The organism is Hymenobacter mucosus (assembly GCF_900188255.1).
Classification (GTDB): domain Bacteria; phylum Bacteroidota; class Bacteroidia; order Cytophagales; family Hymenobacteraceae; genus Hymenobacter; species Hymenobacter mucosus.
The window spans coordinates 57,672-99,941 of the sequence record NZ_FZNS01000014.1; the positions used below are offsets into that span (position 1 = coordinate 57,672).

Below are 42,270 nucleotides of genomic sequence, written 5' to 3' on the forward strand. Positions count from 1 at the left end.
GGCGCCCAGCAGCGGGGCTTTTTAACGTCCCTAAAATCAACGCGCCCAGTGTACTGGATATACGGGTTGTCGGCAGGGTAGAAGGTAGTAGGCTTGGGCTTCGCTACGGCCAAAGTTGGCAGTGACAGCGCTAGTAGCAATACGGAGAAGACGTGTTTCATGCAAAAGGAGCACAGTAAAAGAATCAGGGCTTGCTTGCCGCGCCTGCGGGCGCATCGGTCCGGAACGGCACAGCGGGCAAGCCTTCACGGTTGTAAAGGTTGCCAAGCGGGTTGTTGGCCCAGCTGTAACGCACGGCTACCGGCGAGGGCACGGCCGCGCAGGTCAGCACTACTTCCTTCGGCCCTGCAAGCGTGGCAGTAGCCCAGTGAAACTGCCCATCGGCCCCGGCCACGGCAAAACCACTGAGCGTGGTGGTACCGCTTTTCAGCAGTAGGCCCGAGCCCGTGTTGGTGAACGTTAGGCGCACCTGCTTACCATCCACGCGCAAGCGCTGGAAGGTAGGGCCCGCAGCTACTACCTTTTTATCGCCATACGCTACTTGGCGCGCTACCAGGGCTAAGCGGTGGCCCACGTCCTGCTTGTTGGCAGGGTGAATGTCGTCGGGGTCTCCTAGGTCAATGGCCACGGCCATGCCCGTACGAGGTAGGGCCAGGGCCTGCGCCTGGGCTTCGCGCACCTCAGCCCAGTCAGAAGGGCCGGGGAGGGGTAGGGTCTTGGTGAAGTTGGCGAGCTGCACAAATAAGAAAGGCAGCTCGCTCCCCCAACGGGCGCGCCAGTCGCGGATAAGGGCCGGAAACAGCGTGCGGTACTGCGCACCCCGGCCGGTATTGCTTTCACCCTGGTACCAGATAACGCCTTTCAGGGCATAAGGCTGCAAGGGCGCAATCATACCATTGTAGAGCACCGTAGGCGTATTCTGAGCGTCTTTTTCTAGTGTAGCAGGGCGAGCAGGACGCTGCGCTAAAGCAGCCAACGGGGCCTGAAAATCGGGCAACTGTTGTAGGGCTTCGGCGCTTACCCAGGCTTCGGCCGGTGTGCCACCCCAGGGGCTGCTGATTATCCCAATGGGCACATGGTAACGCTGGTACAAGTCGCGGGCAAAAAAGTAGGCCACGGCCGAAAAGCTGCCGGCTGTGGCGGGGCTGCATACCTGCCAGTTATAGCCCTCATTCTCGGTTTGAGGTTGATACGCCACCACTTTCTGCACCGTAAACTGCCGAATCTGCGGGAAGTCGGCCATGGCTACTTCCTGCTCAGCGTTCAGAATAAGCGGATAGGCACCGGGCGCAGGCGCATTTTTGTCGCGCAACGGCAGTTCCATATTCGACTGACCCGAGGCTAGCCACACGTCGCCTACCAGCACATCATCCACCGTAAGGGTGTTCTGCCCTTTGATGGTAATTGTGTACGGCCCACCGGCCGGCGTGGCGGGTAGGGCTACCTGCCACCGTCCCGCCGCATTGGGGGTAGCTTGGTAGCTGCGTCCCCGAAACGTCACCGCCACCTGCTCGCCGGGCGCGGCCCACCCCCATACGGGCACTGGCACGTCGCGCTGTACCACCATGTGGTTGCCGACCAGCGCCGGCAAACGCACCGCAGCATGAGCCGCTGAGCCAGTGCCTAGGCCAGCGGCCAACAGCATCACCAGTAATGGTTTAGGATTGCTGAGATACATAAAAGAAAGACGAACAGATAATAAGCGGGCATCAGCCAAGATGCCCGCTTAAAGAAAAGCTACTTACCGCCTATTGCCTTCTGAACCGGCGAAGCCGACGCTTGCGTTGTGGTACCAGCGTACCGGAAACGGCGCTGCTGGTCGCCCACGCGCAAGGTGAAAAACCCATCTTCGAGCAGGCGTTGGCCATCGGCAGCAGGATAGCTCAGCGACTGCTGCGGCTGAATGGTGAAGGTCATCTCCCGGCTTTCGCCCGGCTGAAACTCCTGCTTCTCGAAGTGTTTGAGTAGGCGCACCGGGCGCGTGATGCGGCCTACCTCGTCGGTCAGGAACCAGAGCACGGCTTCCTTGCCGGGGCGCGTGCCCGTGTTCGTTACGAGCACGGTGGCCCGCACTGGCTTGTTGCCCGTTAGCACCGAGTCGGCTAATTGCAGGTTGCTGTAGCGGAACGTGGTATAGCTCATGCCCGAGCCATACTCCGTGAGCATAGTGCTCTTGATCTTGTTGCCCCGGTTTTCAAAGCCAACCCCAAAGTCACTCAGCTCTAAGCTGTTTTCGTTGTTGTCGTGGTGGTAATTGGCAATGTGGCCGGCTGCCTGCGGGTAGGTGAAGGGCAAGCGGCCGCTAGGATTCACCTTGCCGCTGATGATTTCGGCAATAGCTTGTCCGCCCCCGAAACCCGGCAAGCCGCCCCACAGGACAACTTCTGAGCGTTCGGCCACCGGACGAATGATATTCGGACGTCCGCCAATCATGACGAGTACCGTGGGCTTGCCTGCGCCCTGGGCTGTGCGCACCAGCTGCTGCTGGTCGTCGGGTAGGGTCAGGTCGTTGATGTTGCCGAGGCCTTCGGCGTACGGCTTTTCGCCTAGGGCCAGCACCACCGCATCGGCACGACGGGCAGCAGCGGCTATGTTACTCAACTGCGGCTTGCCAGTAGCATCCTGGTAAGGCATAGTTTCCACCTGCGCATCGGGGTATTCGCGCTTAAGGGCCGTGTAGATGGTCAGGACGTCGGCCGGGTACTGCGCTTCAGCGCGACCTTGCCAAGCTAGCGTCCAGCCACCCGCAAGGTTGGCTTTGGAGTCGGCAGCAGGGCCTACGACCAACAGGCGCTTTACCTTGCTAGGAGCTAGGGGTAGGGTGTTCTTTTCGTTCTTGAGCAGTACCACCGACTCGCGGGCCGCCTCCAGGGCGTGCTGTTTATGCTCGAGCGCCCCGATGCGGTTGAGGCGGTCGGCGCGGGGTAGGGGGGTGTCGAACATGCCTAGCTCGTCCTTCATTTGGAGCACCCGCCCGGCCGAGAGATTGATGCGCTCCTCCGTAAGACGACCTTCCTGCACCAACTCCTTCACAATGCGGCAGAAATTGGTGTTGTAAGGCGTCATGGCCATATCAATGCCCGCATCAATGCACCTGAAGGTGGCTTCTTTCTCGTTGGGCTCGGTTTTCTGCACCGTCACGAGGCGTAGAATATCTTGCCAGTCGGTTACAGCCACGCCTTTAAAGCCCATCTGCGTGCGCAGCAAGTCAGTTAGAATCCGTCGGGAGGAGTGCACCGGCTCGCCGTTAATCTCGCCGCTGTTCACCATCACCGACATCAAACCCGCGTCAATAGCCGCCTGAAACGAAGGCCGGAAAAACTCCTGCAAGCGCTGGTCCGGAATGAGCGCGTTGGTGCGGTCCCAGCCATTGCGCGGGTCCGAGTAGCCCAGAAAGTGCTTGCCGCAGCCAGCCACTTTGTAGGGCAGAATATCCTTATTGCTTTGCAGTTCTGTCACGTAGGCGGCACCTAGCTCCGCGGCCACCAGCGGGTCTTCGCCGTAGGTTTCGTAGAAGCGCGGCCAGTACACGTTCAAGCCCAGGTCGAGCACGGGCGCAAACACCCAAATGTGCCCTAGGTCAGCAGATTCCATGACGGTGGCGCGGGCCTCCTGGCGGGCAAACTCGGGGTTGAAGGTAGCCCCTAGGTTGATGTTGTGCGGAAAAATGGCCGCCCCGCTCACGTAGCTCGCCCCGTGCATGTGGTCGATGCCGTAGATAATGGGGATGTGCAACCGCGACTCGCGCATGGCAATGCGCTGCAACGCCGTGAGCGTGCGCAGCCACTGCGCCGGCGGCACTGCCTCACCATTCAGGAAAGACCCCACCCCGTACTCGCGAATAAACGGCACCAGCTTGGCCGAGTCGAGGCTGACGTCCTTCTGCTCGCCGGTGTGGTTGATGGCGGCATTCGTAATCTGCGTCATCTGCCCGATTTTCTCCTCCAGCGTCATCTCGCGCAGTAGCTTCGCCACACGAGGGCTCCACTGCGGGGCCGTAGGCGTGCCCGCCGCCGAGTTAGCCACCGGCGTGCTGGCCGTGGCGGCCGATGTAGGAAGGCCAGTGCGCTGGCAAGCCGCCAGCAAAGCCGCCGCCCCAACGAATGCCGGCACGACGCAGTAGCGGAAGGAGTGTAATTTTTTGAGGTAAGAAGCAGCGAACTGGGAGGGCATCGGTAAGGGTATGTAGAAGTAGTTGAGGCGGCCTAAGTAGGCCGCTAGGTGGTTTAGAAAGCGTCGGCCAGAGTTTTGATGGTAAGGTGCTTGCGTAGCTCAGCGAGCGAGGTGGTACCTTCGCTCTTGAACGTCAGCGTTTTGGTTTGGCCGGGCAGCAGGTCGAAGTAGTTGTCGTCAAAAAAGCCGTCGCCCTGGCTCAGCGACAGCCACACTTCGCGGGCGAGGGCCTTGCTCTTGAGCGTCACCTGGTAGGTGCTGTCGGTGGTTTGCTGCCACGTGGCGCTGATACTGGCTTTGGGCAACGCCATTTCTTTGGGGAGGGCGAAGTAGTGCATGTTGGTCGAGAGCGTCTTATTGCTGGCCGTCAACTCGCAGCTTAGCACCACGCGTTTGGGGTCGTGGCCTTTCAGCAGCTTGGCTTTTGGCACATCCAAGTACACCTGGCTGGTCAGCGGCGCCACTTGCACGGGGGTATCCTGCTTGTACAGCACCTTGCCACCAAGGTCGAGCAGGCGCACTTGCAGGGTAGCTGGCGTAGCCGTTGTGCGGTCCGATACCACGTACACGCGCACGTTGTCGGCCTCTTCGTGCGGGCTCACTAGCACCGGCTCATAAAAACGCTTGGCGTAGTATTGCAGCGCCTTCCACCGCCCGTAGTAGTCGATACTCGACCACGAGGCCACGCCCCAGCAGTCATCGAGCTGCCAGTACATCGAGCCCATGGTGCGGGGGCGACTGCGACGCAAGTGTTCGGCGCTCAGCTTAATGGCTTGGGCTTGGAGTACTTGGCTCACGTACAGGAAGGAAGCGAAGTCTTTGGGTTCCTTGTAATCGCGCAGCAGGTACTCCTTCAGGCGCGGGTTGCCCACGGCGCTACGCTGGTGTTCCTTCATCACCGGGGAGGCAATGTCATGATCGGCGGGCACAGTGAACTGTTCCACCGATTTCAGCTCCGGGAACGACTGGAAACCGTATTCGCTCATAAAGCGCGGCACCTGCTTTTCGTAGTCCGAGATGGGGGCAGTGCCGCCCCACACATCCCAATAGTGCATGTCGCCATTGGTTTGCGAACCGGCCATGTCCTCAAAGTCGGCCGAGGGGCTCGACGACCAGTAAGGGCGGCTAGGGTCCTCCGTCTTCAGCACCGTCGGAATCAGGTCGCGGTAGAGCTTGAGGTAGTTGCTCCACACTTCCAGCTTGTGGTTGCCCATTTTCTCGGGCACGCCCCACTGCTGCCAGGCCACTTCGTTCTCGTTGTTGCCCACCCAAATGGCAATGCTCGGGTGGTTGCGCAGGCGGCGCACCTGGTAGGTGACTTCCTCGCGCACGTTGTTATTAAACGCGTCGTCGCCAGGGTAGAACGAGCAGGCAAACAGAAAATCCTGCCACACCAGCAAGCCCATTTCGTCGCAGGTGTCGTAGAAATACTGGTTTTCGTAGATGCCGCCGCCCCACACGCGCACCATGTTCATGTTGCAGTCTTTGGCGGCTTGCAACAGCTTATGGTAGCGCTGGTTGGTCACGCGCGTCTGGAAAATGTCAGCTGGAATCCAGTTCACGCCTTTGGCGAAAATCGGAATGCCATTCACCACAAACTCGAAGGATTTGCCGTAGGCGTCTTTCTCGCGGCGCAGCTCCACGGTGCGTAAGCCAATACGGGTGCCTGCATCATCGAGGGGTTTGCCGTTTTGCAGCAACTGCGCTTTGAAAGAATAAAGCGGCTGGGCGCCGTAGCCAGCTGGAAACCAGAGTTGCGGGTTAGGTAGGCGCAGGTCGGCCGTTACATCGTGGCGGTTGGGCTGCAAGGTGACGGCCTGTTCTACCCGGGGGCCAGGGTTGCCGTCGGGGCCAGTCGTTTCGACCACCAAGGTAGCCGGCCCGCTAGCGGCAGCGGCGCCCTCGTATGTCATAACCAAGTTAAGCTGCGCGGCCTGCGTACTCAGTTGGCGCTGCACTACGTGAAAATCGGTGATTTTGGCTGCGTCCCAGGCTTCGAGCTGCACTGGCTGCCAGATGCCGGAGGTAACAAACCTAGGCCCCCAGTCCCACCCGTAGTGGTAGGGGGCCTTGCGGGTGTAGGGGCTCAGCACTGGGCCTTTCTCACCGACAATGCCCATGGCCTGCTCGTCGTTGATAGCAAACAGGTTGTAGCCGTACTTCTGGGGCAGGCCGGCTACCTCGTTCAGGGGTGAGCGGAGGTGCACCAGCAGGCGGTTGGCTCCGGCCTTTAGCTGGGGCTTGACCTCGGCACGCCACTCCCGAAACATATTGTCGGTGTGCAAAATAGCCTGACCGTTGAGCGTGACGTCGGCGTAGGTGTCCAGGCCCTTAAACACCAGTTCCAGGTGCTGACGCTGGAGCATGGCTGGGGTCACGTCGAAAGTCGTTTCGTAGTCCCAGTCGGTGTGGCCTATCCACTGGAGCTTCATTTCGTTGTCGCGGTACAGTGGGTCCTCTATCTGCTTGGTAGCCAGCAGGTCGGTATGTACGCAGCCAGGCACCGTGGCCGGGGCCCAATTGTCTTTGCCTACTTGACGAAAGCGCCAGCCCGTGAGAATCGGCTGAATAGTTTTGCTGCTAGCTAGGCTAGGAGCAGCCGTAGCCTGCTGTGCTGCTGCCGGCCTAGATGCCAGTAGTGATAGTAGGCCCGCGAAACCTAGAAAAAGGGTAGAAAACTGATGCACAAATGAAAACAGAGAATCTGGGTGGAAGGACAAACAGAGTACAATTCGTTGTGCACCATCAGTTTTGCAATCGGCCGCATTCAACAACTGCTGACGCGGCTGTTGAATGCGGCCGATTGCAAAACTGATGGTGCTCTGGTACCTAGCTTAGTAGCCAGGGTTTTGCGTTACGCCCCAGGTTTGGGCATCCTGTAGTTCGATGGGCAGCAGTGGAATGGGGTTCACGACTCCCGTGGTGATGCTGTGGGTGCGGGCACGAGCGGCCACCTCGGGCGATAGGGTGCTGAAGTAGCGACCCGTACGCACGAGGTCCCAGTAGCGCAGCGACTCTTCGCCAAACTCTACGCGGCGCTCGTGCCAGATAGCGTTTAGTAGCGCCGGACCCGAGAGACTAACCGAAAGATCGGGTAGGGTGCCGGCTGGTGTGTTAGCTGGGGCGTACGTTGTTGAGCCTACCGTGGTGCCAGGTGGGCGGGTTGAGTTGCGGGCGCGCTGCCGCACCTGGTTGACCAAGCCTACGGCCTCGGCGTTGCGTCCAAGCTGGGCGGCGGCTTCCGCTTTCATGAGCAGGATATCGGCGTAGCGTAGCTTGCGGACGTTCTGGGAGGCCGATTGGGTTGCGGCGGGCGCGGGAATGGCCACTTTGCGGTTGAGGTAGCCCGTGCTGCTAAAGGCGGGGTCTACGCGGTTGACTACCCCCAGCACCACATCGCCATCCTTGATGAACGTTACTTCCCGGCGCGGGTCGTTGGGCTCAAACTCGTTGTACAGGCTCTGGGTTGGGTTATTAAAGCCGTAGCCAAAGGTGGCGCGGTTATTTTGAAATACATTGTTAGCAGTACCAGTCGAGATAGGGCCATAGCTATCGTTGGAAGCCGTGAACTGAATCTCAAACAGCGACTCGCTGCTGTTCTCGCCAATATCCTGGTGGATAGCGGCGTAGTTCGGGTACAGGCTGTACTGGCTCGACGTGATGACGGTGCTCGTCAGGTCGTACACTTCCTGCCAGGTATGGTTGTTGGTGTTGTCCGTGCCGAGCTGGTACATAATCACGCGGGCCAGGTAGCCGTTAGCAGCGCCTTTGGTGGCCCGGCCTAGGTCGCTTGAGGCGTAGGCACCTTTCTCTGGCAGCAGCGCAGCGGCAGCTTTCAGGTCTTTCTCGATGAAAGCGTACGTTTCGGCAATGGTGGTGCGCTTAACGTTGCCTGCATTGGTGGGCAGTACTGCCTGTTCAAAGAGCGGCATACCCCCAAAGGCCTTCACGAGATTGAAGTAGAAATACGCCCGTAAAAACAACGCCTCACCCTTCAGGCGAGCTTTCAGCGCGTTGTCGATGGTGCCGGCGTCAATGTTGTTAATTACGGTGTTTGCCCGGGCAATGCCCGTGAAGCTGTGCGTCCACAGGCTGGCAATAATCAGGTTCGTGGTCGGCACCGACCAGTTTTCGAGTTCACTTACAGCGGCGAAGTCACTGGGGCTGCTGCCCTTGTCCGCGTCGTCACTCATGACGTCGCCAAACATCCACTCAAAGTGAACCGTCACGAAGTCGCCAACGCCGAACTTGGGACCTTGGTCCCAGCCCGCAACCTCGTACACCGCATTCACAGCCTGCACCGAGTTGGTGACGTCGTTGAAGAGATTAGCTTGAGTAACTGTGCCCAAGGGTTCTTTATCCAGAAAGCTTTGGCAGCTTGGTGCCAGTCCTAATATCGCCGTAAAAGCGAGGAGGCGGGCTGTAGAAGAAGTTTTCATCGGAAGTGGCGGATGGGAATTGCGTTAGAACTGCACGTTGAAGCCTAGGCGGTAGGTTCGCGGCTGGGGATAGTTGCCGTAGTCTACTCCGTAGGCCAGCGGGTTATTGTAGTAGCCAGAAGCCGAAATTTCGGGGTCCAGACCACGGTACTTGGTTATGGTGAACACGTTATCTACCGACGCGAATACCCGGAAGCCATTGATTCTGAATTTATCCAGCACTGTTCTCGGTAGCGTGTACCCTAGCTCCATGTTGCGGGCGCGCAGAAAACTGGCATCCTCCACGTGGCGGCTACTCAGATTGTCGTTGGTGGTGGCGTTCGACGTCAAGCGGGGCTGGTTGCTGTTGGGGTTGCTGGGGGTCCAGCGGTCCAGGCGGTCGGCGTAGAAGTTGGTCCAGATGTTGGCAATGGCGCTCGACTTATCTAGGTTGATAGCGGCGGCGTTTAGCGCTTCCGCACCTTGCACGCCGTAGAGCAGAATCTTGAAATCGAAGTTGGTGTAGGCCAGGTTCAGGGAGGCGCCGTAGGTGAAGTTCGGCGTAGCGCTACCTAGGTACGTGTTGTCGGTGGCGTCAATCTTACCGTCGCCGTTCACGTCCTGGTATTTCACGTCGCCGGCTTTGGCCTCGGGCTGAATGGGGGTGCCGGCAGCGTTTACATAGCCACTGGCCTCGTCCTGGGAGCGGAATATTCCCAGCGCCTGCAAGCCATAGAAGTAAGCAATTTCGCGGCCTACAGAGGTACGGGTGGTGTAACCGACTTGCGTATTGCCACTGGCGATGGGGTTAGCACCACCTAAGTCGGTAATGACGTTGTTGATCTTGGTAAAATTCACTCCTGCGTTGTACTGGAGCTTGCCGAGTTCATTACGGTAGTTTAGGGCTAGCTCCAGGCCGCGGTTGCGCAGCGTGCCCACATTGGCACTGGCCGGAGCCTGCCCCAAGTAGTTGGGCACGGGCAGCAAGGCAATCATGTCCTTCGTGCGCCGCTCGAAAATATCACCCGTGAAAGTCAGCTTATTATCCAGGAAAGCGGCGTCGATGCCGAAGTCGGTCGTGACAGCGGTTTCCCATTTCAGAGCCGGGTTGTTCAGCGTTGCAATAGCTAGGCCCGGCGCCCGCGCCTGGTCGATGCCGAACACGTAGTTCTGGTTGTTGATAGCGGTAGAAGCGTAGCCGTAGTTAGGCGCCGCGTTCTGGTTGCCCACCGAGCCGAAGCTGGCGCGCAGCTTCAGCTGCGACACGGCCGTGGCATCTTTTAGGAAGCTTTCGTTGAAGACGTTCCAGGCGGCGCCCACCGACGGGAACACGCCCGTGCGGTTAGAGCCCAAAAAGCGCGACGTCTGGTCGAAGCGCAGGGTACCCGTCACGAGGTAGCGGTCACGGAAGTTGTAGTTGGCGCGGCCAAAGTACGAGAGCAGCGAGCCGTCGTACTGCGAGCTGCGCACAGAGGAGTTGGCGGCGCGGGCGGCTGAGATGTATTGCAGCGTAGCATCGGCGGGCACGTCGTAGCCCGTTACCGAAATGCCGCTGCCGTAGCCGCGCTGCGCTTCCTGACCTAGGGTGAAGGAGAGGCTGCTGTTGTCGGCGAAGCTTTTGTTGTAGTTGAAGTAGTTTGACCACACCCAACTTACGTTCTCGATGCGTGACTCGATAAGGGCGCTTTGCGAGCGTTGGTCGTTGGGGCCTAGGTAGTACTGGGGCAGGTACACCTTGGGGTGCACATTGTTGTAGTTGATGCCGAACGTAGAGCGGAACGTCAGGTTCTTGAGCAGCGTCACGTCGAGGTAGGCGCTGGTAAAGAGCGTCGTGTTAGTCGTCTTATTGTACTTCTGCTCGGTCAGGTAGCGCGCCAGGTTGGGCGTGAAGCTCGTGATGTTGTTGTACGAGTAGCTGCCATCGGCATTGTAAGGCGAGCTGATGGGGTTGGCCTGAATGGCATTTTGCAGTACCGTGCTGTAGGTGGGGTTACCCGTGCCATCTCCCGCCCCGGTCTGGTTCGAATTGGTGAACGTGGCCGACACGCCCGCTTTTAGAAACTTGGTCAGGGTGGCGTCGTCGTTCAGGCGCACCACGTACTTCTTCAGGCCCGATTGCTTTACAATGCCATCCTGCTGGAAATAGTTGCCGCTAATGAGGTAGCGGTTTTGCTCGGTGCCGCCCGAAGCCGACAGGCTGTAGTTGGTAACCAAACCTTTCTGCAGCACCAGGTTCTGGTAGTCGAAGCCCGACGCTTGGCCTTGTAGGGCGCTATTCAGAAGAGCCGTGTAGTCAGCGGGTACTACGGCGTTTTCGTTGGTGTAAGCCTCCGTCACGAGGGTCGCGTACTGCTGAGCATTGGTCAGGGGCAGCGTGCGCCGAATCTGCTGAAAGCCCGTGTAGCCAAACACGTTGAACTGGGTCTTGCCAGCCTTGCCGTGCTTGGTCGTGATGAGCACCACGCCATTTGCCCCGCGCGAGCCATAAATCGCCGTAGCCGAAGCATCTTTCAGTATTTCGGTCGACTCAATATCACTAGGTAGCAGAAAGCTGATGTCGCCGATTTGCACGCCGTCCACCACGTACAGCGGGTCGCTGTTGTTGATGGTGCCTACCCCTCGCACCCGAATGCGGGTACCGGAGCCCGGCTGGCCGCTGTTAGACGTAATATCGACGCCCGCTACCCGGCCTTGCAGGGCCTGCACGGGGTCAGCAGTAGCTACCTGTGTAAGTTGGGCTCCGGTCACGCTGGCCACCGAGCCCGTCAGGTCGCTCTTGCGGGCTGTGCCGTAGCCCACTACCACCACGTCGCTCAGTGTTTGCGTATCCGCTGAGAGGGTGATACGAAAGGTAGTTTGCGTTCCGATGGACACTTCTTGGGTTTTAGAGCCTATCGAGCTAATTACCAAAGTATTAGCATTGGAGGGTATACCCAGTTGAAAGCTGCCATCGGTGCCGGTCGTGGTGCCGGTAGTAGTGCCTTTCACTAAGATAGTGGTTCCTGGCAGGGGTTCCCCGTTGGAGTCGGTTACAACGCCTTGCACAACTCGTTGCTGCGCAAATGCGGCAGTCGTACTGCAAAGCAATACCGCCATGGTCTGTAAAGAGTCCCTCATAAACAAAGAAATTAGGGTGGGAAGTAGAGGACCAAAAGTGCAGTGATTTTTTACATGGTATATAATGATATTTTACCCTTCTCTTGTATTAAAATCGATATTTTGTGAAATCAGTTGTGCTTGAAATACACAAAGTACTAATATTCAATAATTTGTTATATAGTTTACTGCAGTGCTTATATGTGTAATTTTATGGTATAAATTTACGAATCGATAATTTACTATTCTCTTAGTAGGCAGTAGTGTTGCTTTACCACGTGAACTATTACCGCGACACTTCTCCGCTGTTGATTTTCATCTTTTCATATCGGGTAACCCTCTCTATCGAATGCGCAGAAGATTCCCTATCGACACATGTATTATCATGGGTGGCTTATTGACATTTGCTTCAACGGCTACGGTCCAGGCTCAGCAAGCCCGCGTGGAGAAACTGTCTGATGGTATGCTCGTGCACCTACCGCCCGGCAGCACGCACCAGGCTCGCACCATTCGGTTGCAAGTGGTTGAAGAGCACATCCTGCACGTGCAGGCAAGCCCTCTCGACACGGTATCGACGGTGAAAAGCCTGATGGCCGTAGAGCACAAGCCTACCTCTACCAAGTGGCAGTACAAGAGCAAGAAAGACCAAGCCAGCATCAGTACGCCCACGCTCACGGCTACTGTGGCGCTGCCTACCGGCGCCATCACTTTCACCAATGCCCAAGGGCAGGTGCTGCTGCGCGAACCTAGTTTTGGCGGCAAAACCTTCCGGCTCACCATGGCCGACGGGCAGCCTTTTTACGAAGTCACGCAACAGTTCGAGTCGCCCACCGACGAGGCACTGTATGGCCTGGGGCAGCACCAGAACGGGGTGATGAACTACAAAGGGCAGCAAGTAGAACTGGCTCAGAACAATACCGACGTAGCCGTACCCTTCCTATTGTCGAGCAAGAACTATGGCGTGCTCTGGGATAATTACTCTATCACGAAAGTTGGTGATACACGTGACTACGAGCCACTTTCCACACTGAAGCTCTACTCTAAGACGGGCGAAGAAGGCTGGCTCACTGCTACCTACGTTAATAAGAAAAAGCCCAGCGAGGTAGTGGTACAGCGGCCCGAGTCGGTGATTAATTACGAGTACCTAGAAGACCAGAAAAACTTCCCGGCCACGGTGAAGCTCGGCGACGTGCTGGCTACCTGGGAGGGTAGCATCGAGTCGGGCACTACTGGCTTGCACCACTTCTGGCTGAAAAACGCCGGCTACGCCAAGCTGTATATCGACGGTAAGGAGGTCGTAAACAAGTGGCGCCAGGCCTGGAACCCCGGTACTTCCGTGGTGCCCATTCAGCTGGAAAAGAGCCGCAAATACAGCCTCCGGCTAGAATGGGACCCTGATGGTAGCGAGTCCTACCTGGGACTGCGGTGGCTGAGCCCATTGGTAGGGGCAAGCCAGCAGCAGTATGGTTTCCGCTCCGAAGCCGGCCGCGACCTGAACTACTACTTTGTGCAGGGTAGCACGGCCGATGAGGTCATTAGCGGCTACCGCACCATCACGGGGCCAGCGCCAATTATGCCCAAGTGGGCCATGGGTTTCTGGCAAAGCCGGGAACGGTACAAAACGCAGGACGAGGTGCTGACGGCGGCCGTGGAGTTTCGCAAGCGCCAGATTCCGATTGACAATATTGTGCTCGACTGGTCGTATTGGAAGCAGGCTGAGTGGGGCAGCCAGGCGTTTGACCCGGTGCGCTTCCCCAACCCCGAGGGCATGATCAAAACCCTGCACGACCAGAACCTGCACTTCATGCTTTCGGTGTGGCCCAAGTTTTACGAGGGCATTCCGAACTACAACGACTTTCTAGCTAAAGGCTACCTCTACAAGCGCAACATCGCCAACCGCACCCGCGATTGGATTGCCCAGGGCTACACCTCCACTTTCTACGACGCCTTCAACCCGCAGGCACGGCAGGCCTTCTGGAATCTGCTCAATACTAAGCTATTCACCAAAGGCATTGACGCGTGGTGGATGGACGCATCTGAGCCCGATATCTACTCCAACACCAACGTAGAAACGCGCAAGCAGCTCATGACGCCTACTCACCTGGGGTCGTCTACTCTGTATTTTAATGGCTTCCCGCTGCAAAACGCCAAAGGCATCTACGAAGGTCAGCGCGGCAGCCAGTCCAATCAGCGGGTGTTTCTGCTCACGCGCTCGGGCTACGCGGGCTCGCAACGCTACGCGGCCGCCATCTGGAGCGGCGACATTGCCTCACGCTGGGAAGACTTTAAAAATCAGATTCCGGCGGGCTTGAACTTCTCCATGTCGGGCATTCCGTACTGGACCTCCGATATTGGTGGCTTTGCCGTGGAGCATCGCTACGAAAAAACTCCGATGGTAGCCCAAGACCAAGAGGAGTGGCGCGAGCTGAATGCGCGCTGGTACCAGTACGGGGCCTTTTGCCCGCTGTTTCGGGTGCACGGGCAGTTTCCCTTTCGCGAGGTTTATAACATCGCGCCCGAGGGGCATCCGGCCTACCAGAGTATGCTCTACTACAATCAATTGCGCTACCGTTTGATGCCGTATATCTACTCGTTGGCGGGGCAGGCCCACCACCAGAACGGCACCCTCATGCGCGGCTTGGTGATGGACTTTGGGCGGGATGCTGGCGTGCGCAATATCAGCAATCAATTTATGTTTGGGCCGAGTTTGCTGGTAAACCCCGTGACGGATTACCGCGCCCGTAGCCGCTCGCTCTACCTGCCCGCGGGTACGGGTTGGTTTGACTTCTACTCAGGCCAGCACCAGGTAGGCGGCCAGACTCTCACGGTAGAGGCCCCACTGGAGCGCATGCCGCTCTACGTGCGCGAAGGCTCGATTCTGCCCTTCGGCCCCGCTATGCAATACACTACCGAGAAGCCCGCTGACCCGGTGACGCTCTACGTATACACCGGTAAGGACGGGCAGTTTACGCTCTACGAGGATGAGAATGTAAACTACAACTATGAAAAGGGCGCTTTCTCTACCATTCCACTGTCTTACAACGAGAAAGCCAAAACGCTAACCATCGGTGAGCGGGAGGGTACGTTCCCCGGCATGTTGGCCCAGCGCACGTTTCGGGTGGTGTGGGTGAGTCAGACCCGGCCCGTTGCCTGGAACCCGGATGCTACACCTGCCAAAACAGTGCAGTATTCCGGCGCTGCCCAGGCTGTGAAGATGGACTAACCACGGCCTTGGTAAAAGGTTGGTACAAAGGTTAGACGGCGGGGCAAAAACTCGCTCTCACTTGACTATATGCAATGCTTTTATATCCAATAAATTAACTTTCACATGGTATTCCGGAGAAACCGATTTCGCCTTGAAAATTGCGCGATAGTGAACTGCTCGACGAGTTGTTACCCTGTTAATCTCAGGGTAAATCGGGCTGAATAACACCCTATTTTGTACAAGCCCCACTGCATGTATACAAGTGACGCACCCTTTATCCTCCATTAGCGAATCGAGTGGAAGAAATGTCCTGAATGTGAGTTTTGCTTCAACGGCACAAATGCCACCTGATAGTTCAACACGCCCTGGCTTTTAACAGACACATCCTCCACAACTGCTTTACTCATCAATGCGTTAGTGGAGACTACATTCCTGTCAAATAGCACAGAGACGGTATTCGTCGCCGAGGAACGTGGCAGCGCTTTCTCGCCAAACCCCTTTTGTTTAATTTGGATACTCGGGTACTGTCCTTCTCACATGAATCGGAACGGTATCCTATTCGTTCTCTTAATTAGCTTGCTAGCAGCAGAGGTACTGATTTGTGTTCAAACGCGGCCTACTAGGACTATAGCCGCCCCCGATGAGATGCGAGTAAAGAATACTCGCTCAATGAACCAAGCGTTACGGCAAGCTTTACCTCTTTGCCTCTTGTTCATGCACTGTTACAATTGTACATCAAAAGAGGAAAAGACAGATCTAAACTGTCCTGCTTAACTCGACTATCTCACCCCTTTAAGGTCACCATCTCCTCGACAACCATCTTCTTGTTCGGTATGGGCTTCGGTAAGAGCTAACTGGGCAATTTGGCTAAACTCACGTCTAGTACCTGTTCCAACTCCGTGCGGTGAGCGTTGCCCCATTGCTCCATCACGTCAATCACCGGCAGCAGGGACCGTCCTAGGTCCGTGAGGTGGTACTCTACTCGGGGTGGCAATTCGGGGAAGATGGTTTTACCAACCAAGCCGTGGTACTCCAACTCGCTCAACTGCACGTTGAGCACGCGCCGGCTGGCGCTGGGAATCATGCGTTGCATGGCACTGGGCCGCTGGATGCCCTGGGCAATGCCCACGAGTAGGGTGGACTTCCATTTGCCGTGCAGCACTTCCTTGGTGAGCACGGAGCCGCAGTTCAGCGTGTTAGCAATTTTCTTCTGGTACATCGGCGAAGCTAGTTAAGGCAGAAAGGGCAGGAAAGGAGAATAGGGATTAAAACCGCCCTATGCGCGAAAAGTATCGGGTGCTGAATAACTCCTCCGTACTTGCCCGCTCTGGTCACGCGGCGGAGTTTTGCACCGTGAATAATGCAAACAAGCAACCGGAAATCATGGAAAAGCTCACGGGAAAAGTAGCGGTTATTACGGGGGGGGACGTCGGGGATGGCGCTGGCCACCGCCAAATTATTCGTGGACCAGGGAGCCTACGTCTTCATCACCGGCCGTACTCAGGAGAAGCTCGACGAAGCCTTGAGAATCATCGGCCGCAACGTGACGGGGGTGCTGGGCGACGCGGCCAACCTAGCCGACCTTGACCGCCTATATGAGACGGTGCAGCAGGAAAAAGGCAAAATTGACGTGTTGTTCGCCAGTGCAGGGGCGGCCGGCTTTGGCAAACTGGGGGAGATTACCGAAGACTTCTTCGATTCCATCTTTGACCTGAACGTACGCGGTACGCTCTTCACGGTGCAAAAAGCCTTGCCCTTGTTCGCGGCGGGAGGCGCCATTGTGCTCAATGGGTCGATAGCCTCCATCAAAGGGTATGCCGCCAACAGCGTGTACAGCGCCAGTAAAGCCGCGCTCCGGGCCTTCGTTCGGGGCTGGCTGGTGGACTTGCAGGATCGCCACATTCGGGTCAACCTGCTGAGTCCGGGCGCTATAGATACACCTCTAATGGCCGCTTCTGGCTCAGATTTTAAGGCGCAAATCGCTCCCCTGATTCCGCGTGGTGAAATGGGTCGTCCGCAGGAGGTTGCTACCGCCGTCCTGTTCTTGGCTTGTGGTGAGGCTAGCTTCGTGAATGGAGTCGAGCTATTTGTGGATGGCGGCATGGGCCAGATTTAGGCTAATAACCATATAGTTGGGCAACCACTCCCTTGCTGTATCGTCGCCAACGCACGTTTTAGATATTGACTTAAGTATTTGCATAAAGCACAGAAAAGCCATTGGCGCGATGCTAATGGCTTTCCTGTGCTTTATGCAAATACTACCCTAGGTATTGGCTTACACTTTTTCTTCTTTTAGGATGGTCCCTTTGCGGGATTTATGATATTGCTTTCGTACATGAGACAATGCTTACAAGTGGGGCAGCTTGGCTAGAAGCTGATGGTAGAAGTGCGGGGCCGCTACGCCTAACCACACGTAGCTCTGCATCATTTCGACCTGCATGGCCGCTTCCATCAATGGCTCAAAGGGCTTGGGAATCCAGCAAAACAACGTTGGCCGCTCTGCGTCTAAGAAATTGTTCTCCAGATAAAACCACGTGTCAATTGGTGGTACATCGCTTTCATCCAGAAAGCAATTACTTTCTGCAAGCGTGATGCCGTCATGCGTGGTGAGCAGGGTTGAGAAACATAGAATACGTCCCCAACGTGAAAGATCGACCATAGGAGCGGTTGGCTGGCCAACGAGTTGGGTCCGCTGCTGTAGGGCTAAGTGGAGGGCTTGGGTAAAATACGCTACGTGATAAGGATCCACATTCCACATGGCATAGCCTTGGTCAAGCGTGTACAATGGTCGATCATCTACCAGTGGATTAAATTGCCGAAACAGCGTTCCGTAGTTTCCAATCACCTCTTCACTGGCGGTAGCACGCTGTCTTGTCCAATGAATAACTTGTTGTAAGCACTTCAGGAAGTGAGACGGTTCCGTAGAAGGGAAAAGGGTTAAAAAACATAGAAAAAAACACAGAATGAAGGATATTAAGTAACGGCAGAACTTTCTATACTTCAGTCAGTAACATAATGGAAGTTATACGCGCCACCTAGGAAAAGTACTAGGTTTCGGTCTCTGCTGGTCGTTGCGCTCGGCTTGGTACTTTACTGGGGACCAGGCTCTCGTTAACTCATTCCTGCCACCAGGGCCGGTTAGCTATCGAGTGCCGGCCAGTTGCCAGGCGTTCACTCAAAGGAGTCAAATATTTAAAAGTAAGATGGCTGTCTTATGATCGTGCCACAGGCCTTCTACCTCAATACCTCCGTATGAAACACAATGTTGCTTCGCTTTATCATCAGGCCAAGCACCTTTACTTTTTTGGTTTCCTGCTGTTTGCAGCCGGTTCGTGTACCCAACAACAGGCAGAGCACGCCACGACAATTGCGCCAGCTCCGACTATTCCTTTTCAGCCTGTCAGCTATCAGCTTACACGGCTCGATAACGCCTCTTTTCTAGACAGTTTACGGACTCTCCCGCGCGCCGACAGCACGCTCATAAAGCACATTATGACCGGGAGTGCCGACTTTGATAGGGCAACCATTTATTACCGCTATCGCACGTTTGCACTAGGGCTTAACCGTGCTGAAGTCGTAGCAGCCATATCAGATTTTGACGGTATCTCAGGCAAGTTGCACCTGCTCCTATTCACACCTGAAAACCGATGGCTTACGAATGTAGTACTGGCGTTCCACTACGATGGAGCCGGGGCTATCGATGAGTTCACGTCAGTACAACAGACCTCATCCACGTTTCGCCAACAAACCGTAGCTAGTGAAATGATTGAAAAGCCTGATACGAAAGCAGGAAAGGACTTCGAGTGGCTAGTAGGTACCAAAACTGCGCACTACATGCTACAGTTTGCAAATAACCGGTTCACCAAAAGGCAACTCGATAGCACTTATGTTATCACCTCTTACAAAGAATAAGAACCACAGGCTCTGCATAAGATGTAATGTCAGAAAATGGACAAACTAGCACGTTAAGGAATTTGAGTAACAGGTAGGTACAAGGCTCAATCGGTCGACTTGGCTGCGGCGGCTATCCGATGATTGTGAATGACAATGCCTCGATGGCGCAGGTATGTATAGAGCGTGACGTTGGAGATGCCTAGGCGCTGAGCAACCTTATTTATTCCAAACGGTTGCTCACGATGTGACGGGTTATCTACTTTGTGCGGTTCACTAGGTTCACCTGTTTCACTGCACTTCGCAGGCCAGCGTGAGCTCTCGGACGAGCTAGTGCCTGCGCTACTTGGCCGCGGACGGAAGCGTACGTCACAGCTGGCCTTCTGTTATTTCCTGGTTGTAGCGAATTTGACAAATGACGACAAAACCCCTACTAGACTATTTCGAACATGTTCTTCCCTTAACGGAAGCAGAAAAGTCTATCGTAGCAGCAGCTTTCCAGGAGCGAAAGGTTAAACGAAGGCATTTTATTCTGCAGAAAGGGGACGTATGCAAGCACCACACGTTCGTAGTGGCGGGTTGTTTTAGAATGTACTTAGTAGACGAGAAAGGCAAAGAACATACGCTACAGTTTGCCATCGAAAACTGGTGGATAACGGACATTGCCAGTTTCTACGCAGCAGAGCCGAGTAGCCTCTACATAGAAGCGTTGGAACATTCGACCGTCCTGCAATTAAAGAAAGAAGACCAGAGCAAGTTTTTTGATGATAGCCTCACGTTTAACCGGATTTTTCGGACCCTTACGGAAAACGCACTAGTCAATGCGCATCGAAGAATCCTGCAAAACATCAGCTTCACTGCTGAGGAGCGGTATCTCGACTTTTTGAAACGATATCCGCAGTTCCTGCAGCGGGTATCGAACGTGCAAATTGCCTCCTATCTGGGGGTAACGCCCGAATTTCTGAGCACTATTCGGAAAAAGATGGTCGGCTCTTAAGCTATCTTAAGCCTCTTTCTTAAGCTACCTTATAGGCTACCGCAGGCTAGCGCCTCCACCTTTGTGGCACTGGTACTCTTTAAAAACAACCAAGGTGGAAAAGAAAATAATTGCCGTAGTCGGCGCGACTGGTCTGCAGGGAACGGGCGTTGTCAATGCACTAGTGAAGGAGGGGTCTTTCACCATTCGGGCCGTTACCCGAAACCCTACTACCTATCAAGGCAAGGCGCACGAAGTAGTGCAGGGGGATTTGACGGACCTTGCATCGATGACCACTGCATTCCGGGGGGCGTACGGGGTATTTGTGGTCACTAACTTTTGGGAAGGAGCCGATGAGCTGGCACAAGGGACCCTGGCGGTTGAAGCCGCCCAAAACGCGCAGGTGCAGCACTTCATTTGGTCCACGCTGCCAAACGTGGAGAAAATCAGTGACGGGCAGTTTACCGTTCCTCAGTTTACGGGAAAAGCAACCGTTGATGAGGTGGTTAAAAATGCGGGATTTGCGCAGTATACCTTCGTGCAGCCGCCTTTTTATTTTCAAAACTTCCACGGCCACACGGCCCCGCACCAGCAACAGGATGGCTCTATCGGCTGGACCTTACCTATTGATCCAACCAAGAAAGTACTGCACATGGCCGACATCCATGACTTGGGAAAGGTGGTCGCCGGCGCGTTTTTACACCCCGAGAAGGTGGGAAATGGAACGTACTTATCCCTGGCGGCCGAAGTCAATAGCTTCCATGATGTGGTGGAGGCGTTCAAAGCCAACGGGAAAGACTATACGTTTTACCAGGTTCCGGCCGAGGCATTTGCTAACTTCTTTGAGGGCGCAGAAGCCGTGGCGCAGTTGCTCGGCTATATGGAGGCCTACACGTATATGGGTCCCAATTCCGAAGGGCAAGTTCAATCGGCTACAGAAATTGCCACGGAGCCCTTCACCCCGCTCAAGGAATGGATCAAAGCATCCTGCTAGTAAGAAGAACTAGGTATTGTTTTTTAAAGTCGGCAAGGGGTGTAAAAGCAGGCGACCGGTAGTTCATACCACCTAGCAATTAGACTCGCCTCAACTCGGTAGTAGAGATAAGGATGCTACAAGGGAGGGTGCCGGATCGATAGTAGTACGGAACGCAGTAACAGGTTGGAAGTAATTTCAACCTGCTACTGCATTTATTCCCAGCTGGTGGCCAGAGTTCAGTTAAGTGGTCGTGGCTGTTGCAGAAGGTTGGGTGTTATTAACAGATAGGGGAAATCCCCGATTTGGAAGCAAAGCAGCTTGAATGCTGCCGATAAGGCATAAATGCGTTGTAAGGGTAGCAAGGAACGATGCTTTTACACGCTCCTTAAGGCCATTGACAGGGAGTAGCGAAAACGAACATTTAGCCTATCGCCCACACTGTTATATCATGCATTTGATTGATTAACAATGTACTAAGCTAGAAAAGCTGACTCCTGGGCCCTTGAGCCGTAGGTTTTCCCTATTTGTTTAACAACATCTATCCCTGTGCCTTGAACTCATGTACCAGTTGTACCAAACTTTTAATCAGGGCCTCACTAGTAGCGTTGGTTAAACGGTTGGTACAAAGGGTAAACAAACGGGTCGGCCAGGGGCTCCCACTAGATGGCAAAAAGGGCCTCAATATTGAAGAGAAGCGAGTCTTCTAGCGCCTCGTCGGAAAAGTTGAACTCGCCGTGCAAGTTGGCCTTCTTACAACACTGGGGGATAAACCTACTTTACTACGCCGATTCGTGCGTAGGCGAAATCTAGTAGCACGACGTTCTGTAGAAAAAACGCGTTGCCTGTCAACGCATTCACCTGTTCGCTTTTATTAAAGTTGAGGAGGCGTTGGTTACGGGTGAACCAGGCGCTTGCCTTTGGCAGCCTCACGCTTCCCAAATAAGCGTCATAGCGCATCGGTGCCCCGAAAAAAGATACTTTCTCGCCCCAAGACTTGCCTTGCAAGGTATCTACCTTAGCTCCTGCGACAACCAGACGTTGCCAGGTAGAATAGTCCGTGCTAATAGGGAACAGACTGGCTCCAGTATCGAATAAGGCCCAATAAACGTGTTGGTTAATCGTGAGGGGGATACTGAGCCGGTTGTTCTTTGTCCGGCCAGCTACGAACGTTGTCCGAGCACGCCAATACACATCGACGGAATCCAGTACACACATCCGTTGACGGGGATAATCAATGACCAACACTTTGTGGTCTAGAAAATCAGTTCCAATCGTGCCAACCAGCTTGTGCGGCCGGGAGCGTAGCGAATCGGGCGCGACTGGTTCGCCCTGACGGGTCATTAGCCGAGGGGCAGGGATAGTTACCCTTCCTAGGGTGAAGGGCAAGCCATGCGTGGCATAGTGGACATACCCCGCGTCAGTTGTTCCTCGCTGCGTCGTGTCAACCTAGGCGTAGAGCTGCGTGCGCGACGGAAAATAGCTCTTAATCGTCTCTTCATAGAGAAAAGTAGTACCACTACCTAAATCGAACTGCGTAACGAAATTGCCGGGTAAATCATTAATTTTTACGGGCACCATGATGGCCGCTTTATCAAACGACCTGCCCGCAATCGTTGCCCGATACCAGGTGAAAGGGAACCAAGGATACACGGGGGCTGATTGTCGGGTACTTCGCGGCGTGGTACAAGCCGTGAACAAAAAGATGACCAGTAGCAGATAGGATGAGTTCATGTGATACGGTGCTGCGGAGTTGGCTTATACCGAGGCCCTAACATCGCTTCTTTCCGCTACTTATTCTTATACAAGTTGTAAATTCGTGCTTAGCACTACTATTGTAGCTGTCTTCTTAGGGTACCTGTCATCCCTTATAACATACGCTCGACTCTTTTGGCTTCCGGTGGTAGCCCCTGGTCGACCCGCTCGTTTACCCTTTGTGACAACCGTTTAACCAAGGCCACTCACCCGTCCCGCGCAGTGCCAGTAAAAGATTGAAGTATGAAGCTATATAGAATAATCATATTTATGTTATTGATAACAAGCGTTACAGCCTGTAAAAACACCGATACTGTCGAAAGCAGATTGGCCGGATCTGAGCCTGGTAAATATTGGGATTTAATTTACCAAGGTGATTCAATACCAACTAAAACTTTGCTAAATCCCGATCCAGAGTATTGTATCTTTTTAAAAAAACCTAACAAGATAGTTCATTATCTATATGAGGATCCATTTAAAGTTATTGACAGAGGGTGTTTTACTGATGTAAAATTTAATCCAGATACCTTCGCCATTAAAAATGATAGTATCGTAAATTTCTTAGGAGATGATTATCATATTAAGCTATTAACAGATGATAGCATGATTTTGAAACGCTGTTGGACTAGCGGGTTGCATAAAGGCTTGTGTATGTTTTATATGTACAAAAAGAGTAGAATTCAGGACAAGAAAATAGTTGTTTGCAAATACTGACGTAAGGGGAAAGCCTATAACCGGTATGTTAGCAACTTACTCCCTGCGGCCGGTGCGGTAAGCCTCACGCTTCCCAAGTGGTGTACGTGCTACGTAGCGATTCACGAGCGGTGGCCGTCAAGCTTATTTCCCCCTGCTGTTTTACCTTACGTGACACACGATGCGCAAATCAATACACGGTTAGCCCGTATCTCTTCAATGCTATGCACGTGAAGAAGTCACTCCTTCTCATCGCTTGTGCCTTGCTCTCCTATTGTACCAAAGACGAGAATACGTCTACGAGCAATATAAAAGTCCTCGATGGCTATTTACTGCACAACAGTTCTGCCGACACATATTTATATTTTATCAAAACAGATACAATAGTATGTAATGGGAAAATATAAATAAAGAATGCTAAAGCGTTTCGGTTTGATGCAAATGTGAGAACAACTAAAGACGTTTATTTCTTGCAAGGGGATACTTTATTTGGCAGGATAAATTATCCGGGTGCTCGGTACAGAAACTTGATAATAGCTCCTGCTCGCATTATCTGCGAAATGGATCCTGAAGACACGAAATGGTTTTCCTCTGTAATTATCAACCACATAGACACGTGTGACTTTATCAGTAGTGAAAACCGAGTGACGTTCACATACACGTATCCTGTGGTTGACGTGCTCAAAATTAGTCCGCTTCCATATAATGGTCGAGTGTAGGTTGGTACCTACTTCTGCGCCCTGGTCGTGTTACGTCTAACAACCACTGCCGTAAGCTGCCTACACTGGCTTACGGGGCTTGCCGTAGCCACGCGCCAGCAGCTAGTTCATCCTCAAATATACGATAGGTCACGTCGCCTTCGTGGGCATCATTGAGCACGAGGTGGGCGGAGAGGCGGGCGAAGACGTCATGGGGTAATAAGACCGCCACGAGCCGCTCGTGATGGCTACTGGGAGCAGCCTCTTGCCACCGCGCCCGGACATACGCTTGCTCCTGCTCGGTGAAGGGCGCCAAGGCGCGCTGATCGGAAAGCACCTTATGCCACCCACGGCGCTGCAGCAGATGACTCAGGTGGGTGAGCAAGGCCTGGAATTCGCTGAACACCCGTTTACCGGGTTTGTAGTGGACGATGGCATACCCTTGGGTATGCTCACTGAGCCGGCCAACGGGGTTTTCGAAGTAAATGGAGTGTGAGGTAAGCGGCATTGGGAAAGAAGGCGTGAAACCGGTTACGAAACAAGAAAGCGCGTAGTTTGCCATGGCATCCAGCCAGCCTTCTCGGGACGTTCAACGTTTCGTTTAACGCAAGGCATCGAACAACATAAGCAAGGGAAGTTACACGTGTGATCCAGCTGTTATAGGCTCAGCAACCGTTGGATTCAAGCATCAATTTGTACCCGACGCCCCGGATATTCACAATTTGTACCTGCTCGTCAGCCGTCAGGTAGCGACGCAACCGGGTAATGTATACATCCAGACTACGGCACCGGCCCACCAAGGCCTCGTCGGCGGAGCCCGCCGCCGTATGGGCCGGTTCCGTGCCGGCAGTAGCCTTATCGTACAGGCGCCGCACCTGAAACAGCAGGGTCTGCAGATACGTGGCAATCAGGTCAAAGCGGTCGGGCTTGCCCCCGTAGCACTCCTCAATGATCTGCTGGTAGATACTGGTCAGCAGGATTACGTCGGCGGGCTCGATGGCAAAGGGCACGGCTTTGCCCACCTGCAGGTAGGGCAGCTTGCCGACCAGCCCGGCCAGCGCGGGGTAACGACGCAGGAAGCTTTCGGCGAACATCAGGTGGAAGCCGTGCAAGACCGCGTCGGTGGGCAATTCCCAGGACGTGAGCTGGTAGGGCCGGCTGAAGAAGACAAAGGGCCCGTCGAGGTAGCGCTGCGCGCTGCCGGCGTGGTAGGCGACGTTGCCCGTCAGGTGCAGCGCAATGACGTAAAAGCAGTGCCGAAATGCTGGGGCACTTACTTTGTTGACGAGCCGCTGGGCATCCTCCAGCCGCCGGACGGCGAAGTCATCATCGGGTGGCGGCGGGGCTTGCAAAAACTCGTAGAAAGCCCGGATACTCGTGAATTCCAGCATATGCACGTAAACAGCAGGCCCACTGGACACCATCTGGTGCCAGGGCCAGCAGAGGGCCAAGATACACTGCACCCCCAGGTACATCCAACGGCCCGAGAAACCTACGTCGGCGATGAGGTGGTTGTCACGTGGGTAGGCCAGTCTGGGCTCACCTACGCCAACTGCTTGCGCTGCTTTTTTGAGATGCAGCGCTGCATTCAGGCACGGGCAAAGTATTACCAACAGGGGTACTAGGTGGTGCCGACTTTCACAGCGGCCGCGCACGGTGGCCCCGTCAAGACAGTCCTAGTGGGTAGGGCCCACAACGAATTGGTATACCACGGGGATGTGCTCAACACCACCGCCCGCATTCAAGCCCAGTGCAACGCGCTAGGAAGCCAGTTGCTAATATCGGAAGTTCTCTATCAGCAGTTGGAGCCGCAACCGGCTGGCCAGTTTGCCCGGCGCGGCCAACTGGTACTACGTGACAAGGCCTAGCCTACAGCCGTGCTTGACGTGCAAAAAGCCCTCTGCCCCTCTACACCGAGTTGTTTTGGTTACTTGAAGAAGCAGTACTTGACAAAAGAAAGACTGTATAAGCCTTAAAAATGGTCAACGTGTTTAAGGGCCATACTGTCAAAGCGTGGTGTACGATGACGGCCGTTTAAATTAACCGCTTACCCTACCTTGTCCGGAAATAAGTTGACTGTTAGTCGATTACTACGACCACCTTGCCCTTGATCTTGCCCTGGCTGGTTTCCTGGTAAGCCTGTTGGACGCTGGCCAGGTCATACACCTTTTCCACCGGGATTTGCAGTTGCTGCTCGGTCAGGGCGGCCAGGACGCGAAGGCCCGCGGCGGTGGGCTTTAGAATGAGAATCTGGTGTTTCCGGCCCGAAAACAGGTTGTGGAAAAACGCCCCGACCAGCCCCAGCGGTGAGGGCAGCATGCTGACAAACGTGGCCCGGGGTTTCATTAGCGGCCGAGCCGCTTTGAAGGCCAGCTTGTCCGATAGGTCGATGATGACGTCGAAGCGCTGCGGCAACTGGCTGAGGCGCTGCTTGGTGTAGTCCACCACCGCATCGGCGCCTAGTTGGGTGGCGCGGAGCAGCCCCGCCGGGCCGGCTACGGCCGTTACGCGGGCGCCGCGCTGTTTGGCCAGCTGGACAGCAAACAGGCCCACGCCGCCGCTGGCACCGTTGATGAGCACCTCCTGGCCGGGGCCCACTGCCGCCAGCTGGTCGACAATCTGCAGGGCGGCCAAGCCCGTGACCGGCAGGGCCGCGGCCTGGTCAAATGAAATGTTGGCCGGCTTGGGAGCAATGGTTGCTTCGGTAACCACCACGTACTCGGCCAGGGCTCCGCCGGTGAAGACCTCCAGAAAGCCGAATACCGCGTCGCCAGATCGGTAACCCGTGACACCGGCGCCCACCTGGGATACGATGCCAGCAAAGTCGATACCGACGCCTTTCGGAAATGTTGAGCCCGACATAAGTTTCATCTCGCCGCGGTAAATCTTCCAATCGAGGGGGTTGATGGAAGCGGCTTTTACCTGAATCAGCAGCTGATTCGAGGCAATGGTGGGGGTGGGCTGCTCGCGCACCGCCAGCACCTGTTCGTCGCCAAAACGGTCATACATTACTTTACGCATGGGGTTGCTGGGGTAAAGGAGCCGCAGGAGCCAGGTTTTGCTTTGCTGCGGCATGGGGTTGAAGAAAGTCGCTGAGCAAAGGTGCAGGGGCAACCACCGCGGCCGGTAGCGCAAAACGGCGCAAAAACAGTCCGATCCGGCAGCACGACTTGGCTGCCGGATCGGACTGTTTTCGCGCCGCTTCGGAGTGGCGAGCGTGGGTACCGGCGCCCACCTTTGCCGCACACTTTTCGCTACACGATAATGGACACGCACAAATCAGCCCCCGCCATCCTGGGCCCCCAGCAGGGCCAGACGTTGGCCGTCATGGGCAGCAACTACCGCATTCTGGCCGCTGGTAAGGATACGGCCGGTGCCTACGCGACCATCGACATGCTGGTGCCGCCCGGCGGCGGCCCTGGTCCCCACGCCCACGCCGATATCGAGGAGACTTTCTTCATAGTAGAAGGGGAAGTGGAGGTCAAGTCCGAGTTCGGCACGTACGTAGCCACCGCCGGCTCCTTCGTGCGCATTCCGAAGGGCGGCGTGGTGCACGGCTTCAAAAACAAGAGCGACCGGCCGGCCCGGCTGCTGTGCACGGTGGTGCCGGCGGGGCTGGAAGAGTTTTTCCAGCACATAGGCCAGCCGGTAGCCGTAGGCCAGTTTCTGCCGCCGCCGGTGCTCGACCCCGAAGCTATTCAGCGCATCCAGGCCCTGGCCCGGGACTACGGGCAGCAAGTGTTTCCGCCAAACTACCTCGGCTAGCGCCTACGACTGCGCGTAGCGCTTGGGGTTGAGGCCGTAGTGCTTCTCGAACAGCCGGCTGAAATGACTCAAGTTGGAAAAACCTAGTTCGTAGCCCACCTCGGCCACGGAGCGCTGCCCCTGCTTCAAGAGGAAAGCTGCTTCTTTCATGCGCGCCTGCTGGAAGTAGGTGTACACCGAGTTGCCGAAGGTTTGCTTGAACAGCTGCTTGAGCTTGGTTTCGCTCATAGCCGCTTGCTGGGCCAGCTCCCGCAGCACCGGCGGCGTGCTCAGGTCGGTGAGCAGCTGCTCGTGCACCTGCAGCAGCCGCTCCGCGTCGGCGCTGTTGATGGGTTGGTGCGGAGCCGATTCACGCAGCAGCAGCTTGCGAAACACCAGGTAGAGCAATTCCTGCACTTTCACCTGGATGTAGAAATGGCTTAGCCCGTCGTGCTGGTTGACGTCGGTGATATTCTTGAGCAGCAGCTTGGCTTCGGCCGACATGCTGTCGAAGAACAAAAAGGAGCCGCCGTCGGCTGTCAGGGCGTTGAGCACCGCGTGGGGCTCGTTGCCGGCCAGCAGGGCCTTTAGCCGCGGCGTCTTGAGGGCTACCACCAGGTAATGCACGGTGTGCCGGGCTGGAAAACGGATGGTGGAGCTCAGGTCGTTGGAGGTGAGCTGCACGGCCGACTCGTCGCGCTGGGAAAACCGCACCTGCGGGTGGTCGGCGAAAGCAATGTCGAGCGGCTGCTCGTTGTTGTAAAAGAAGATGGTTATCTGGTCGCTGCTGCTACCAGCCGCCTGGCGCTGGACGACGAGGTCTTCGCGCAGCTCGTACCGGTGCACGGTGAGTTTGAAATCGACTCCGAACTGCAGCTTGCGGACGTAGCCCGAGCCCAGGTGCTCGGGTAAGGAAACCTGCCCATCGTGCACGGGCACCTGCAGGTGCTGCGCAAACTGGGTTAGAAAGTCGAAATCGGGCGTCGCAACAAAACGGAACGTCATGCCGGGTAGAGAGCTAAGCGGGTGTCAGTGGATAAGGGACGTAAGGAGAGCTGCGCGAAGACCTTGGCCCGGCGTTGCTGAAGGCATGCTTGGGTCGAGGTCTTCGCAACAAATCAACCCAATTTTGGGTGAAACAGATGTTTCAAAATCCTGGGCCCTTTCTGAAGAAGATAATGGTGGAGGAGACGTTTTAAGAGCATGTCCAGCGCTTATACTTGACGGAAGAGTTCCAGGTAGAGCAAAGAGGAGGGAAGTCTTGGCTCGTCAAGCGGTGAGCACGAACAGTGTGTGCCGGTTACAGAGACAGATGTTGGTAGCGCTATGCGGAGTAGGAAGGATACAAAGCTTTCTAAGTAACGAACTACGTGCTTTATGCAGCCGCTAGGTTCTAAGGCACTACTCAAGAAGAGAAACAAGGTGGTATGCAGCAGGCACGTGTTGGCCTCGTGCAACTGCTGATTGCTAGTGGTAGGCTCCGCATTGAGAGTCTGCACTTTCCGGCGAAACTTCATCTACTCGTTCACATCGGTACCTATTCAGCCAGGCAGGTTATCTGTCTGGCTTCCGTGCATAGGAGCATAATAACGTGGTTGGCTCCGGTAGGACGTCGAAGTAGGGTTGCGCCAGCATTTGCTCTGGTGAGCAGCCGAGAATGTGCGCTAGGCATGGATTCAGCAACTCAAAGTCGTAAAGACATTATCTAATTCATAAGCCCATTCGATAACCGAGCAAAGTATCACTAGGCAGCCATTGACGCCTATATCTTAGCGTTACAGAGAGGTTATTTTCAATCACTAATAGCTTTGGCTGCTAAGTGAGGCGCTGTAGCATTAGTATTGAAATATCTCCTGTAGTCGGTCGCACACCTCCTGCGCCGTGGACTTAGATAGCACGCCCAAACGGCGTACCAGGCGAGTTTTATCGACGGAACGGATGTGGTCGAGCGCTACCTGGCCTTCCTTGCTCTGAAAGGTGCAATCCACCCGGGAGGGGTAGTCGCGCCGGGTGCTAGTCAGGGCCGCAATAGTTACGGTGCGCAGGTAGCGGTTCATCTCGTCGGGGGATAGCACCACGCAGGGGCGGGTCTTGTTGATTTCGCTGCCCTGAGTTGGGTCGAGGTTGACAAGCCATACCTCAAAGCGTTGCACAGCTACCACTGCCATTCTGTTTCCTCAAAGGTCTCATCTGAGAAACCCTCCAGTAGCTCGCCCTCCGGGGCCTGGCCTTGGGCAATGGCCTGCTGAAAACGCTCGTCCCACCCTTGACGGCAGGGCTTTACTACGGGCTTGATAAGCAAGCCTTCGGGCGTGGGCTGCAAATCTACCTCACCGCTAAGGTGGTACTGTTGCAGTAACTTCTTAGGCAGCACAATTCCCTGGGAATTGCCCACTCGAATCAGGCGCGTGTTCATGAGCGTAAATGTATGTACAATGTACTTACATTTACTTAACGGTATTAGTTTAATTCTCAAGTTACCAGGTCGATACTGAGACAGGACCAGGCCTTAATACTAAGAATACCTTTTCGCTACCTGAACTACCGCAAGCAAAACCATACCCCGTTGCTCTAGCCCCCTCGGCTGGGGTACCCAGCGTAAATACGCTACAGTACTCCAACGCAGGCTACACGATTAGCATTGACATCAACCTCAGCTCGCTAATTTGAAAGCTGATTTTCCGCATAGGGGAGAAACTCAACAACAAGGCACAAGTTAGCTTCTTTACCTTACGCGAGCTGCCCGATGCGCCTTTCTTCCTAAAATCGGCATCACCAACAAGGACACTTTGAAAGCAGCTAACGGCTTGTCCTCAGAACGCTATCTTGTTAATTATGCGGGCTCATCACCTGCTTAAGGCGGTGGTAGATTTCTGTATTCTCGTACAAGCCTGTAAATAACTCGCTGCCATTGCCGTAGGCGAAAACGGGCACCACTACCGCTGAGTGATGGGTAGTAGTGAAGCGGCCCGATACCTTCCCTGTCTGGCTGCTGCCGCCCACTACGCTGTAGCCTCCGGTTTCGTGGTCAGCCGTGACGATTACAAGGGTTTCCCCGTTCTGGGCTGCGAACCGAAAGGCCTTGCCTACCTGCTGGTCAAAATCCAGGACTTCCTGCACATTATAAGAGGTATCATTGAAGTGGCCCGCATCGTCAATCTGCGAGCCTTCCACCATCAGGAAAAAGCCCTTTTCGTTTTTGCCCAGCAGCTCCAGGGCTTTGTCGAAACCTAACTCCATGTAGGCCGCTGTGCGAGCGGGCATGCGGGTCGGGCCGTTGTCGGCGAGCAGGGCAACGGCTTTGGGGCTGGTGAGGGCGCGGGCCTGTTGGGGGGTAGTAGCTACCTGGTAACCCTTGGCCCGCCACTGCGCCAGCAGATCTACCCGGTCCTGGCGCTGGGTAAAGAACTTCAGGCCGCCCCCGTACATAAAGTCAATGGGGGCTTCTAGGAACTTTCTGGCAATAATTTCCAGGTCCTGGCGGTTGGGGTGGTTCACGGCAAAGCAGGCGGGCGTGGCATCGGGCAGTTCACAGGCTACCACCAGGCCCGTGGATTTGCCCTGGGCGCGGGCGTCCCACATGATGGACCGAAACGAATGCCCCAACGAGTCCATGCCGATGGCGCCGTTATAGGTTTTGTGCCCCGTGGCCATGGCCGTGGCACTGGCCGCCGAGTCGGTAATCTTGCCGTACTGGTTGGCCGTGATGGAAAGCCCCGTGGCTTGGGCCTGCTGCAAATAGAGCTGACCGCGGTTAGCAATCAGACCGCCCGTAACCTGGGCCGGGCCCATGCCGTCGCCAATTAGCAAAATGATATTCTTAAGGGGCTTGCGCGGGCCGGCGTAAGGCGTCAGGGTCGGCACAGCGTACGGTTTGCCCGGCCCGTACTCGCGCTTTTCGAGGGGTACTTCCGACGCGAGTGCTACATCGGGTTGCTGCTTGAGAGCTTCAATTACTACACTGCGAGTCGGAGTTGAAACCTGGGGGCGGGCACAGGAAACCAGACCTAGGCCACCCAGCAGCAACAGAGAAAACGGCAAGGAAGAGGACATACTTAGCGCAGCGAAGAAGGGTGAACAGTGAGCACGCGGTAGGCCCGGGCATTGAGGCCGCAGGGGTCGGTGGCGCGTACTTCAATTTTATGGGTACCCACTGGCAGGCCACTAGGCAGGCGGGCGCGCCAGAGGTGGGGACTGGGCTCGGCCTTACCCGCTAGGGCGGAGGCTTTGGCCGAAGGGTACACCCGGCGTTGCTGAAGTTGGTAGAGGCGAGCCACGTACGGGTCGGGGGTCATCACGGGGTAGGCTGGTTGCCACGCGCCGTCGTTGAGGCGAAACTCGACACGAGTTTTCGGGGAACCGGCAAACACGTTGATCATAGCTACGCTACGGGTAGAGTCGGCGGGCAAGTTCTGGGCCGGGTCCCACTCGGAATCTTCCGGCGTCCATACGCTCATTTGGAAGGTAGCAGGGTATTGAGAGGCTTTATAAGCTAGCTGGTAGTCACTATGCTCGCCTACTTGCATCTTCCAGTAGCCCTTGGGCGCCCCACAATTCATTAGGGCCGAGGGAATCCCAAAGATGTCGTGCTCTCCCTGCCACCAGCTGCCGCAGGTTGCACCTACCACTATTTCTTGCCAGGCTGGTCCCGTCGGTTGCAGGTGGTACTCCCGCCGGTTGCGGTGCTCGTGGGCTGAGATGAACGCAACATTGGAATGCCCGGCCAGCACGCGCAGCAGATCGGCTTTATTGACTACCTCGGCTAGGGGAATGTGCATAGCCAGCACGTGCAGTTGCTCAGGGTCGGAGTGCCGCAGGTAGTTGGTCAGGAAATTCAGCTGCTCGCTTGATATGCGGCCTTCGTACTTCTTCTGGCCCAGATAGGCCACGTCGTTGAGCACCACAAAATGCGCCTGGCCGTGTTGCAGGGCGTAGTAGGAAGGTCCAAAGTAGCGTTGATAGGTGGAGTCGGCGTAGAGAGCATCCTGTACCTCGTAGTTCTGATCGTGATTACCGAATACGGCATATACCGGCTTGCCCAGAGCCGCGAGGCTGGCCTTGGTTTTGGGGTACACGCCCAGTTCATCGAAAGTAATATCGCCCAGGGTGAGGGCAAAGGCGTAAGGGTCGTCGTAGAGCTCCTCGGTTACTAGGTGGTTGAAGTGGTAGAGGTCGTCCTGGCTGCCAGCCTGTATATCCCCGAGCAACACCACGTCGTAGGCGTTTTTCTCCGGGGCGGGCTGAAGCGCGAAATCCGCGGTCTGGTGGGAAGCCGCAGTAGGCTGGTAGTACCAACTAGTGGGTTGCGCGGGCGCATAGTCGCGGGGCTTTACCACAAAAATCAGGCGACCGGGCCGGGTACTCAGGCGGTAGCGGCCCTTACGGTCAGTGGGCACTATCTCGACGCCGTTGGACACCAGTACGCCGGCTACCCCAGCTTCGGAGGACTCGCGTTGGCCGTTGCCGTTCTGGTCGGCGAAGACAGTACCAACCACGGTGTGCGGCGTGAAGCGTTGGCCATATGCCAGGTCCCGGCCGGCCATCAGCAGCCCGAACAACATAGGCAAGGCATAGCTAACGAAGCTGTTGCGCATCAATTACTTGCTTAAGCTCACGTAATTCATCGGCCCCAACCAGCAGACCTGGGTAGTGCAACAGCTCCCGCCACACCGCCCGCCGCTGGGCGGCGGTGCTGGCCGGCAGGTTCCAGAAACGCACTTTCTGCCCATTTTTGAGAGCTTGCTGGCTAAGCTGTTTCAAGCGGGCGGCCTCGGGGGTAGGTATTTTTCCGGTTCCATCCCAACGAAAACTCTGCTGCCAGTCGCCATTCACGGTAGGAATGCTGGCGGCCAGCTGAGGCTGTAGATCAGAAAGCTGCCCGTCCAGAAACACCAGCCGGTCCGGGTCGGCCAGCACCTCGGGGCGGGGGTAGCTGCCGGTCAGAATGACGCGCACCCCGCCGGGCTGGGCCTGCCGAGGCGTAACGAGCAGGTCGCGGTACCGGCCTAGCACGCGCCGCAACTGCGCGTAGGTCGCCGGGCCGGCCGTTTTGAAGTCCACGAACAGCCATAGCTCTGCGGGCCGGGTGTACAGCTGGCCCGCGGCGCGCAACTGCTGCAAGGAGTCCAGGTAGAGGGTTTGCAGGGTGCGCGCTGGGTTTAGCGCGGCACGCTCGTGCCCTACCTGCAAGGTGGAGTCAACCAGGAAAATATCGGCCTCCACGCTTTTAAAGCCCAATTGCAAAGCATCCGTTAAGGGATGGGGCCGCCAGTAGTCGTTGTGGGAGTGCCCTTGTTCCAGGGGCTGGGCCGGTTGGAAGCGGGGCGTTTGGGCCTGGGCCTTTGTAACGGAAGCCAGCAACAGAATTGCGGCTGCGTAGCGAAACGAATTGCGCATGAAAAACACGAAGGCCCGCCTCTTCACCCCCAACCAGCAGGCTGTGAAGTAAGAGACGGGCGCGAGAAATTACCAGCCCTGGTTTTGGGCAATTTTGGAATTGTTCAGGTCGATAGGCGGAATGGGCCACACGTGGTGCACGGCGGGGTTAAACGTGCGGGCCGGCCACACTTCCACCACCTTATAGGTCGAGGCCGGGTTGGACTTGTCGGCGTATTCGCGCCCGCGCTGGGCTTTGGCGTAAGCGGCCTGGGCATCGCCCCAGCGCACGAGGTCGGCGTGGCGGTCGGCAAACTCACCAGCCAGCTCCGAGCGCCGCTCCCGCTTGAGGTCGGCCAGGGTAGCGCCGGTCAGCGCGGGCAGGCCGGCCCGGCGGCGCACCAGGTTAAGGGCCTGGTCGCCGCTTTTACCCTGCATAATCTGGGCTTCGGCCTGGAGCAGCAGCACCTCGGCGTAGCGCATCAGCGGCACGTTCAAATCGGTAGTGGGCTTGTCGCCGTTGGCGTTCAGGTGCTCCGTGGCCGGGTAGGTGTAGGGCTCCATGTACTTGCTGAATTGAAAGCCGGTCAGCGAATTAGTGGAGGAGTATTTCTGCTTCTGCCCCAGATAGGTAAACTCGTCGCCAAAGGAAAGGATGGTGGCCTCCCGGCGCGGGTCGCCGACCTCAAAGGACTCGTACAGATCCAACGTGGGTTGGAAATAGCCCCAGCCGTTGTATTTGCCCCAGCCCTTGTTTTCGAGCAGCACGCCGGGCAGAATACTACCGTCCTGCCGGCCCGATACTACCGACCAGATGTACTCACTGGACCAGTTGTTTTGGATGGTAAACACCGAGTGGAAGTCTTCCTTGGGCTTGCCCGTGTTGATGAGGGCTCGCCCCGAGCCGGATTTGGTCACGGCCTCGGCGGCCTGCTCAGCCAAGGCCCACTTGCTTTTGTCGTACTGGGCCCAAAACACATAGGTTTTAGCTAGGTAGGCCAGGGCCGCGTCCTTGTGGGCGTGGCCTAGCTCCGCCCCCGAGTAGGCCGTCACCAGTGGAAGCAGCTCGGCGGCCTTTTTCAGGTCCTGCTCCATGAGTTCGTAGTTGGCTACCACGCTCACGGGCCGGGGGAAGCTGTTCTGGTCCATGTTGTCCACCGTCACCAGGGGCACGCCGGCGCGCTGGTCGCCGTAGCGAGTGGCAATGTGGAAGTAAGAAAAGGCCCGCATGAAGTAGGCTTCTCCCAGCACCCGGTTTTTAAGCTTCTCGTCGATGCTCATGGCCGGCAGGTTCTTCAGAATCTCGTTGGCCCGGCGGATAACCCGGTAGGAGTAGCCGTACATCTTATTGGTGTCGCCTTCGTCGCCGGTGGCCGTGAAGTTGCGCACGTTGGCGGCCGTGGCCCGCACGCGCCCCGTCACCATGTCGTCGGAGGCGTTGATGAGCCAGAAGAATCCCCGGCCGAACATGTCGTCGTTGTTCATGTAGCCGTACAGGGCATTGGAGGCGGCTACCGCATCCGCGTCGGTTTTCCAGAAGTTGGCGTAGGTAATGGTGCCCTGGGGCGTGAGGTCGGTGAAGTCGTCCTGGCAGCCGGTGGCAGCGCCCAGCAGTAGGGCCGTGAAAAGAAGCGCGGGGTATTTCATAGGGGAAAGAATGACCGTCAGTTGCTTAAATGCCCAGGTTCAGGCCAACCGTGAAAGTGCGGGCTACCGGGTAGGTGCCCAAATCCAGGCCCACGCCCCCGATTTCGGGGTCCATGCCGGAGTACTTGGTGAAGGTGACCAGGTTCTCGACGGTGCCGTAGAGGCGAAGGCTGGCGCCGGTACGCACGCGGCTGCTCCAGGCGGTGGGTAGGGTGTAGCCCACGGTCAGGTTTTTCAGGCGCAGGTAGGAGCCATCCTCCAGGTACCAGTCGGAGGGTAGGCTGAAGTTTTTGTTGGCGTCGTTGAGCGAGAGGCGTGGGATGTTGGAGTCGGGGTTCTGGGGCGTCCAGGCGTCGAGCACATGGCGGTCGAGGTTGTAGCCCTGCAAGCCGGCGTTGTAGGTAGCAAACTTGTAGCCGTTGAACAGCTTCACACCGCTCACGCCCTGCCAGAACACGCTCAAATCAAAGCCCTTCCACTGCCCGTTGAGGGTAAGCCCATAGGTTTGCTTGGGCATGGCATTGCCCATGAACACGCGGTCCTTGTCGTCAATGCGGCCGTCGCCGTTGGTGTCCCGGAACTTCAGGTCCCCGGGTTTGGCGCTGGGCTGAATCAGCTTGCCGTCGCCGTTGGTGTAGGCGCTTACCTCTTGCTCAGAGCGGAACAGGCCCTCGGTCGGCACCAGGTAGTAGGCGTACAGGGGCTGCCCCACGGCCGAGCGGAAGGGGTACATCTGGGTGCGCACGTTGTCGGTGTGCTGAATAAACTCGCTGCCGTAGCCGTCCAGGTCCTGCACCCGGTTTTTCAGCGTGGCCACGTTGCCGTTGATTTGGAAGGCGACGGGTCCGGCCTGGCCGGCGTACCCCACACTCAGTTCCCAACCCTTATTAAGCACAGTGCCCACGTTGGCCGTGGGGCCTTCGCCTACTCCGCTGCTGGGGTTGGGTGCAATGGGCAGAATCAGGCCGCGGGTAAACTTCTGGAAGTAATCGGCCGTCAGGGTCAGGCGGTTATCCAGCAGGCCCACGTCTAGGCCAGCATCGAAGGTTTCGGACCGCTCCCATTTCAGGTCGGGGTTCGACTGCTTGTTGATGTAGTAGCCGGTGCTGTAGCCCGGGGTGCTGCCTAAGTAGGCCTGGCTGCCAACGAGCGGCAGGTTGTAGGCGTAGTAGTTCACCGACTGAATATTGCCGATCTGGCCCCAGGAGGCCCTCAGCTTCAGCGTTTGTACGGCGGGCACTTGGAAGAAGGACTCCGATGATACTTTCCAGGCGCCCGAGACTGCCGGGAAGTAGTCGGAGTTGTACTTGAGCAGGCGCGACGACTGGTCGCGGCGCAGGCTGCCGGTCAGGAAGTACCGGTCGTTGAAGCTGTACGTCAGGCGGCCGATGGCGGAAGTTAACGCCTCTTGATACACGTCGCTAGCTGGGCGTTCCACAATTTCCTTGGCGTTGCCAATGTACTGGTACCAGCTGTCCTCGCGGTCGAAGTTCTGGCCTCGCAACGAGTAGTATTCGTAGTTGGTGCGCTGGGCCGAGTACACGGCCGTTAAGTCGAAGAAGTGCTTGCCTAGGGCTTTCTGGTAGCTTACCTGATTGTCCCAGATCCACTTGTCGCGCTGCCCTTGGCTCTGGGTCAGATAGTTCATCGTGTTGCTACGCCCTGGTTCGGGCACGCGCGGGTCGAAGCGCTTGTAGGAGTCGCGCAGCAAATCCAGGCTGAAGCTACTGCGCAGCTTCAGGTTGGTGAGCGGGCTATACTCCACGTACCCAATGCCATTGAGGTTGAGCACGGGGTTATTGATGGAAGGCCGCTCCAGTAAGGCCACGGGGTTGTATACGTCGCCGTAGGCTCCGGCAAACTGAAATTCGGGTGATGGAGCCAGTGGGGTTACCCCACCGTAGCCACCATCGGCGTAGCGTACCGTGGCCGCGGCCGGCATGAAGATGGCATTGAGGATGCTGCCGGAATAGGCATTGCTGGTGTTCGTGCCGCGGGCCTTGGTATGGTTTACGTACAGGTTCTGACCAACGGTAATCTTGTCGCTCAGGTCGTAGTCCGACTTCAGGCGCAGAGAGTAGCGCTTAAGGTTGGTGCTGATGAGTAGTCCCTCCCGGTCATGAAAGCCGAAGGACGTCAGGAAGCGCCCCCGGTCATTGCCGCCGCTCACAGTAGCATTTAGGTTGTAAATGCTGCCGGTGCGGAATATCTCGTCTATCCAGTTGGTGCGCGTAATCTGCCCCCAGGGGTTTTTGGCGGGGTCATGAGCCGCCGGGCGACCCACGCCAGCGTTGTCGGCAGCCTGGTTGTAGGCAGCGGCCTGCTCGGCTGCGTTTAAGGCCTCAGGCGTTTGGTAGGCCGTTTGCCAGCCCCGGTAGGTGTCGATGGTGACGCGCGAGGCGCCACTCTTACCGCTTTTGGTGGTGACGACAATGACGCCCGAAGAAGCCTGCGCGCCGTAGATGGCGGCCGAAGCGGCATCCTTGAGCACCGTAATGCTGGCAATGTCGTTGGGGTTCAGCGGCCCGCCGTAGTAGGGCATACCATCCACCACGTACAAGGGAGCCTCACTGCTCAGGGTGCCGGCGCCCCGAATAACTACCCGGGCCGTGGCGGCGGGGTCGCCCCCATTCTGCACTACCGTTACCCCAGCTAGGTTGCCCTGTAGCATGTCTTGCACGTTGGTCAGGGGGCGGTTGGCAATCTTTTCCGGGTTGGGCAGGGTAGCCACCGCCGTCGTGATGTTTTCGCGCTTGGCGGTACCGTAGCCAATTACCACTACCTCATCCAAGCCGGTAGCCGACTCCTTAAGCACCAGCTCGAAGCTGCTTTGCTCCGCTACTCGTAGCTCCAGCGTTTGGTAGCCAATAAAAGAAACTACCAGTACTGCTTGCGCTGGGTTCGCAACGGTAAGTTGAAACCGTCCTTCACTGTCCGTGGTCGTGCCCGTAGTTGTTCCTTTCACCAGAACAGTTACGCCCGGCAGGGGCTGACCGGCTTTGTCGGCTACGCGTCCACTCACAACCTGATCGACGGCGGTGGTCGACTGTACGGGGCTATTGTCGTAGTCTTCAGCAACTGGTAAGGCCAGTGCCGGGCCACTTAGGACCGATAAGGTCAGCGCCAGAGCTGCGGCTTGCTTGTGATGACTGGTTTTCACTACGTGTGCAGGCATAAGGAGTAGTAGAGTGATCAGGAGAGGACAGCCTACCAGCCAGATTATATGGGCATGGCAAAGCCTAGGCCCGACCTTGGTCAGGGTAGGTTCGGTTAGGATGCAGGAAGGGGCGGGTAGAAAAGATGCTTCTAAAGAACCGGTGGTAGGGCTACAGCCCAAGGTTCAAAGCGGGAGGTTGGCTGATAGCTGGGGAATGGTGCTTTTGCGCGGCACAAAGGAATGTCCTGCTTATTGATAGAGTGTTTTCTATAAATTATTTAATTATTACGTGGTGCTTTTCGGCCTTTGCATCCCGTATAGGCGAGGTGCTGCTCGTATTTCACCTAAGTGTATAGCAGTCAGAGACGAACCGTAGTGTAAGCTTAGTGATGTGATAAGCGAAGTCTTATCCCGATTGGACCAGTTGCCCGGGGTATTTTCTTAGCCAACACGCGGCTGCACGTGCAGAAACGCCAAAACGCAAGTAGGCCGGATACGTCCACTGGTATCCGGCCTACTTGCGTCTTACAGCAAGGACTAGTTTCCCCGCAGTTGTTCTACAATGCTAGGTTATAGCATGGGTGGCAAACTATATCTTATCAGAAACCAGGGTAGCCTTTAATAATCTGGTTACAGCGTCGGGATGTCGTTGGCGGTGGTGCCCTCGGGCCCGAACTGCTTATGGAGGAGTAGATGGTAAGTGCTTTGCGCTACCAGGGCTACCTCGTGAAAGCCGCAGAGCATCAGCTTAAGCTTACCAGGGTAGGCGTTAATGCTGCTAATCGTACGGGCACCAGGGACTGAAGTGGAATAGTCCGCGGTGTCAACCGTCACGGCTACTGCGGTAGCATCACCGACTTTGGCCGGTCGGCGGCACCTACGCCCCAAGTAGGACTTGGGGTAGCACCCATTTCAAAGATGAGGTTGCCGCCTTGCAGTAGCTCTTGGTGCGTGATGTAGGACTTAGTATAGGCTTTGCCATTGAGGGTAATTGCCTGAATATACTTATTGGTGGAGCTGTTGTTTTTGGCCTCGATAGTAAGCGTCTTGCCGGCGGCCAGCCTAATGGTAGCGTGCTTGACGGCTGGGCTACCAAACACGTATGCACCATTGGCCGGGTTGAGTGGGTAGAAGCCCAGAGTGGAGAAGATGTGCCACGCCGACATCTGACCAACGTCCTCATTCCCAATAATGCCGTCGGGCTTGGCCGTGTAGAAGTTATCGGTGATGAACCGGACCTTATCGGCAGTTTTCCAGGGCTGGCCCACGTAGTTGTAGAGGTAGGCAACGTGGTGGCTGGGCTCGTTGCCGTGCGCGTACATGCCAATAAGCCCGGAAATATCGTTGGAAGCTTCGGCTCCCATATCACCCTTCACAATGAACAAGGAATCCAGCTTCTGGCTGAACCGCTTCTCACCTCCCAGCAAGCCAATCAATCCCTCTACGTCTTGGGGGACCAGCCAGGTGTACTGCCAGGGGTTCCCCTCCGTGAAGTCGCTTTTCATGTGCACGGACGTAAACGGGTTAAAGGGCGTGCGCCACTCGTTCAGCGCCACGCGGCCGCGCATAAAGCCTACCCGCTTGTCGAAGTAGTTCTCATAGTTTTTAGCGCGCTTGCTGAAGTAGGCGTAATCGTCGGCTTTGCCCAGCTTCCGGGCCATCTGCGCAATGCACCAATCGTCGATGGCGTATTCCAAGCCTTTCGATACGCTTTCCGCCTCACTATTGGCCGGAATAAAGCCTCCGGCTTTCACCGCCTTCAGGCCCAGCTCGTCGCGCATGGCGGTGGCGCGTACGGCTTCGTAAGCCAGAGCGGCATCGAAACCCCGGAAGCCTTTCAGGTAGGCATCTGCCACCACAGGCACGGCGCTGTAGCCCACCATGCAGTTGGTTTCGTTACCCATCAGATGCCACACAGGCAGCTTGCCCTGCTGCTGGTAGATGGCAAGCATAGAGCTCACCATGTCATTGACGCGCTCGGGCTGGAGAATGGTGAACAGGGGGTGGGCCGCCCGGTAGGTATCCCAGAGGGAGAAAGTGGTTAGGTTGGTGAAGCCCGCGTTCTGGTGTACTTGCTTGTCGGTGCCCCGGTAGTCGCCGTTATGGTCGTTGAAAATGGAGGGCGCAATCATGGTGTGATACAGAGCCGTGTAGAAGGTTTTCAGGCGGGTTTCGTCGGCCTGAATCTGTACTTTTTGCAGCTCCCGGTTCCAGGCGGCATCGGCCTGAGCCACCACTTTATTGAAATTCCAGTGTGGAATTTCGGCTCGGATGTTGGCCTGTGCCCCCGCGGTGCTCACGGGAGAGATGCCCACTTTCAGCTTTACTTGCTCACCTGCCTGGGTTGCGAAGGTGACGACGCCCTTGAGGCGGTTGCCGGTAGCCGCGGGCTTAGTGTTGCCTAGGGTATCCAGTACCTGCACGCTGCTGAAGTTGCGGATAGGCTTGGAGAATACCGCCGCAAAGTAGAGGCGCTGATCTACGGCCCAGCCTTTGGAGTTTCGGTACCCAACAAGGGTGCTGTCGTTGAGCTGCTCGATGTGGGTGTCCGTGGCCAGGTCCCAGCCAATACCCTGCTGCAAGTCAAAAATTAGGTGGGCCGCGTCGGACTTGGGAAAGGTGTACTGGTGAAAGCCAACTCGCTCGGTGGCGGTCAGCTCGGCCTTGATATCGTAGCGCTTCAAGCGCACGGCGTAGTAGCCCGGCTTGGCCTGTTCTTCCTGATGCGAAAAAAGCGACACCAGGCCGCGCTCGGGGTGCTTAACCCGGCCTTCGGTTACGCGCACGGCTCCGGTAGTGGGCATTACCGTCACGTCGCCCAGGTCGCCGATGCCGGTTCCGCTTAGGTGGGTGTGGGAAAAACCGACAATAGTGGAATCAGAATAATGATATCCGGAGCACCAATCCCAGCCCTCAGTAATATTTACTGGCCCGAGCTGCACGGCTCCAAATGGCACATTGGCCCCCATGAAAACATGACCATGAAAAGCTGTTCCAATGTAGGGGTCTACGTACTGGGTGAGGCTGGAGCTTGGAGCTTGGGTTGCTACCTTTTGGGTGCTGGTGCAGGCTGCTACAGCGACAATGCCACAGGCCAGGGCAGTTGCGGAGAGGATGAATCGACTACGGATACGCTTCATGAAAACTTGGTGACTTAAGTAGCAGGGCGTTTGTGAGCAGGCCGGAAACCGAGAAGCTCAGAGATGCCACGTAGGGCACAGCATTCGTGCTAGCCGGTGGCGTTCCGCGTGAATGTGTAGCCAGTGGTACCTGCTACCGTGGGCTTTATCCATAACCAAAGAAACAAGCGAGGTGCCTGAAACCTCAAGTTATGTGGTGGTTATACACAAGAAGAGCGCCCCAACATGCACGCGGTATTTTATGCCAAGTACGTTTAAAATAGTGATAGTATACCCTCGGTAGTAGGTGCTGGTACTCACATTGGGCACGTTGCGCTTATTGAGGCTAA

The 42,270-nt window shown here is 56.3% G+C and carries 29 protein-coding genes and 1 pseudogene (1 of these 30 cut by a window edge); 7 read left to right on the plus strand and 23 right to left on the minus strand.

Features of this window, described 5'->3' with window-relative positions:
- From CHB83_RS20975 to CHB83_RS21000, 6 genes are all read right to left on the minus strand, one after another.
- On the minus strand, positions 1-161 hold the 5' portion of the coding sequence (locus CHB83_RS20975) for an SGNH/GDSL hydrolase family protein (protein WP_089334129.1). The gene continues 904 nt to the left of window position 1, outside the view; 161 of the gene's 1,065 nt are visible here — the first part of the coding sequence; the start codon lies at positions 159-161; its stop codon lies off the left edge, out of view.
- Between the two features lie 23 nt (positions 162-184).
- The gene (locus CHB83_RS20980) at positions 185-1,678 is read right to left on the minus strand and encodes a sialate O-acetylesterase (RefSeq protein ID WP_089334130.1); all 1,494 of its coding nucleotides are present in this window, start codon (positions 1,676-1,678) and stop codon (positions 185-187) included.
- A gap of 59 nt (positions 1,679-1,737) precedes the next feature.
- Positions 1,738-4,173: a beta-glucosidase family protein gene (locus CHB83_RS20985; protein WP_089334131.1), complete on the minus strand. Its 2,436-nt coding sequence runs from the start codon at positions 4,171-4,173 to the stop codon at positions 1,738-1,740.
- A 53-nt stretch (positions 4,174-4,226) separates the two neighbouring features.
- A complete protein-coding gene (locus CHB83_RS20990) occupies positions 4,227-6,893 on the minus strand; it encodes a beta-mannosidase (protein ID WP_143437227.1) in 2,667 nt (888 codons plus the stop codon).
- Between the two features lie 114 nt (positions 6,894-7,007).
- Positions 7,008-8,612, minus strand: coding sequence for a RagB/SusD family nutrient uptake outer membrane protein (locus tag CHB83_RS20995; protein ID WP_089334133.1), 1,605 nt, complete (start codon positions 8,610-8,612; stop codon positions 7,008-7,010).
- Positions 8,613-8,636: 24 nt separating this feature from the next.
- Entirely contained in the window at positions 8,637-11,708 is a 3,072-nt protein-coding gene (locus tag CHB83_RS21000) for a SusC/RagA family TonB-linked outer membrane protein (protein WP_089334134.1), read from the minus strand.
- Between the two features lie 328 nt (positions 11,709-12,036).
- On the opposite strand from CHB83_RS21000, the gene CHB83_RS21005 reads away from it, so the two are divergent.
- Entirely contained in the window at positions 12,037-14,910 is a 2,874-nt protein-coding gene (locus tag CHB83_RS21005) for a glycoside hydrolase family 31 protein (RefSeq protein WP_089334135.1), read from the plus strand.
- 832 nt (positions 14,911-15,742) lie between these two features.
- Here the strand turns inward: CHB83_RS21005 and CHB83_RS21010 are convergent.
- On the minus strand, positions 15,743-16,111 hold the full coding sequence (locus CHB83_RS21010) for a winged helix-turn-helix transcriptional regulator (protein ID WP_045690629.1): 369 nt from the start codon (positions 16,109-16,111) through the stop codon (positions 15,743-15,745).
- Between the two features lie 204 nt (positions 16,112-16,315).
- On the opposite strand from CHB83_RS21010, the pseudogene CHB83_RS21015 reads away from it, so the two are divergent.
- Positions 16,316-17,008, plus strand: a pseudogene (locus tag CHB83_RS21015) (SDR family oxidoreductase); the annotation flags it as partial.
- Positions 17,009-17,239: 231 nt separating this feature from the next.
- On the opposite strand, the gene CHB83_RS21020 reads toward CHB83_RS21015, so the two are convergent.
- A complete protein-coding gene (locus CHB83_RS21020; protein ID WP_143437228.1) occupies positions 17,240-17,737 on the minus strand; it encodes a hypothetical protein in 498 nt (165 codons plus the stop codon).
- A gap of 407 nt (positions 17,738-18,144) precedes the next feature.
- Between CHB83_RS21020 and CHB83_RS21025 the strand changes: the two genes are divergently transcribed.
- From CHB83_RS21025 to CHB83_RS21035, 3 genes are all read left to right on the plus strand, one after another.
- Positions 18,145-18,804 (plus strand): hypothetical protein, encoded by a 660-nt coding sequence (locus tag CHB83_RS21025; protein ID WP_089334137.1) that lies wholly within the window; start codon positions 18,145-18,147, stop codon positions 18,802-18,804.
- Between the two features lie 394 nt (positions 18,805-19,198).
- On the plus strand, positions 19,199-19,780 hold the full coding sequence (locus tag CHB83_RS21030; protein WP_089334138.1) for a Crp/Fnr family transcriptional regulator: 582 nt from the start codon (positions 19,199-19,201) through the stop codon (positions 19,778-19,780).
- Positions 19,781-19,874: 94 nt separating this feature from the next.
- On the plus strand, positions 19,875-20,753 hold the full coding sequence (locus CHB83_RS21035) for an NmrA/HSCARG family protein (RefSeq protein ID WP_179225593.1): 879 nt from the start codon (positions 19,875-19,877) through the stop codon (positions 20,751-20,753).
- A gap of 753 nt (positions 20,754-21,506) precedes the next feature.
- Here the strand turns inward: CHB83_RS21035 and CHB83_RS21040 are convergent.
- From CHB83_RS21040 to CHB83_RS24150, 4 genes are all read right to left on the minus strand, one after another.
- Positions 21,507-22,076 carry a hypothetical protein gene (locus CHB83_RS21040; RefSeq protein ID WP_089334140.1) on the minus strand — a complete coding sequence of 190 codons (570 nt, stop codon included), beginning with the start codon at positions 22,074-22,076 and terminating at the stop codon, positions 21,507-21,509.
- Between the two features lie 105 nt (positions 22,077-22,181).
- Complete coding sequence (locus CHB83_RS23645) at positions 22,182-22,466, minus strand: hypothetical protein (protein ID WP_143437229.1); 285 nt, start codon at positions 22,464-22,466, stop codon at positions 22,182-22,184.
- A 1,503-nt stretch (positions 22,467-23,969) separates the two neighbouring features.
- Entirely contained in the window at positions 23,970-24,386 is a 417-nt protein-coding gene (locus CHB83_RS21050) for a hypothetical protein (RefSeq protein WP_055562991.1), read from the minus strand.
- A 157-nt stretch (positions 24,387-24,543) separates the two neighbouring features.
- On the minus strand, positions 24,544-25,269 hold the full coding sequence (locus CHB83_RS24150) for a winged helix-turn-helix domain-containing protein (protein WP_245855402.1): 726 nt from the start codon (positions 25,267-25,269) through the stop codon (positions 24,544-24,546).
- A gap of 237 nt (positions 25,270-25,506) precedes the next feature.
- On the opposite strand from CHB83_RS24150, the gene CHB83_RS21065 reads away from it, so the two are divergent.
- On the plus strand, positions 25,507-25,746 hold the full coding sequence (locus tag CHB83_RS21065; RefSeq protein ID WP_179225594.1) for a nucleotidyl cyclase domain-containing protein: 240 nt from the start codon (positions 25,507-25,509) through the stop codon (positions 25,744-25,746).
- Positions 25,747-25,957: 211 nt separating this feature from the next.
- Here the strand turns inward: CHB83_RS21065 and CHB83_RS21070 are convergent, their stop codons facing one another.
- Entirely contained in the window at positions 25,958-26,953 is a 996-nt protein-coding gene (locus CHB83_RS21070) for an NAD(P)-dependent alcohol dehydrogenase (RefSeq protein ID WP_245855403.1), read from the minus strand.
- 189 nt (positions 26,954-27,142) lie between these two features.
- On the opposite strand from CHB83_RS21070, the gene CHB83_RS21075 reads away from it, so the two are divergent.
- Complete coding sequence (locus CHB83_RS21075) at positions 27,143-27,643, plus strand: cupin domain-containing protein (RefSeq protein WP_089334144.1); 501 nt, start codon at positions 27,143-27,145, stop codon at positions 27,641-27,643.
- Positions 27,644-27,646: 3 nt separating this feature from the next.
- Here CHB83_RS21075 and CHB83_RS21080 read toward each other — a convergent pair whose 3' ends face one another.
- The 10 genes from CHB83_RS21080 to CHB83_RS21125 form a co-directional block, all read right to left on the minus strand.
- On the minus strand, positions 27,647-28,627 hold the full coding sequence (locus CHB83_RS21080; RefSeq protein ID WP_089334145.1) for a helix-turn-helix transcriptional regulator: 981 nt from the start codon (positions 28,625-28,627) through the stop codon (positions 27,647-27,649).
- An 830-nt stretch (positions 28,628-29,457) separates the two neighbouring features.
- Positions 29,458-29,790, minus strand: a complete 333-nt coding sequence (locus CHB83_RS21085; protein ID WP_089334146.1) for a type II toxin-antitoxin system PemK/MazF family toxin — start codon at positions 29,788-29,790, stop codon at positions 29,458-29,460.
- Positions 29,778-30,038, minus strand: coding sequence for an AbrB/MazE/SpoVT family DNA-binding domain-containing protein (locus CHB83_RS21090; RefSeq protein WP_089334147.1), 261 nt, complete (start codon positions 30,036-30,038; stop codon positions 29,778-29,780). Before CHB83_RS21090 ends, CHB83_RS21085 begins: the two co-directional genes overlap by 13 nt.
- A 413-nt stretch (positions 30,039-30,451) precedes the next feature.
- Positions 30,452-31,675 carry an alkaline phosphatase gene (locus CHB83_RS21095; RefSeq protein ID WP_089334148.1) on the minus strand — a complete coding sequence of 408 codons (1,224 nt, stop codon included), beginning with the start codon at positions 31,673-31,675 and terminating at the stop codon, positions 30,452-30,454.
- A 2-nt stretch (positions 31,676-31,677) separates the two neighbouring features.
- Positions 31,678-33,216, minus strand: coding sequence for a calcineurin-like phosphoesterase C-terminal domain-containing protein (locus CHB83_RS21100; protein WP_089334149.1), 1,539 nt, complete (start codon positions 33,214-33,216; stop codon positions 31,678-31,680).
- Positions 33,197-34,018, minus strand: a complete 822-nt coding sequence (locus CHB83_RS21105; RefSeq protein ID WP_089334150.1) for a PI-PLC domain-containing protein — start codon at positions 34,016-34,018, stop codon at positions 33,197-33,199. Before CHB83_RS21105 ends, CHB83_RS21100 begins: the two co-directional genes overlap by 20 nt.
- Positions 34,019-34,087: 69 nt before the next feature.
- Entirely contained in the window at positions 34,088-35,644 is a 1,557-nt protein-coding gene (locus CHB83_RS21110; protein WP_089334151.1) for a RagB/SusD family nutrient uptake outer membrane protein, read from the minus strand.
- Positions 35,645-35,669: 25 nt separating this feature from the next.
- Complete coding sequence (locus tag CHB83_RS21115; RefSeq protein ID WP_089334152.1) at positions 35,670-38,819, minus strand: SusC/RagA family TonB-linked outer membrane protein; 3,150 nt, start codon at positions 38,817-38,819, stop codon at positions 35,670-35,672.
- A 612-nt stretch (positions 38,820-39,431) separates the two neighbouring features.
- Entirely contained in the window at positions 39,432-39,635 is a 204-nt protein-coding gene (locus tag CHB83_RS21120; protein WP_089334153.1) for a hypothetical protein, read from the minus strand.
- Positions 39,636-39,637: 2 nt separating this feature from the next.
- Complete coding sequence (locus tag CHB83_RS21125; RefSeq protein WP_089334154.1) at positions 39,638-41,941, minus strand: GH92 family glycosyl hydrolase; 2,304 nt, start codon at positions 41,939-41,941, stop codon at positions 39,638-39,640.
- Positions 41,942-42,270: the final 329 nt, after the last annotated feature.

Excerpts from the sequence above, each read along its gene's own strand:
- CHB83_RS21025 (WP_089334137.1), top strand. The coding sequence starts at position 18,145 with ATGAAACACAATGTTGCTTCGCTTTATCATCAGGCCAAGCACCTTTAC.
- CHB83_RS21040 (WP_089334140.1), bottom strand. The coding sequence starts at position 22,076 with ATGACCCGTCAGGGCGAACCAGTCGCGCCCGATTCGCTACGCTCCCGG.
- CHB83_RS24150 (WP_245855402.1), bottom strand. The coding sequence starts at position 25,269 with ATGCTGGAATTCACGAGTATCCGGGCTTTCTACGAGTTTTTGCAAGCC.
- CHB83_RS21030 (WP_089334138.1), top strand. The coding sequence starts at position 19,199 with ATGACGACAAAACCCCTACTAGACTATTTCGAACATGTTCTTCCCTTA.
- CHB83_RS21075 (WP_089334144.1), top strand. The coding sequence starts at position 27,143 with ATGGACACGCACAAATCAGCCCCCGCCATCCTGGGCCCCCAGCAGGGC.
- CHB83_RS21070 (WP_245855403.1), bottom strand. The coding sequence starts at position 26,953 with ATGCCGCAGCAAAGCAAAACCTGGCTCCTGCGGCTCCTTTACCCCAGC.
- CHB83_RS23645 (WP_143437229.1), bottom strand. The coding sequence starts at position 22,466 with ATGAACTCATCCTATCTGCTACTGGTCATCTTTTTGTTCACGGCTTGT.
- CHB83_RS21125 (WP_089334154.1), bottom strand. The coding sequence starts at position 41,941 with ATGAAGCGTATCCGTAGTCGATTCATCCTCTCCGCAACTGCCCTGGCC.
- CHB83_RS21085 (WP_089334146.1), bottom strand. The coding sequence starts at position 29,790 with ATGGCAGTGGTAGCTGTGCAACGCTTTGAGGTATGGCTTGTCAACCTC.
- CHB83_RS21010 (WP_045690629.1), bottom strand. The coding sequence starts at position 16,111 with ATGTACCAGAAGAAAATTGCTAACACGCTGAACTGCGGCTCCGTGCTC.
- CHB83_RS21090 (WP_089334147.1), bottom strand. The coding sequence starts at position 30,038 with ATGAACACGCGCCTGATTCGAGTGGGCAATTCCCAGGGAATTGTGCTG.
- CHB83_RS21080 (WP_089334145.1), bottom strand. The coding sequence starts at position 28,627 with ATGACGTTCCGTTTTGTTGCGACGCCCGATTTCGACTTTCTAACCCAG.
- CHB83_RS20985 (WP_089334131.1), bottom strand. The coding sequence starts at position 4,173 with ATGCCCTCCCAGTTCGCTGCTTCTTACCTCAAAAAATTACACTCCTTC.
- CHB83_RS20995 (WP_089334133.1), bottom strand. The coding sequence starts at position 8,612 with ATGAAAACTTCTTCTACAGCCCGCCTCCTCGCTTTTACGGCGATATTA.
- CHB83_RS21105 (WP_089334150.1), bottom strand. The coding sequence starts at position 34,018 with ATGCGCAATTCGTTTCGCTACGCAGCCGCAATTCTGTTGCTGGCTTCC.
- CHB83_RS21110 (WP_089334151.1), bottom strand. The coding sequence starts at position 35,644 with ATGAAATACCCCGCGCTTCTTTTCACGGCCCTACTGCTGGGCGCTGCC.
- CHB83_RS21095 (WP_089334148.1), bottom strand. The coding sequence starts at position 31,675 with ATGTCCTCTTCCTTGCCGTTTTCTCTGTTGCTGCTGGGTGGCCTAGGT.
- CHB83_RS21115 (WP_089334152.1), bottom strand. The coding sequence starts at position 38,819 with ATGCCTGCACACGTAGTGAAAACCAGTCATCACAAGCAAGCCGCAGCT.
- CHB83_RS21005 (WP_089334135.1), top strand. The coding sequence starts at position 12,037 with ATGCGCAGAAGATTCCCTATCGACACATGTATTATCATGGGTGGCTTA.
- CHB83_RS21050 (WP_055562991.1), bottom strand. The coding sequence starts at position 24,386 with ATGCCGCTTACCTCACACTCCATTTACTTCGAAAACCCCGTTGGCCGG.
- CHB83_RS21000 (WP_089334134.1), bottom strand. The coding sequence starts at position 11,708 with ATGAGGGACTCTTTACAGACCATGGCGGTATTGCTTTGCAGTACGACT.
- CHB83_RS20980 (WP_089334130.1), bottom strand. The coding sequence starts at position 1,678 with ATGTATCTCAGCAATCCTAAACCATTACTGGTGATGCTGTTGGCCGCT.
- CHB83_RS21100 (WP_089334149.1), bottom strand. The coding sequence starts at position 33,216 with ATGCGCAACAGCTTCGTTAGCTATGCCTTGCCTATGTTGTTCGGGCTG.